General features: G+C 65.9%; 47 protein-coding genes, 1 tRNA gene and 1 pseudogene (1 of these 49 running past the window's edge). 37 read left to right on the top strand and 12 right to left on the bottom strand.

All coding sequences use genetic code 11. The annotated features are described in order from the left end of the window. The 5 genes in view from mreC to Q0J54_RS03350 are tightly spaced (at most 31 nt apart) and all read left to right on the top strand, a layout consistent with a single transcriptional unit that may run on beyond the window. On the top strand, window positions 1-393 hold the end of the coding sequence (mreC, locus tag Q0J54_RS03370; RefSeq protein ID WP_296303972.1) for a rod shape-determining protein MreC. Its footprint begins 504 nt before the window's first position; 393 of the gene's 897 nt are visible here — the last part of the coding sequence; its start codon lies beyond the left edge, outside the window; it ends in the stop codon at window positions 391-393. After that, the gene (locus Q0J54_RS03365) at window positions 390-860 is read left to right on the top strand and encodes a hypothetical protein (RefSeq protein WP_296303971.1); all 471 of its coding nucleotides are present in this window, start codon (window positions 390-392) and stop codon (window positions 858-860) included. The genes mreC and Q0J54_RS03365 overlap by 4 nt, the downstream gene beginning before the upstream one ends. A gap of 31 nt (window positions 861-891) precedes the next feature. Continuing rightward, on the top strand, window positions 892-2,988 hold the full coding sequence (mrdA, locus tag Q0J54_RS03360; RefSeq protein ID WP_296303988.1) for a penicillin-binding protein 2: 2,097 nt from the start codon (window positions 892-894) through the stop codon (window positions 2,986-2,988). 9 nt (window positions 2,989-2,997) lie between these two features. Then, entirely contained in the window at window positions 2,998-4,104 is a 1,107-nt protein-coding gene (rodA, locus tag Q0J54_RS03355; RefSeq protein WP_296303970.1) for a rod shape-determining protein RodA, read from the top strand. A 27-nt stretch (window positions 4,105-4,131) separates the two neighbouring features. Further along, entirely contained in the window at window positions 4,132-4,482 is a 351-nt protein-coding gene (locus Q0J54_RS03350; RefSeq protein ID WP_346667127.1) for a polymer-forming cytoskeletal protein, read from the top strand. 482 nt (window positions 4,483-4,964) lie between these two features. Here Q0J54_RS03350 and Q0J54_RS03345 read toward each other — a convergent pair whose 3' ends face one another. Beyond that, a complete protein-coding gene (locus Q0J54_RS03345; RefSeq protein WP_296303967.1) occupies window positions 4,965-6,050 on the bottom strand; it encodes an efflux RND transporter periplasmic adaptor subunit in 1,086 nt (361 codons plus the stop codon). Window positions 6,051-6,206: 156 nt separating this feature from the next. Beyond that, window positions 6,207-6,797: an OmpH family outer membrane protein gene (locus tag Q0J54_RS03340; RefSeq protein WP_296303966.1), complete on the bottom strand. Its 591-nt coding sequence runs from the start codon at window positions 6,795-6,797 to the stop codon at window positions 6,207-6,209. Window positions 6,798-6,972: 175 nt separating this feature from the next. Here Q0J54_RS03340 and epsC point away from each other — a divergent pair, with 175 nt between their 5' ends. Both epsC and Q0J54_RS03330 read left to right on the top strand, forming a co-directional pair. After that, window positions 6,973-7,878 (top strand): serine O-acetyltransferase EpsC, encoded by a 906-nt coding sequence (epsC, locus tag Q0J54_RS03335; RefSeq protein WP_296303965.1) that lies wholly within the window; start codon window positions 6,973-6,975, stop codon window positions 7,876-7,878. Window positions 7,879-8,298: 420 nt separating this feature from the next. After that, window positions 8,299-9,570 (top strand): amidohydrolase family protein, encoded by a 1,272-nt coding sequence (locus tag Q0J54_RS03330; RefSeq protein ID WP_296303964.1) that lies wholly within the window; start codon window positions 8,299-8,301, stop codon window positions 9,568-9,570. A gap of 45 nt (window positions 9,571-9,615) precedes the next feature. On the opposite strand, the gene Q0J54_RS03325 is transcribed toward Q0J54_RS03330, so the two are convergent. Continuing rightward, a complete protein-coding gene (locus tag Q0J54_RS03325) occupies window positions 9,616-9,762 on the bottom strand; it encodes a hypothetical protein (RefSeq protein WP_296303963.1) in 147 nt (48 codons plus the stop codon). Between Q0J54_RS03325 and Q0J54_RS03320 the strand changes: the two genes are divergently transcribed. The 10 genes from Q0J54_RS03320 to Q0J54_RS03275 all read left to right on the top strand — a co-directional run bounded on the left by Q0J54_RS03320 (window position 9,761) and on the right by Q0J54_RS03275 (window position 20,825). Beyond that, a complete protein-coding gene (locus Q0J54_RS03320; protein ID WP_296303962.1) occupies window positions 9,761-10,366 on the top strand; it encodes a MarC family protein in 606 nt (201 codons plus the stop codon). The two genes, Q0J54_RS03325 and Q0J54_RS03320, sit on opposite strands and share 2 nt — an antisense overlap. A 245-nt stretch (window positions 10,367-10,611) precedes the next feature. Further along, window positions 10,612-11,922 (top strand): NCS2 family permease, encoded by a 1,311-nt coding sequence (locus Q0J54_RS03315; RefSeq protein ID WP_296303961.1) that lies wholly within the window; start codon window positions 10,612-10,614, stop codon window positions 11,920-11,922. 1 nt (window position 11,923) lies between these two features. Beyond that, complete coding sequence (locus Q0J54_RS03310; RefSeq protein WP_296303960.1) at window positions 11,924-13,264, top strand: amidohydrolase family protein; 1,341 nt, start codon at window positions 11,924-11,926, stop codon at window positions 13,262-13,264. After that, window positions 13,261-14,643: a sodium-dependent transporter gene (locus tag Q0J54_RS03305; protein WP_296303959.1), complete on the top strand. Its 1,383-nt coding sequence runs from the start codon at window positions 13,261-13,263 to the stop codon at window positions 14,641-14,643. Before Q0J54_RS03310 ends, Q0J54_RS03305 begins: the two co-directional genes overlap by 4 nt. A 132-nt stretch (window positions 14,644-14,775) precedes the next feature. Beyond that, entirely contained in the window at window positions 14,776-16,155 is a 1,380-nt protein-coding gene (locus tag Q0J54_RS03300) for a sodium-dependent transporter (protein WP_296303958.1), read from the top strand. 68 nt (window positions 16,156-16,223) lie between these two features. Continuing rightward, a complete protein-coding gene (gene lepB / locus Q0J54_RS03295; protein ID WP_296303957.1) occupies window positions 16,224-16,862 on the top strand; it encodes a signal peptidase I in 639 nt (212 codons plus the stop codon). Between the two features lie 61 nt (window positions 16,863-16,923). After that, a complete protein-coding gene (locus Q0J54_RS03290; RefSeq protein WP_296303956.1) occupies window positions 16,924-18,453 on the top strand; it encodes a YifB family Mg chelatase-like AAA ATPase in 1,530 nt (509 codons plus the stop codon). A 170-nt stretch (window positions 18,454-18,623) separates the two neighbouring features. Then, complete coding sequence (gene dut / locus Q0J54_RS03285; RefSeq protein ID WP_296303955.1) at window positions 18,624-19,106, top strand: dUTP diphosphatase; 483 nt, start codon at window positions 18,624-18,626, stop codon at window positions 19,104-19,106. Window positions 19,107-19,301: 195 nt separating this feature from the next. Next, complete coding sequence (locus Q0J54_RS03280; RefSeq protein ID WP_296303954.1) at window positions 19,302-20,501, top strand: aspartate aminotransferase family protein; 1,200 nt, start codon at window positions 19,302-19,304, stop codon at window positions 20,499-20,501. Between the two features lie 105 nt (window positions 20,502-20,606). Then, a complete protein-coding gene (locus tag Q0J54_RS03275) occupies window positions 20,607-20,825 on the top strand; it encodes a TraR/DksA family transcriptional regulator (protein ID WP_296303953.1) in 219 nt (72 codons plus the stop codon). Window positions 20,826-21,517: 692 nt separating this feature from the next. Here Q0J54_RS03275 and Q0J54_RS03270 read toward each other — a convergent pair. Together Q0J54_RS03270 and Q0J54_RS03265 are read right to left on the bottom strand one after the other, a co-directional pair. Beyond that, the gene (locus Q0J54_RS03270) at window positions 21,518-22,054 is read right to left on the bottom strand and encodes a translation initiation factor 2 (protein WP_296303952.1); all 537 of its coding nucleotides are present in this window, start codon (window positions 22,052-22,054) and stop codon (window positions 21,518-21,520) included. A gap of 74 nt (window positions 22,055-22,128) precedes the next feature. Next, window positions 22,129-23,124, bottom strand: a complete 996-nt coding sequence (locus Q0J54_RS03265) for an OmpA family protein (RefSeq protein ID WP_296303951.1) — start codon at window positions 23,122-23,124, stop codon at window positions 22,129-22,131. Window positions 23,125-23,336: 212 nt separating this feature from the next. Here Q0J54_RS03265 and Q0J54_RS03260 point away from each other — a divergent pair, with 212 nt between their 5' ends. Beyond that, the gene (locus Q0J54_RS03260; RefSeq protein WP_296303950.1) at window positions 23,337-24,188 is read left to right on the top strand and encodes a hypothetical protein; all 852 of its coding nucleotides are present in this window, start codon (window positions 23,337-23,339) and stop codon (window positions 24,186-24,188) included. 171 nt (window positions 24,189-24,359) lie between these two features. Here the strand turns inward: Q0J54_RS03260 and Q0J54_RS03255 are convergent, their stop codons facing one another. Further along, window positions 24,360-25,052, bottom strand: coding sequence for a carbonic anhydrase (locus tag Q0J54_RS03255; protein WP_296303949.1), 693 nt, complete (start codon window positions 25,050-25,052; stop codon window positions 24,360-24,362). 8 nt (window positions 25,053-25,060) lie between these two features. After that, window positions 25,061-26,812: a methyl-accepting chemotaxis protein gene (locus Q0J54_RS03250; RefSeq protein ID WP_296303948.1), complete on the bottom strand. Its 1,752-nt coding sequence runs from the start codon at window positions 26,810-26,812 to the stop codon at window positions 25,061-25,063. A 283-nt stretch (window positions 26,813-27,095) separates the two neighbouring features. On the opposite strand from Q0J54_RS03250, the gene Q0J54_RS03245 reads away from it, so the two are divergent. Continuing rightward, window positions 27,096-28,481, top strand: coding sequence for a cytochrome c peroxidase (locus Q0J54_RS03245; RefSeq protein ID WP_296303947.1), 1,386 nt, complete (start codon window positions 27,096-27,098; stop codon window positions 28,479-28,481). Window positions 28,482-28,650: 169 nt separating this feature from the next. Here the strand turns inward: Q0J54_RS03245 and Q0J54_RS03240 are convergent, their stop codons facing one another. The 4 genes and pseudogenes from Q0J54_RS03240 to Q0J54_RS03225 all read right to left on the bottom strand — a co-directional run bounded on the left by Q0J54_RS03240 (window position 28,651) and on the right by Q0J54_RS03225 (window position 33,717). Then, window positions 28,651-29,682, bottom strand: a complete 1,032-nt coding sequence (locus tag Q0J54_RS03240; protein WP_296303946.1) for a chemotaxis protein — start codon at window positions 29,680-29,682, stop codon at window positions 28,651-28,653. 172 nt (window positions 29,683-29,854) lie between these two features. Next, a pseudogene (gene ispH / locus Q0J54_RS03235) lies at window positions 29,855-30,697 on the bottom strand (4-hydroxy-3-methylbut-2-enyl diphosphate reductase); the annotation flags it as partial. A 225-nt stretch (window positions 30,698-30,922) separates the two neighbouring features. Further along, window positions 30,923-31,930 (bottom strand): tRNA-dihydrouridine synthase family protein, encoded by a 1,008-nt coding sequence (locus Q0J54_RS03230; protein WP_296303945.1) that lies wholly within the window; start codon window positions 31,928-31,930, stop codon window positions 30,923-30,925. Then, window positions 31,927-33,717: a SulP family inorganic anion transporter gene (locus Q0J54_RS03225; RefSeq protein WP_367172228.1), complete on the bottom strand. Its 1,791-nt coding sequence runs from the start codon at window positions 33,715-33,717 to the stop codon at window positions 31,927-31,929. The genes Q0J54_RS03230 and Q0J54_RS03225 overlap by 4 nt, the downstream gene beginning before the upstream one ends. A 361-nt stretch (window positions 33,718-34,078) precedes the next feature. Between Q0J54_RS03225 and Q0J54_RS03220 the strand changes: the two genes are divergently transcribed. The 16 genes from Q0J54_RS03220 to Q0J54_RS03145 all read left to right on the top strand — a co-directional run bounded on the left by Q0J54_RS03220 (window position 34,079) and on the right by Q0J54_RS03145 (window position 51,673). Then, on the top strand, window positions 34,079-35,200 hold the full coding sequence (locus Q0J54_RS03220) for a transglycosylase SLT domain-containing protein (protein ID WP_296303944.1): 1,122 nt from the start codon (window positions 34,079-34,081) through the stop codon (window positions 35,198-35,200). A gap of 537 nt (window positions 35,201-35,737) precedes the next feature. Next, window positions 35,738-35,814, top strand: a tRNA-Val gene (locus tag Q0J54_RS03215). 155 nt (window positions 35,815-35,969) lie between these two features. Next, the gene (gene thrS / locus Q0J54_RS03210) at window positions 35,970-37,925 is read left to right on the top strand and encodes a threonine--tRNA ligase (RefSeq protein ID WP_296303943.1); all 1,956 of its coding nucleotides are present in this window, start codon (window positions 35,970-35,972) and stop codon (window positions 37,923-37,925) included. Between the two features lies 1 nt (window position 37,926). Continuing rightward, the gene (infC, locus tag Q0J54_RS03205; RefSeq protein ID WP_296303941.1) at window positions 37,927-38,457 is read left to right on the top strand and encodes a translation initiation factor IF-3; all 531 of its coding nucleotides are present in this window, start codon (window positions 37,927-37,929) and stop codon (window positions 38,455-38,457) included. Between the two features lie 102 nt (window positions 38,458-38,559). Further along, a complete protein-coding gene (rpmI, locus tag Q0J54_RS03200; RefSeq protein ID WP_296303940.1) occupies window positions 38,560-38,757 on the top strand; it encodes a 50S ribosomal protein L35 in 198 nt (65 codons plus the stop codon). Window positions 38,758-38,955: 198 nt separating this feature from the next. After that, window positions 38,956-39,309 (top strand): 50S ribosomal protein L20, encoded by a 354-nt coding sequence (gene rplT, locus Q0J54_RS03195; protein WP_296303939.1) that lies wholly within the window; start codon window positions 38,956-38,958, stop codon window positions 39,307-39,309. Window positions 39,310-39,586: 277 nt separating this feature from the next. Then, window positions 39,587-40,621, top strand: a complete 1,035-nt coding sequence (gene pheS / locus Q0J54_RS03190) for a phenylalanine--tRNA ligase subunit alpha (RefSeq protein ID WP_296303938.1) — start codon at window positions 39,587-39,589, stop codon at window positions 40,619-40,621. A gap of 9 nt (window positions 40,622-40,630) precedes the next feature. Further along, window positions 40,631-40,984 (top strand): translation initiation factor IF-2, encoded by a 354-nt coding sequence (locus Q0J54_RS03185; RefSeq protein ID WP_296303937.1) that lies wholly within the window; start codon window positions 40,631-40,633, stop codon window positions 40,982-40,984. 32 nt (window positions 40,985-41,016) lie between these two features. After that, window positions 41,017-43,434: a phenylalanine--tRNA ligase subunit beta gene (gene pheT, locus Q0J54_RS03180; protein ID WP_296303936.1), complete on the top strand. Its 2,418-nt coding sequence runs from the start codon at window positions 41,017-41,019 to the stop codon at window positions 43,432-43,434. A gap of 60 nt (window positions 43,435-43,494) precedes the next feature. Continuing rightward, window positions 43,495-43,833 (top strand): MerR family transcriptional regulator, encoded by a 339-nt coding sequence (locus tag Q0J54_RS03175; protein ID WP_296303935.1) that lies wholly within the window; start codon window positions 43,495-43,497, stop codon window positions 43,831-43,833. 14 nt (window positions 43,834-43,847) lie between these two features. Continuing rightward, window positions 43,848-44,567: a ribulose-phosphate 3-epimerase gene (rpe, locus tag Q0J54_RS03170; protein ID WP_296303934.1), complete on the top strand. Its 720-nt coding sequence runs from the start codon at window positions 43,848-43,850 to the stop codon at window positions 44,565-44,567. 18 nt (window positions 44,568-44,585) lie between these two features. Further along, a complete protein-coding gene (gene tkt / locus Q0J54_RS03165; protein ID WP_296303933.1) occupies window positions 44,586-46,607 on the top strand; it encodes a transketolase in 2,022 nt (673 codons plus the stop codon). A gap of 33 nt (window positions 46,608-46,640) precedes the next feature. Further along, window positions 46,641-47,807, top strand: coding sequence for a phosphoglycerate kinase (locus Q0J54_RS03160; protein ID WP_296303932.1), 1,167 nt, complete (start codon window positions 46,641-46,643; stop codon window positions 47,805-47,807). Between the two features lie 253 nt (window positions 47,808-48,060). Continuing rightward, window positions 48,061-48,831 carry a hypothetical protein gene (locus Q0J54_RS03155; protein ID WP_296303930.1) on the top strand — a complete coding sequence of 257 codons (771 nt, stop codon included), beginning with the start codon at window positions 48,061-48,063 and terminating at the stop codon, window positions 48,829-48,831. A gap of 23 nt (window positions 48,832-48,854) precedes the next feature. Continuing rightward, window positions 48,855-49,331, top strand: a complete 477-nt coding sequence (locus Q0J54_RS03150) for a pyridoxamine 5'-phosphate oxidase family protein (RefSeq protein ID WP_296303928.1) — start codon at window positions 48,855-48,857, stop codon at window positions 49,329-49,331. A 272-nt stretch (window positions 49,332-49,603) separates the two neighbouring features. Continuing rightward, window positions 49,604-51,673 carry a methyl-accepting chemotaxis protein gene (locus tag Q0J54_RS03145; RefSeq protein WP_296303927.1) on the top strand — a complete coding sequence of 690 codons (2,070 nt, stop codon included), beginning with the start codon at window positions 49,604-49,606 and terminating at the stop codon, window positions 51,671-51,673. A gap of 289 nt (window positions 51,674-51,962) precedes the next feature. Here the strand turns inward: Q0J54_RS03145 and fliM are convergent, their stop codons facing one another. Next, window positions 51,963-52,946, bottom strand: a complete 984-nt coding sequence (gene fliM, locus Q0J54_RS03140; protein WP_296303925.1) for a flagellar motor switch protein FliM — start codon at window positions 52,944-52,946, stop codon at window positions 51,963-51,965. 160 nt (window positions 52,947-53,106) lie between these two features. On the opposite strand from fliM, the gene Q0J54_RS03135 reads away from it, so the two are divergent. Both Q0J54_RS03135 and Q0J54_RS03130 read left to right on the top strand, forming a co-directional pair. Further along, the gene (locus Q0J54_RS03135; protein WP_296303924.1) at window positions 53,107-54,678 is read left to right on the top strand and encodes an ASKHA domain-containing protein; all 1,572 of its coding nucleotides are present in this window, start codon (window positions 53,107-53,109) and stop codon (window positions 54,676-54,678) included. 1 nt (window position 54,679) lies between these two features. Further along, the gene (locus tag Q0J54_RS03130) at window positions 54,680-56,671 is read left to right on the top strand and encodes a small ribosomal subunit Rsm22 family protein (RefSeq protein ID WP_296303922.1); all 1,992 of its coding nucleotides are present in this window, start codon (window positions 54,680-54,682) and stop codon (window positions 56,669-56,671) included. Window positions 56,672-56,708 lie beyond the last annotated feature (37 nt).

Raw genomic sequence — 56,708 nt, 5'->3', positions numbered from 1 at the left:
GTGCTCCTGCTGACCGACCCCGGCAGCCGCATCGCCGTTTTCTCGCAGGAAGGGCGGGTGTCCGGCATCCTGACCGGGCAGGGGGTGCACCAGCATCTGGAGGTGCGCTTTGCTCAGCTCGGCACGCCGGTCAGTCCGGGCGAGGTGCTCGTCACGTCCGGGCTGGACGGCAAATATCCCAAGGGCATCCCCGTGGCCCGCGTCATCAGCGCCGAGCCTTCCAACTATAACCAGTTCCTGACCATCAAGGCCCAGCCGCTGGTGGATCTGCGCAATCTCGAGGAAGTGCTCCTGCTGGAATCCACGGGCATCGTCCGTCCCAGTCTGCCCAGCGGGCCGCCACCGGAATTCGTGGGGCCGCCGCTGCCCGCCACAGCCCAGCCGCTGCCATGAAGATGCTGCGCCATATCCTCTGGTGGGTGGCCTTCATCGTGGCCGGCATCGCCCTGCAAGCCGTCGTGCCGGGCCTGGACGCCTTTGCCGTGGGGATCATCCTGCTGCTGGAAGACAGGGATTACCGGGATCTGGCCTGGCTTTTGCCGACCTTCATCCTCCTTCAGGAGGGCATGGGCACGGGGCTGTTCGGCAGCAGCGTGGCCTGGTACACGGCGCTCATCCTGCTCTACAAGCTGGGGCGCTGGCTGTTCGAGGTCAACAACTTTTTCTTTATCCTGCTGCTTTCCACATGGTTCGGCGCCGCCTATTTCGGCATTGCCTGGCTGATGGCGCCCCTGCAGGATGTTCCCAGCTTCGACGCACAGGGAACCTTGGACAAGAGTCTCATTCAGGCGCTCTATGTGCCCGTGGCCTGGTGGCTGCTGGCCGGTCTGCGCCGCTGGGTAGTGCCGCGTGAAGAATAGCCAAGCCGCCGATACCTCCCGCAGTCCCTCGCTGCAACAGCCGGAAAAGCCCCGGCGGTCCCGCTGGTTCGGGCCGCAGCAGGTGGACAATGAAGGATACCAGCCGCCCCGTACCGGGGCCCTGCTGCTTCAGGGGCTGGTGGCCATCTTTTTTTTCGTCTTCGTTTCCCGCTTCTGGTATCTGCAGATGCACAAGGGGGAGGAGTTCTCGCGGCAGGCGCAGGCCAACCGTCTGCGGGAGGAGCGCATCTTCGCCCCGCGCGGCCGCATCCTGGACGACAGCGGCAAGGTGCTGGCCGACAACCGCACGGCCTGCGGGCTGGCGCTCATCCGCGAGGACTGCCAGGACATCCCGGCCACCCTGGCCCAGATCAGCCAGTGGACGGGCATTCCGCTGGAGCAGGTCTGGGAAAAGTATCAGGTCGACCGTTTCAAGGTGAAGTCCTTCGAGCCGCTGCTCATGGTGACGGACATGGATTTCGAGCTGGTGGCCCGCATTGAGGCCGAGCTCATCGACTGGCCCGGCCTGGAGATCTCCGTGCACAGCAAGCGCAGCTACCCGGAAAAGGATCTCTTTGCCCATGTGCTCGGCTATGTGGCCGAAGCCAACGAAAAGGAGATGGAAAAGGACCCCGATCTGGCTATGGGCGATCTGGTGGGCAAGCAGGGGCTGGAATACAAGCTGGAACAGCGTCTGCGCGGCCGCAAGGGCCTCTATGGCGTGGAGGTGGACGCGCACGGTCGCATGCTGGGCAAGACCCTGCGTGAGGAGCCCCGCAGCGGCGAGGAGATCAGCCTCTCCCTGGACCGGGACCTGCAGGAGACCGCCTGGAACGCCCTGGCCGGCGAAGCGGGCTGCGTGGTGGTCATGGAGCCGGATACGGGCAAGCTGCGGGCGCTGGTCACCTCTCCGGCCTATGACAACAATCTTTTTGCCGCTGGCATCTCCCGGCGCGACTGGGACGCCCTGCGTACGAGCAACCGCTTTCCGCTGCAAAACCGCGTCATCCAGAGCGTCTACCCGCCGGGTTCGGTGTGGAAGCTGCTCATGGGCGTGTTCTTTCTGGAAAACGGCATCAGCCGGTATGAGACCGTCTTCTGCCCCGGACAGGTCAAGCTGGGCAACCAGATCTTCCGCTGCTGGCGGCGCGGCGGGCACGGCAGCATGAACCTCGAGTCCGCCCTCATCAATTCCTGCGACGTGTACTTCTACATCATGGCCGAACGTCTGGGCATCGACAAGCTGGAGGCCTTTGCCAAGGCCAGCGGCTTCGGTTCGCCCACAGGCATCGACCTGCCGCACGAGCGCTCCGGCCTCGTGCCCTCGCGGGAATGGAAGCGGCGGCGCTTCAAGGCCCCCTGGGTGCGCGGCGAGACCTATAACGTCTCCATCGGTCAGGGCTATACCCTGGTGACGCCGGTGCAGATGGCGGTCTATGTGTCGGCGCTGCTCAACGGGGGCGATCTGCTCAAGCCCCAGCTGCTCAACGACGCCCCGCGCGAAGTGCGGGGAAAGATCCCCGGCAGGCTGGAGACCCTGCGCTTCATCGTGGAATCCATGCGCAAGACGGCCGGCGGCGGCACGGCCCGCGTGGTGGGCCGCAAGGATGCCGACATGGGCGGCAAGACGGGGACGGCGCAGGTGGTCAAGCTCAAGATGAGCGGCGACCGCCGTCTGCGCTCGGCCGAAATGGAATACGCCCAGCGCGACCATGCCTGGATCGCCACCTGGGGCTACAAGAACGGCAAGGCCTATGTGGTGATCGTCATGGTGGAGCACGGCGGCGGCGGTTCCAGCGTGGCCGGGCCCGTGGCAAAAAAAGTCTATGAACATCTTTTCGGCCCGGATACGGGCGTGCAGCAGGTCATAGCCGCCAGCGACGGCGAGGAGAGCGTGCCGCAGAACCCGGTCCTGGCGCCGCCGGATCTGCCGGGCCTGCTCAAGCCGATGCCGGCAGGCCGTCAGCGGGGCGGCGGAGGACGTCGGGAAACACGCGCGCCCACACCGGCGCTCGTGCCCCGCGCGTCCGCGCCATCTTCGCCGTCTCTTCCGGCCGGGCGCGGCGCGCCCCGCGGCAGGGTCATCGATCCGTCCGCGCCGCCGGCCCCCCTTACCGGACAGCCCTAGGAGGGTCGTATGGACAAGCGTCTCCTCAGCCATCTCAACTGGAGCCTGCTGGCCTGCACCATCCTGCTGTTCTTCCTCGGGGTGGGCAACCTTTTTTCCGCCAGCGCCATCCGCATGGAAGACGGGCTGACCTTTTCGAGCTTCTACCAGAAGCAGCTTGTCTGGGGGCTGTGCGGGCTGGGCTGCATGATCGTGGCCATGTGCTTCGATTACCGGCAGATCCGCAATCTTGCCTGGCCCTTCTGGCTTGCCTGCGTGGGGCTTTTGCTTCTCGTGCCGGTCATCGGGGTGACCACGATGGGGGCCAACCGCTGGATCTCGCTGGGCTTTATGAACCTCCAGCCGTCGGAACCCACCAAGCTTGCGGTGCTCGTCCTGACGGCGCGCATCCTTTCCCAGCACAGCCGGTCGCTGGGCTGGAAGGACTTTTTCAAGGTGCTGCTGGTGGGGCTCATCCCCTGCGCGCTCATCCTGGAACAGCCGGACCTCGGCACGGGCACGCTGGTGCTGCTCATCATGGGCGGCATGATCCTCTTCCACGGGCTGCGGAGCTATGTGCTCAAGACCTGCCTGCTGGCCGTGCCCTGCGTGGCGGCGCTCATGTGGTTCGTGGTCATGCACGATTATCAGCGTCAGCGCATCCTGACCTTTCTTGATCCCGGTTCCGATCCGCGCGGCGCGGGCTATCATATCCTGCAGTCGCTCATTGCCATCGGTTCAGGGCAGATGTGGGGCAAGGGCTTCACCGAAGGCACGGCCGGCAAGCTGCGTTTTTTGCCGGAACGGCATTCGGACTTTGCGGTGGCCGTTTTTGGCGAGGAATGGGGCTTTGTGGGCTGCGTGGCGCTGGTGACCCTGTTCTCGCTCTTTCTGCTGTCCATCTTTTCCACGGCCATGCAGGCCAAGGACCGGTTCGGCAGCTTGCTTGTGGTGGGGGTTTTCTTTTATTTCTTTTCACAGATCGTCATCAATATGGGCATGGTCATCGGGCTCATGCCCGTGGTGGGCATCCCGCTGCCCTTCATCAGCTATGGCGGCAGCGCCACGGTGGTCAATTTCACGCTGCTGGGCATCGTGCTGAACGTGTCCATGCGGCGATTCATGTTCAAAGGATAACAAGTCATGGTCAAATGGGGGTTGAGTGTGGGCAAGGATGAAATCAACGCGTTCCTCGGCGCGGGGACCGTTTACGAAGGCAAGCTGACGTTCCAGGGGTCCGTCCGCATCGACGGCATATTTTCCGGCGAGATAACCAGCGACGGCACGCTCATCGTCGGCAAGGACGCGCAGATCTCCGGCACGTTCCAGGTCGGGGAGCTCATGCTCTCCGGCACCATGCGCGGCGATGTGACGGCCAAGCGGCGAGTGGTGGTGCACAGCACGGGCGTGCTGGACGGCACGCTGCATACGCCCTGTCTGCTGACGGAAGAGGGCGGCATCATCGACGGTCAGATCTTTATGAAGAAAGGCAGCCCCGAAAAAGCCGGCAGCTAGCCGGGAAGCGATCTTTTTCGGAGAGGGGAACCTTTTGTGAACAAAAGGTTTTCCTCCCCGACCCCCTCCCTTCCCAAAAACTTCACCGGGTCGCTGCGCGGTCGCCGTGCCGCGGCAGGGCGTCGCGCCGCTGTTCCGTCCCCCGGCAGGACCTGCCGGGCCTTGTCCTTTCTTCTTTTTGCCGCTGGCTGGCGATGCCATCCAGGCCTGGGACAGGAGAGCTTCTCGCGCGTGAAATGTTTCGCGTTCCCAACCCTGCGGCCTGTCGTTGCGCGAAAAAACACGCTTTTTGCGCGTGGTTCGGGCAGGGCGGCGATCGTCCGATGTGTCGTTTTGTACGGCGTCCGGCTGGAGCGGAGTCGGACGACGCCCTGAAGGACGCGACGCCCTGGGGCTGGATAAGTAACGCTTTGGGGGGGATGGAGGGTGTGGTGGGAAGGTCCCCTTTGTGAGTGAAGGTGACCTTCCCACCCACGAAAAAATCACTCTTCCAGCACCTTGAGGGGCAGGCCCGGCGCCAGCCGCACCACACCTTCCACGACCACCCGGTCGCCCTCGTTGAGATCCCCCTCTACCACGCTGTTGCCCTCGTGTTCAAAAAGGACGCGCACCTTGCGCAGCACGGCGGTATCATCGGGCCCGGCAAGATAGAGGTAAGCGCCGTCACGGCCGGACTGGACGGCCGTCGTCGGAACAGTGAGCGCATTGTCCGCCCGGCCCAGCGGCAGATCCACGGTGACGAACTGGCCGGGCCAGAGGCTGCGGTCCTCATTGGTGAAGGTTCCGCGCAGGCGGATGGTGCCGGTACGGGTATCCACCTCATTGTCCACGAGCGTCAGCAGACCGCGTTCGGCCTTGCCGCCCGTGGGCGTGGCGGTGAAGTGGACGGGCCCCTGACGCATGCGGTCGAGGATGACGGAAAGATGCACCTCCGGCACGGAAAAGGTGACATAGATGGGCGAGAGCGTGTCGATGGTGACCACGGGGGTCGAGGCGTTGCCCTGCACCATGTTGCCCTTGTCCACGGCAAGCGCGCCCACACGCCCGCTGATGGGAGCCGTTACCCGGCAGTAGGAAAGGTCGAGTTCCGCGCTCTCCACGGCCGCCTTGTCCGACTGCACGGTGGCCTTGAGCGCGGCGGCCTCGGTGGCCGTCTGCTCGTAGGATTCCCGGCTCACATAGCCGCCGCCCACCAGCTTGCCGTAGCGGCCGCGATCGTCGAGCGCCTTGTTCAACTGCGCCTGCGACTTGGCCAGCAGACCGCGCTTTTCGCGCAGGACGGCTTCAAAGGGACGGGTGTCGATGGTGATGAGCGGATCGCCGGCCTTGACGTCCTGCCCCTCGGTGAAGTGGACTTCGCGGATCTCGCCGGTGACGCGCGGGGTGACGGCCACGCTGGCCGAGGCCTTGACGTTGCCCACCACATGCAGGAGGCGGGGCAGGCTCCGGCGCTCCACGGGCCGGACGTGCACCGGGGCCGCCTGGTTCGCCTTGTCCTTGCCGGCGTCGCCGGAGCAGGCGGGGAGCAGAAGACAGATCGCCAGAAGGGGAAGACAGAGTTTTCGCATGGCATTCCTCGAAGACATCAGCCTGCCCCATGCGCCCGCCGTCGTCAAGGGAGAGGCGACCTGCGCGAGAGCGCCCCGGACGACGCCGCGGACAAAAAAAGCCCCGCCAAGGCGGGGCCATGTGACGGAAAGGGGAACGACGCGTGAGCGTGTCCGCTACTCGGCCTTCTTGCCGGCCGGGGCGGCAGGCGCGGCATCCTTCTTGGATGCGTCATCCTTGCCGGCGGCGGGCTCGTCAGCCTTGGGAGCCTCGTCGGCGGGGCTGTTCAGCGGCACGAAATTGACCTTCTGCTTGTTCATTTCCACCAGCAGATCGTTGGTCACGTCCAGCTTGGCATCATAGGACGAAAGGGTCTCGGCGCTGAACAGCACATCGTACCCCCTGGCCTTGCGGAACTCGTCCATGACGCGCTTGGTGACGTTCTGCAGCTGGGAAAGCACGTTCTGCTGTTCTTCGCCCATCTGCTGCTGCGCGTTCATGTACACCGTCTGCAACTGTTTTTGCAGCTGCTCGTTTTCAGGCTCCTTTTCCAGCTTGTTCTGAATGTCGTCGAGCTGCTTCTGGATGCCGGCCTGAAGATCTTCCAGATATTTGATGCCCGCCTTGCCGGCTTCGCTGTCGCGCATGACGCGCACGATATCCACAACGGCGATGCTGGGGCCGGAGGCCTTTTCCTCGCCCTGCTGGCAGGCGGCGCACAGCAGGCTCAGCAGCAGGAGCGGAACCGCCATAAAACGAATACGCATGTAGATTCTCCTCTCGCAACGGATGACCGTTGACGAAATAATTTTTGTAGAGCGGTATGCTACGTTTTTTCGGCAGACGGCACAAGCTCTTTTTCCACCCGCCGGGAGCCGGGAGCAGCGCACGATTGCGGGACGGGGCGCAGCCGTGTACACTGGCCGAAAAAAAGGATACCCCATGAACGAACATCCCAAATTGCAGACGCCGGCCATGCGGCGCCTCGACAGGGTGGCGGAGCGGCTCTGCCACGAGGATTCCCTCTCCCGGGTCTGGCATTGTCCGGCCAAGGGGGCGTCCATGCCGTCCCTGCCGACCCTGCGGGAGATCATGGACCGTCTGAGCGCCGCGCTCTTTCCCGGCTACTTCGGGGTGGAGCCGGTGCGGGAAAGCCTGCGCTATCACCTGTCGGCCAATCTGGACAGCATATATCGCCTGCTGGGCGGGCAGATTCTCTGCGGCAAATGCTTCTCCTGCGACGGAACGCCGGGGACCTGCGAGCAGTGCCGCGAAGACAGCCACGAACTGGCGCTGGCCTTCATGGACAGGCTGCCGCATATCCGCTCCCTGCTGGCGGGGGACGCCCAGGCCGCCTATGAGGGCGACCCGGCGGCCACCAGCCCCGGGGAGGCCATCTTCTGTTATCCGTCCATGCACACCATGTTGCATCACCGCATCGCGCATGAGCTCTATGCCCTGCGCGTGCCGCTGGTGCCGCGCATCATCTCCGAGATGGCGCACTCCCAGACAGGGATCGACATCCATCCCGGGGCGACCATCGGCGAGGATTTCTTCATCGATCACGGCACCGGGGTGGTCATCGGCGAGACCTGCATCATCGGGCGCAGCTGCCGCCTGTATCAGGGCGTGACGCTGGGGGCGCTCTCCTTCCCCAAGAATGAGGACGGCACGCTGACCAAGGGCATCGCCCGTCACCCCATCCTCGAAGACAACGTGACCGTCTATGCCGGGGCCACCATCCTCGGCCGGGTGACCGTGGGGCGAGGGGCCATCATCGGCGGCAATGTCTGGATCACCGGCGATGTGCCCGCCGGGGCCAAGATCGCCCAGGAGCGGCCGTCGTAGGGGCGGCCGCCGGGGGACTGGCGCAGGAAGGATGGAGGAAGCGATGCGCTACGCCATCATTGCCGTGTGCTGCCTGCTCATGCTGGCGGGCGGCTGCGGCGTCAAGGTGTCGGCCAGAGGCCAGATGCAGGGCGGCGTCAGCGTCGGTCAGGGACCGCGCTAGGACGTGCAGCAAAAGTGTATTCATAATTTCACCAGACAAGCTAAGCAGGCTGTACACGCTCCGCGTGCTTCCGGGGGGGCGGGATCGTCCGCATCCCTGCCGCTTGCCCGGCAAAGCGCGCCGGGGAAGAAATGGGGGCCCGGGGAGAAGGGGACGGCGTCGACAGCCCCCGGGCCAGTCCGGCGGCGGGAGCGTCCTGGCGGGGGACGGGCCGGAAACAACAAGGTGTCAACCATGCTCCACACGGGGAGGCAAATGTGAAGACCGTGCTTCAGGGCGGCGTCGTGGTGCGCCCGGATGGCGTTTTTGCCGCGGATATTTCCTTTGAAAACGGCAGGATTCTGGAGATGAGCGACCGTCTGCCCGTCGATGGGGCGGAAACGGTGGATGCGTCCGGCTGCTATGTGCTGCCCGGGGCCGTGGATGTGCTGGTGCACTGCCTGCCGGAACGACTGGAAAAGACCGGCGAAGCGGCGGCACGGGGCGGGACGACCTGTCATGGCTGGGTGGCCGTCGCCGACGGGGGGGACGTAGCGTCGGTCGCGCTGCCGGTGGATGTGGTGCGCCTTGCTCCGCTGACCTCGGACGCGGCGGGGGGGACGGCGCCCCGCCTGCTGGGGGAGAGGCGGCTGGAAGCGGCAGGGGCCGTCGTCGGCGAGCTGCACGCGGCGGCGAGCGCGGGGACGGTCGTCCTGGCGCGTCCCGAGCTGCCCGGCGTTTGCCGTTTTCTGGAAGATGAGCTGCGGGCGGCGGGCAGCACGGCGGTACGTCACTGGCCGGCGGCCTCGCCGGGATATGTGGAAGAGGAGGCCGCGCGTCTGGCGGTGTCGCTGGCCCGGGCGGCGGGATGCCGTCTGGGGCTGTTGCCCCTGTCCACGCACGGCGCGCTGGAGGCGGTGCGGCAGGCGCGGGAGCGGCGGCAGCCCGTGTGGGCGGCCACGAGCCCTCAGTATCTGCTGCTTGACGAGACGGCCTATGAGGAAGGCGCGGCCGAAGGGCTGAAGTACGCCATGCGTCCGCCGCTGCGCGCGGCGGGGCAGGCTGCCCGCCTCTGGGACGCGCTGAGCGACGGCCTGCTGGATGCCGTGGCGTCCGACCATCACGATACGACTTTTGCCGCCAAGTGGGAAGCCGGCTCGGCCGATGCCTTTGCCTGTCCGGCAGGCATCCCGGGGGTGGAGACGCGCTTGCCGCTGCTGTTCTCCGAAGGGGTGCTCAAGGGCAGGCTGACCCTGCCCCGCCTTGTCCAGTGTTTGTGCAGCGAACCCGCCCGGGTGCTGGGGGTGGGGGAGCGCAAGGGGGATCTGCTTCCCGGTTTTGACGCGGACATCTGCCTGCTGGACCCGGCGGACGAGCGCCTGCTCACGGCCCGACGCCTGCATCAGGGAGACTACACCCCCTTTGAGGGGATGAGCGTGCGCGGCTGGCCGCGCATGGTCTGGCTGCGCGGCAACCGCCTGCCTGCCGACGGCCATGAGGAAGAGACGCCCGCGCGGCACGGCATGTGGCTTTCCGGCGGCGGCGACTGACCATATTTGACTTGGCAGACGGCACGAGGGCGCGTATAACGCGCCTCACCGGAAGGCAAACAGGCGAAAGGCGACGCCATGCGGGCCGCATGGGCCCGGCGCAGCGCTTCCGGTGGCGGCCGGTGTCGCCTTGCGGTCCGCACAGCCGGTCAGCAGGAACAGTCTTTTTGTCAACAAGGGTTTCAGATTCATGGATCAGAACATCATCAGCGAAGTCGTCAGCACCACAATCAAGATCTACGCCATGATGACGCCGCCCGCCGTGCTCAGCGCCTTCATCAGCGGCACCAGGGATTACGACAGACGCCGCAAGACGGCCACGGCCATCAAGACGTCCTCGGCGGCCTTCATCATCGGTCTGGTGCTCTATCTGTTCGGGGCGCACATCTTCGCGCTTTTCGGGTTCACGCTGGATGCCTTCCGCATCGGCTCGGGCGTGCTGCTCTTCCTGACGGCCGTTTCGCTCATGGGTGAGGAAAAGGATAAGGATCATACCCAGAAGGAGGGGGACATCAGCGTCGTGCCGCTGGCCATCCCGCTGTGCATGGGGCCGGCCTCCATCGGCGCCATCATGGTCATCGGCGCGTCGGCCAGCACGCTGCGCGAGATACTGGTGGGCGTGATCTCCCTTTTTCTGGCCGCGCTGGGGATCTTCCTCATGCTGCTCATGTCCCACAGCGTGGAACGCGTGCTGCACAAGACCGGCATCGCCGTGCTGGCCAAGCTGACCGGCCTTTTGCTGGCGGCCATCGCCGCGCAGGTGATCTTCACGGGGATGAAGGCCTTTTTGAACTAGGGTCTGTCACCACTACTCGCTGACTGTTCGGGGGAAGGGGGTCCCCTTCCCCCCAGACAACGAAGCGTATCAACAGGCTCTGCGGGCCACGGGAGAGCGGATCTTGCCGGGAGCCATGCCGGTGCGGCGGCGCGGGCGGGTGCGTCGGCCTGCCGCGGGACGGCCGCGGGAGAGCGGAATATCTTCGATAAACCCACGGATGGCTCCGGCACGCTCGCCCGGGGAGCGTATCCGGCAAGGAGCGTATGGTCATGATGGAGCGCCTTTTTCGTCTTTCGGCCCACGGGACCAGCGTTCGACAGGAATGCCTGGCCGGTCTGACCAGTTTCATGTCCATGTGCTACCTGATCTTCGTCGTGCCGGGCATGCTGGCGGATGCGGGCATGCCGCGGGAGTCGGTCGTGGCGTCCACCATCTGGGTGACCGTTCTCATCACCCTCATCATGGGGCTCTGGGCGCGCTTTCCCGTGGGGGTGGCTCCCGGACTCGGCATCACGGCCTTTTTCGCCTACTATGTCTGCGGGCCCGCGGGCTATACCTGGCAAACGGGGCTCGGCGCGGTCTTCATTTCCGGCATCGTCTTCCTGCTGCTGACCGTGACCCGGGTACGACAAATGATCATCGACGCCGTGCCGATGGACCTCAAGTACGCCATCGTGGTGGGTGTCGGCGCGTTCATCGCCTTCATCGGCATGAAGAATTGCGGGCTGGTGGTGGCCGATGCCTCCACCTTTGTGGCGCTGGGCCATCTGACCGAGGCCTCGCCCCTGCTGGCCGTGGGGGGGCTCTTTCTCATCGGGGCGCTCATGGCGCGCAACGTGCCGGGGGCGCTGCTCATCGGCATCGTGGGCATCACGCTGGCGGGCGTGCTGAGCGGGGTGACGCGGCTGCCGGAAGGCGATCTCGTGAGCTTCGCTATCCCGCTGCCCACGGAGACCTTCGGCCAGATGGACATCGCGGGCGCGCTGCACCACGGGCTGTTTTCCATCATCTTCACCCTGACCATGGTGGACATGTTCGACAACATGGGCGTGCTCATGGGGCTTGCCCGCAAGGCGGGCTTCATGCGGGAGGACGGCCGCATCGACAATCTGGACCGCGCGCTCATCACCGACTCCATCGGCACCATGACCAGCGCCGTGCTGGGGGCCACCACGGCCACCAGCTATCTGGAATGCGCGACAGGCGTGGCCCAGGGCGGCCGTACGGGCCTGACCGCCGTGGTCATAGCGGGCCTGTTCGCGCTGACGCTTTTCTTTGCGCCGCTGGTGGCGGCGGTGCCTTCGTACGCCACGGCGCCGGTGCTCATCATCGTGGGGGCCCTGATGATGCAGGATGTGGTACACATCCGCTTCCGGGATTTTTCGGTGGCGCTGCCCGCCTTCCTGACCATCATCCTCATGCCGCTCACCTTCAACATCGCCACGGGCTTCGGCTTCGGCTTCATCAGTTTCGTGGCCCTGCGTCTTTTGTGCGGACGGTGGCGTGAGGTCAGCCCCGTCATGTACATTGTGGCCGTCTGCTTTGCCGCCAACTTCATCCTGCGGAGCCTGTGATATGGAAGCCGATCTCATCCTGAAGGGAGGGACACTGATCTGCATGGACCCCCAGCGGTCCGTGCGTCAGGCGGATCTGGTCATCAGCGGCGGACGCATCGCCGCCGTGGAGAGCGCGACGCGGCAGAAGGCCCGGCGCGTCCTGGACGTCACGGGCGCGGTGGTCCTGCCCGGTTTCGTGCAGTGCCGTACGCGGCTGGGTCTGACCTTTTTCCGCCGTCCCGAAGAGCCGGCGTCGCCGAACAGGCGGCAGCGGCTGGCCGGACTGGAAGCGGCGCACGACAGGGCCTCGGCCTTTTCCGCCGCGGCGCTGGGGGTGGCCGAGCTGCTGCGCGGCGGCACGACCTGCGTGCTGGATATGGGCGACGGCACACAGGCGGAGATGCTTTTTCAGGCGGCCGACGGAATGGGCCTGCGCGGCGCATTCGGCAAGGCGCTGGCCGACAGGGGAGAAGAGGGCTTGCCCAGGGCCCTTTACGGGACGGCTGAGGCGCAGCTCAAGGACGTGGAATTCTTGTGCCGGCGCTGGCACAACGCCGATGGCGGACGGCTGCGCTGCGCGGTGAGCCTGCGGGGCCTCATGTGGAGCAGCAGGCTGCTGCTGAACGGGGCGGCCCAGACGGCGCGCGGCCAGGGGCTGCTGCTGACCGTCGGCGTCGCGCCGGACAGGGAGGCCATGCGCGAACTGTCCGAACGCTACGGCGTCGAGCCTTTGCGCTACCTGCTGGACAGCGGTTTTGTGGGGCCGGACACGGCGCTTGGGCAGTGCGACGTCTGCCGCGTCGAGGACCTGCCCCTGCTGGTGCGCAGCGGCGGCAGCATCTGTCATTGCCCGGGCGAGACCATCGTGTGCGGCGAGGGGCGCGTGTCCCTGCCGGAGATGCTCTCCGCCGGGGTCAATGTGGCCCTTGGCTGCCAGGATCCCCTCTGGAATCCCGATCTGGACATGTTCACGCTCATGCGGCGGGCCATCGAGCTCCAGGAGACGCGGGAGGGCGGCCCGGCCACGCTGTCGCCGCGCGCCGTGCTGGAGATGGCGACCCTTGGCGGGGCGCGGGCGCTGGGCATGGCCAGCGAGATCGGCTCGCTCATGCCGGGGCGCAAGGCGGACATCACCGTGCTGCGGCTGGAGGGCGCGGCGACCCTCACGCCCGAAGCGCTCATCGCGCAGGTGGTGCGCACGGCCACGGCGGAGCAGGTCAGTCATACCCTTGTGGGCGGTCGCGTGCTGCTGGAGGAGGGGCGTCTGGTCGATGTGGACTGGGAGGGCCTTGTGGTGGAGGCCGCGCGTGAGGCGGCGGCCCTGCGGCGGCGCGCTGACGGTCAGGGGGCCGAAGCATGAGCGCGCCGCGCGAGATGCTGGGCAGTCGTCTGGGCTTTTTGCTGCTGTCGGCGGGTTGCGCCATCGGTCTGGGCAATGTCTGGCGTTTTCCTTATATCGCCGGGGCTTACGGCGGGGCGGCGCTGGTGGGGATCTATCTGCTCTGCCTGCTGGCCGTGGCGCCCATCCTGGTGATGGAGCTTGCCGTGGGCCGGGCGGCCCGCTGCAACATGGGGCGGGCCCTGCGGGTGCTGGAACCGGCGGGCACGCACTGGCACCGTTGCGGCTGGTTCGCGCTGGTGGGCAGCTATCTGCTTATGATGTTCTATACCACGGTGACGGGCTGGCTGCTGGCCTATTGCTGGTATATGGCCTCCGGGGCGCTGGCGGGGCGCGACCCCGCGGGGGTGGGGGCCTTTTTCGGGCGGATGCTGGCCACGCCCTCGGTGCATGTGTTGTCCATGAGCGTGGTGGTCGGTCTGGGCTGCCTGATCTGCGCTCTTGGCGTGCGGCGGGGCGTGGAGCGGGTGGTCAAGGCCATGATGCTGGGCCTGCTGCTCATCCTCGTGCTGCTGGTGCTGCGGGCCGTGACCCTGCCGGGAGCGGGGGAGGGCATAACCTTCTATCTGGCTCCCGACGTGGCGCGCCTGCGGGAGGCCGGACTGTTCACCGCCATCAACGAAGCCATCAAGCAGGCCTTCTTCACCATCTCGGTGGGGATAGGTTCCATGACCATTTTCGGCAGCTATCAGCCGAAGGATCGCTCGCTCACCGGCGAGGCGGCCCTCATCGTGGGACTGGATACCTTTGTGGCGCTCATGGCCGGGCTGATCATCTTTCCGGCCTGCTTCGCCTTCGGCGTCGCTCCCGACGCCGGGCCGGGCCTCGTTTTCGTGACGCTGCCCAACATCTTCAACAGCATGCAGGGCGGCCTGATCTGGGGGACACTCTTCTTCATCTTCATGGGCTTTGCGGCCCTGTCCACGGTCATCGCCGTGTTTGAGAACATCATCTCCTACAGCGTGGACGTCTGGGGCATGTCGCGCGGCCGGGCCACACTGCTGCATCTTTTCGGCCTCTGGCTCTGCTCCCTGCCCTGCGGCCTGGGCTTCAATGTGCTTGCCGGCTTCCAGCCGCTGGGGCCGGGCAGCAGCGTGCTGGATCTTGAAGATTTCCTCATCAGCAACAATCTGCTGTTCGCGGGGACGCTGCTCTTCCTTTTCTTCTGCACCACCCGCCGCGGCTGGGGCTGGCAAAATTTTCTTGCCGAGGCCAATGCCGGGCAGGGGCTGCGCTTTCCGTCGTGGCTGCGGATCTATTTGCAGTATGTGCTTCCCTGCCTGATTTTGTTCATCTTTGTCATGGGATATGTGGAGCGCCTGGAAAAGCTGCTGCGCTGACTCCGCCGTCCGGCGCCGGCGCGGCGGACAGGTGCACCGCCATTGCGTCATGGGCCGGACTGGGCTATGGTAAGCGGCTGCGCACGGCCATGAGATGCCTGCGCGGGATTTCGTCCGCAAGAGGAACCGCTCATGTCTGAACACGCGCAACGTGAAATGCTGGGCAGCCGTCTGGGCTTTCTGCTGCTGTCGGCCGGCTGCGCCATCGGTCTCGGCAATGTCTGGCGTTTTCCCTACATCACGGGAGCGTACGGCGGGGCCATCTTCGTGGGCATCTACCTGCTCTGCCTCATGGCGGTGATGCCGACCATGATCATGGAGTTCGCCGTGGGGCGCGCGGCCCGGCGCAACATGGGTCTTGCCTTCCGTCTGCTGGAGCCTCGCGGCAGCCGGTGGCATCACTGCGGCTGGTTCGCCTTGGTGGGCAGCTATCTGCTTATGATGTTCTATACCACGGTGACGGGCTGGATACTGGCCTACTGCTGGTATATGGCCTCCGGCGAGCTGAGCGGGCTGGCACCCGAGGCGGTGGGGGCCTTTTTCGGCGCGACCCTCGGCAAGCCCGGCGTGCAGATCATCGGCATGACGCTGGTGGTGCTCATCGGCTGCGGCGTCTGCGCCCTGGGCGTACAGAAGGGCGTGGAGCGGGTGGTCAAGATAATGATGCTGGGCCTGCTGCTCATCCTGGTGGCGCTGGTGCTGCGTTCCGTCACCCTGCCGGGCGCGGGGGAGGGCATCGCTTTCTATCTCGCCCCGGATGCCGCCAAGATCGGGCAAACCGGGCTGTTCGCCGTCATCAACGCGGCCATGAACCAGGCCTTCTTCACGCTGTCCGTGGGCATCGGGGCCATGTGCATCTTCGGCAGCTATCAGCCGAAGGACCGTTCCCTTACCGGCGAGGCCGTGTGGATCGTGGGACTGGACACCTTTGTGGCCATCATGGCCGGTCTCATCATCTTCCCGGCCTGCTTCGCCTTCGGCGTCAAGCCCGACGCCGGGCCGGGCCTCGTCTTCGTGACGCTGCCCAACATCTTCAACAGCATGGAGGGCGGCCACATCTGGGGCGCGCTCTTCTTTGTCTTTATGAGTTTTGCGGCCCTGTCCACGGTCATCGCCGTGTTCGAGAACATCATTTCCTATACGGCGGACGTCTGGGGCATCCCGCGGCGGCGCGGCACGGTGCTGCACTTGGTCGGCCTCTGGGTGCTTTCCCTGCCCTGCGCGCTGGGCTTCAATCTGCTGGCCGACTTTCAGCCGCTGGGCGCGGGGAGCTCCGTGCTCGATCTGGAGGACTTCCTCATCAGCAATAACATCCTCCCGCTGGGCGGGCTGATCTTCCTGCTGTTCTGCACCATGCGCCGCGCCTGGGGCTGGGACAACTTCATCGCCGAGGTGGACATGGGCGAGGGCCTGAAGTTCCCGCGCTGGCTGCGCGGCTACCTGACCTATGTCCTGCCCTGTCTCATCGTCTTTGTGCTGGCAATGGGCTATGTGGACAAGTTCTGGAAGTAGACGCCGGAGCCTGTCCTTTCCCGTGAACCTGTGAACATTCCGCCTGCGGCAGGGCGGAAAGGTGTGTTATGAGCGAGATTCTGGGCGGCGGCCGCCGCCGCAAAAAATCCCTGGTGCGCGAGTATGCCGAAGCGCTGGTTCTTGCGCTCCTGCTGGCGCTGGTCATCCGTACCTTTGTGGTGCAGTCCTTCAAGATCCCTTCGGAATCCATGATGAATACCCTTCTCGTGGGCGATTATCTGCTGGGGGACAAGTTCACCTACGGTCTCAAGATTCCCTTTACGGACATCTCCATCTATGACGGGCGCGATCCGCAGCGGGGGGATATCGTCATCTTCGCCTATCCCAAGGATCCTTCCATCGACTTCATCAAGCGCGTCGTGGGCGTCCCCGGGGACGTCATCGAGGTACGCAACAAGCAGCTTTACCGCAACAACGAGCCGGTGCGTGAAAGCTTCATCCGCTTCACCGACCCCGACAACATCATGGGCGTGCGGGACAACTACGGCCCCGTGACCGTGCCCGGAGGGCATTACTTTATGATGGGCGACAACCGCGACAACTCGCAGGATTCGCGGTTCTGGGGTTTTGTCGCACGTGAGGCCATCCGCGCCCGGGCCTGGCGCATCTACTGGTCCTGGGATTCGGAGGCGGACGGCCTCATGCAGTCCGTCCGCTTCGGACGGCTGGGCAAGCTCATCGAATAGACGAACGGCAAAAAGGGCATGGCGCGGGTCATGCCCTTTTTGCGCGACAAGGACGGACAGCATGGTCATTCGCCTGAACAGCGCCGGATGGGAAGGGGTGGACGCCTATCCCGTTGACGTGGAAGTGGAGCTGGTCCGGCAGGGCCTGCCCGCCTTTTCTCTGGTCGGCCTGGCCGAGGCGGCGGTGCGCGAGGCCCGGGACAGGGTGTTTGCCGCCCTGCGGGCCGGACAGTTTCGACTGCCGCCGGCGCGCATCACCGTCAACCTGGCGCCGGCGGGGCGGCGCAAGAGCGGCACGGCCTATGATCTGCCGCTGGCGCTGGGGCTGCTCATGGCCGCGGGGCAATTGCCGCCGGATTGTCTGGCGGATGCCGTCATCGCCGGGGAGCTTTCCCTTTCCGGGGCGGTGCGGCCGGTTTCCGGCATCTTGCCGCTGGCCATCCTTGCCCGCCGCATGGGCGCGCGGCGCTGCATCGTGCCGCCGGCCAACGGGCAGGAGGCGGCCGTGGTGCGGGGGATGGACGTGTACGCCCCGCGCACGCTGGCCGAATGCGTGGCCTTCCTGCAGGGCGAGGCACGGCTGGAGCCCCTGACGCCGGGAACGGATGCGGCGGCCGGCGGCGATCCGTCCGGCGGGGATTACGCCGAGGTCAAGGGACAGCAGGCGGCAAAACGGGCGCTGGAGGTGGCGGCGGCCGGCGGACACAATCTGCTTATGATCGGTCCGCCCGGCAGCGGCAAAACCATGCTGGCCCAGCGTCTGCCTTCCATCCTGCCGCCCCTTTCCTTCGAGGAGGCGCTGGAGGTCACCACCATCTACAGCGTGGCCGGGCGTCTGCGGGACGGGGGCGGGCTTGTGCGTACGCGGCCGTTTCGGTCGCCGCACCATACGGTGTCGGAAGCGGCGCTGGTGGGCGGCGGCAGCCATCCCCGGCCCGGCGAGGTCTCTCTGGCGCATCGGGGAGTGCTGTTTCTGGACGAACTGCCGGAATACGGCAAGGCGGTGCTCGAGGCCCTGCGACAGCCGCTGGAGGATGGCGTGGTGAGCATCGCCCGCGCCAGCCAGAGCGTGACCTTTCCCGCCGACTGCATGCTGGTGGCGGCCATGAATCCCTGTCCCTGCGGCTACCACGGCGACCCGCGCCATGCCTGCACCTGCCGTCCCGAGCAGCGGGCGCGGTATCGTGCCCGGCTTTCCGGGCCGCTGCTGGACCGCATCGACGTCCATGTGGAAGTGCCCGCCGTGCCGTATGAGGATTTGCGCAGCGAGCAGCCGGGGGAAAGCTCGGCCGACATGGCGCAGCGTGTGAGCGCGGCCCGGCAGCGCCAGCAGGCCCGCTTTGCGGGAACGCCAGTGCGCTGCAATGCCGGACTTTCCGGCGCGCTGCTGGAGCGGCACTGCGCGCCGGATGCCGAGGGGGATGCCCTGTTGCGGGCGGCGGTGCGCGGCCTCGGCCTGTCGGCCCGGGCCTATACCCGCATTTTGCGGCTGGCCCGCACCATCGCCGACCTGGACGACAGCCCCGGGCTGCGCGGGGAGCATATGGCGGAAGCCATTTCCCTGCGGGTGCTGGACCGCCCGGCGGACTGAGAGGCTGTGAGCGAAACGGCGGGCGGACAGCCGGGAGACGACGTTTTTTTTGTTTGCCGTGATTTCCCCTCTCGACCTGCGGGCGCAAGTTTGGCATGCTATCGCCCGTCCCGCTCCTCCTGCCCGCGCGTGAGGAGCGCAACCTCCGCCACGAGTAGACGATCCTTTCCATGTCAGAACCTTTTCTTTCCGCCTCCTGCCCTGTTCGCCTTGCCTTCGTCCGTCCCGATGCCGAAGGGCTCTATGCCGGCGCGCTGGTGCCGGCCACCCGGCTGTCCGCCGGCTTCGATCTGCGCGCCTGCCTGGATGCGCCCGAGATCCGCATAGCCCCCGGAGCGCGCGTCTGCGTGCCGTCGGGCATCAGCGTGCAGCCTGTGCGGGCGGATCTGGCGGGTTTTCTGTATTCCCGCAGCGGGCTCGGCGCGCGCGAGGGGCTGACCGTTGCCCAGGGCGTCGGCCTCATCGACCCGGACTATACGGGAGAGATCCTCGTCATGCTGCTCAATACCTCCGGTGAGGAACGCGTCCTGCGGCGGGGGGAGCGCATGGCCCAGCTCGTGTTCCAGCCCGTCATCCGCCCCATGTGGGAAGTGGTGGAAAGGCTTGAAGATACCGAGCGCGGCAGCGGCGGTTTCGGACATACCGGACGATAGCGCGGCAAGCGCGCCACGCCCATGCCGTGCGCCCACACGGCCCGCTGAACGACGGAAAAGGGGAGAGGCGTGTGGTCGCATGGAATTTTTTCAGTGGCGTTCCGTGGTGCGGGGGCTGACGCCCCGTCAGTGGCCATCCGCCGGGATCGCCGGAACAATTTAGCGCCGCCTTGCGGCCCCGTGAGGAAAAGTGTCATGTCGGAAGCCTATGATGCCGTTGTTGCCCGTGAAGAAGAGCTGCTCTGCCGTTCCTACAGCCGTTACCCGCTGGCCATCGTGCGCGGGAAGGGATCGCGCCTCTGGGATGTGGACGGCAAGGAATATGTGGATCTGCTGGCCGGTATCGCCGTGGTGGGGCTGGGGCACTGCAACGACGAGATCTGCGACGCGCTGGCGGCCCAGAGCCACAAACTCTGGCATGTGAGCAACCTTTTCTATCAGGAGGAGCAGCTTGCCCTGGCCGAGAAGCTGCTTGCCACCACGCACCACGAAAAGGCCTTTTTCTGCAACTCCGGGGCCGAGGCCAACGAGGCGTGCATCAAGCTGGCCCGCCGCTATATGCGCAGCGTCAAGAAACGCGATGCGTATGAGATCATCACGCTCGGCAACTGCTTCCACGGGCGCACCCTTGGCGCGCTGGCGGCCACCGGCCGGGAAAGCCTGAGCGACGGCTTCACCCCGCTGCCCGAGGGCTTCCGGCAGGTCCCCGCCGGGGATCTGGCGGCGCTGGAGGCGGCCATCAGCGACAAGACCGCCGCCGTGCTGCTGGAATGCGTACAGGGCGAGGGCGGCGTGCTGCCGCTGCCCGCGGACTACCTCAAGGGCGTCGAAGCCCTGTGCCGCAAGAAGGACATCCTGCTGCTCTGCGATGAGGTGCAGGCCGGCATGGGCCGTACCGGCAAGTTCTGGGCCTTCCAGAACTACGACATTCGCCCCGACGCCATCAGCGTTGCCAAGTCGCTGGCCAACGGCCTGCCTATGGGGGCCATGCTGGCCACCAATGAGGCGGCCCGGGGCTTTGTGGCGGGCAGCCATGCCACCACCTTCGGCGGTGGCGCGCTGGTCTCCGCCGTGGCGGCCAGGACCATCGAGATCATGGAGCGCGACGGCCTTGTGGAACGGGCGGGACGCCTTGGCGCGGAAGTGCGGGCGGCGGCCGAAGCCCTCATGCAGCGCGTGCCCGGCAAGATCCGCGAAGTGCGCGGGCTCGGTCTGATGATCGGCATCGAGCTGTGCGAAGACGGAACCGACGTCTGGAAGGAACTCATCCGGCGCGGTTTCATCTGCAATCTGAGCCACGGCGTCACCCTGCGCCTGCTGCCGCCGCTCACGGTGGACAAGGCGGATCTTGAAGCCTTCCTCGCCACGCTGGAAGACATTCTGCAGGGCCGCTAGACCTTTTCGGTTTACAGCCGACCGGCTGTGTGCTACACGACGACATCACTCATACGGCAACCTTGCTGCGGCAAGGTTGCCGCTTCCTTTGCCAAGGAGAAAAGCATGGATGTTTTTGATCAGGCCACGGAACTGGAACGACTGGACAGGGAATCCGCCCTGCTGCGCGCCCGCTCCCAGATGGACCGTGGCGGCCCGGAATGGATAGACGGTGTCCCCTGCTGCCGGGAATGCGGCGAACCCATCCCGGCCAAGCGGCTCGAGGCCCTGCCCGGAGTGGGGCTGTGCCTGAGCTGCCAGGAAGAACGGGAATCCAGTCACTAAGCCTGTTATCACTCTTCACCGCCGTTTTTGGGGGAAGGGAGACCCCTCGTTCTTCCGTCGATGCCCGTAAGGCCCCTGCCGCCACCTGACAGACACGGCCCTGCGGGCAGCCATCCGGGCGCTCCCTTCCTCCCAAATCCTCCAGTCTTTCCCCGGCGCGCTTTGGGGTAGCAGAAGAGACAGGCCGCGAGGCCCCGCCTTCAACGGTACGCGGAGTGTGTACAATGTCCTTGGCGTGCCCGGTAACATCAGGCGGAAACTTCAGGCGGCCGCCCTCCCGGTAATCCCGGCGTTTGCGGGCGAAGCCCCGCACCAACAGTGACGGGAGCGCACGGGAAGGCGGCGAAGCATCGATGGCTGTGGGGAAGGAGCGCCGGTGGCGGTCCTTCCCTTTTTTTGTCCACTTCCAGGTGACGAAAAACGGCGGAGAGCAAAGGCTCTCTGCCGTTTTTCGTTCGGTGTGCCGTGCGGGCACAAGGCGCGGCCGGATGCCATGCCCTGCCACCGCCGGCCGGCGTCGTCGGCCTGTCAGTGCGCCGTTCGTTCTGGAGCGTTTTCCGTTGGGAACGTGTTGCACTTCAAGCCATACGGCCTGCCGTTTCGCGGAAAAAGCGCGGTTTTCCCGCTCCCTTCAGGCCCAGGCGGCGTTGTGCCGCCGTCTCGCCTCCTCCCGTTTTCAAGGGCAAAATGTCCTAGAACTGCCACTTTTTGCCGTCGTAGCGGATGAGCTCGTTGAGGTTGCGGGTGCGGATACGTTCGCACTGCTTGGTGGAAAGGGCTTCCTGGCGGGTGGCGGCGCGGCACTCGTACTCATATTCGCTGTAGCGGATGAAGCCCACATACTGGCCCTTGCTGCCGGGGCGCATATCCGTGGAAACGCTGCTCTGGTCCACTTCGATGTAGTTGGCAACATATTCCTTGCCGACCTTGCGTACGGAGCGGCTGGTCTTGGAGGGCATGACCGTACGGGCGGCGCGGCCCACGAGCTGCTGGCCGGTCACCTGGAGATCGGCACGGATGCGGGCTTCACCCCTGAGGCTGGCGGTCGAGGCTTTTTCCGCCTTGGCCGCCGGCTCCGCTTTTTCCGTCACCGCGGGTTCAGCCTGGGGAGCTTCGTCTTTCTGCTCCACGGCGACAGGGTCGGTGGAGCCGCTGTCGCCGCCAAACAGGCCGCAACCGCTCAAGGCAAGGCAGAGAACAAGGGCAAGGGGGGTCAGAATGCTTTTCATGGGTACTCCTGAATGTGAGAACCCGGCGAGTTTCGCCGGGTCCTCTGATTTACTGATGGGCTACGCGATCCGCTTTATTCGAACGAAAGCTCGGTGCGGCGGTTCATGTAGCGACCTTCTTCGGTCTTGTTGTCGTACTTGTAGGACTTGCCCTTGCCGATGGCGGTCATGCGGCTGGCGGGAATGCCCTGCTTGGCCAGGTAGCTCTTCACGGAGTTGGCGCGGTTCTGAGAGAGCTTGGCGTTGTAGGCGTCGGTACCCATGTAGTCGGTCCAGCCGGTCAGCACCACGCGCTTGTTGGGCGAGGACTTGATGAGCTCGGCGGCTTCGTTGAGGATGCCCATGGCCTTGCTGTCGAGGGCATAGGAATCAAAGGCGAAGTTCACGCCACGCAGGACGATGACGGTCTCTTCCTGGCAGAAGACGGCCAGCACGAAGCGTTCCACGGCGGCGTCGCTCTTCACGAGGTCTTCGCCACGCACCACGACGGTGGAGGGGTTCAGAGCGGCCAGGGCCTTGATGTTGGCTTCGCCGTTGGGCGTATCGGCAAAGGAGATGATGTGCAGGGTCACGCCACGCTGGCTGGCATACAGCTGGCGGGCGATCTCCACGAAGTCCACGCCGCGGTTGTTGTCGCCGTCGGTCACGAGGATGATGGCGCCGGGCTTCTTCATGGCGTTGAAGGCCGGGGTGTAGACCTGAAGGCCGTCACCCATGCTGGTCATGCGGCCGAAGATGGTGAAGTCGGACTTGAGCTGGCTGATGCCGGCGTCCATGGCGGCGCGGTTCCAGGGGCCCTGTTCGATGATGGCGCCGTTGGGGCTGATGGTGTGCAGACCACCGTAGTAATCCAGCGCCGGGATGGCGGCGTTGACGCGCTTGAGGGCGGTTTTGGCCGCTTCCATCTTGGGCTGCTTGAGATCCTTGTTGTTCATCATCATGGAGCCGGAATAGTCCACGACGAAGTCAAAGCTTTCGATCTTCTTGTTGCACACAGGGGCCGCGGCGGCGGCGACGGCATAGCTGAGCACAAGGGCCGCAGCCAGCACCAACAGACGAATGGACTTCATAAAGCCTCCCATAGGTTTTCTCCTGAATCCAGGAAATTTTGCCCGCCATAACGCCCTCCCGTACACTTCGTTCGGGGAATGGCTTCTTTTGCTATACACTTTCTAGAGAAGAACCGCAAGCGAATATCGGTTGATGCTGCAAAAGGCGGCGGAGCGGCTGGACAAGCATCTCGCAGCCCGCTACTACTGGACGCATACCAAAGGATTCAGCAATGGGTGCATTGTCATTTACCAAGTGGAGCCCCAGCGGCAACACCACGCTGCTTTTTTCCGCCGGGGACGTTCCGCCGGCGCGGCAGGCGGCCACGGCCGCACAGGCGCTGATGCCGCATCAGCTGGGGGGAGAGCAGGCCGGTTTCTGTCAGATGCGGGAACGGCGTCTGCGCATGGCCGGCGGGGAGTTCTGCGTCAACGCCACGCGCGCCTTCGGGGCGCTGCTGGCGCTGGAGGCGGCACGCGCCGCCGGGCAGGGCGGCGATGGCTGTCCGCAAGACCAGCGGGCGTTCGCCTGCGAGGTGCAGGTCTCCGGCTGGCAGGGACCGGTTGGCCTGCGCGTTCGGGGATGTTTGCCGGAATGGCAGGTGGCGGCGGATATGACCTTGCCCGCCTGTCCGGTGCAGCAGCCGGCGGCCGGGGTGACGCTGGTGCGCCTGCCCGGCATCGCGCATCTGCTCCTTGATGAGCGGCACGGCTTCCCCGATGATTTCCTGGCGGCGTCGGCGCTTCTGCGGCGCGAGTACGATCTGGAAGCGCTGCCGGCCTCGGGCATCGTCTGGTGGCGGCAGGTACAGCATCAGCTGGAGATGTTCCCCGTCGTGCATGTGCGGGACGCGGGAACCACCTGTCTGGAAAACGCCTGCGGGTCCGGGGCGCTGGCGCTGGGCCTGCGGCTGTGTCCGGCCGGGGAGCGCCGGATCTTCACCATCCTCCAGCCCGGCGGCGAGCCACTGACGGTAACGGTGGACAGGCAGGGCGGCAGCGTGCTGGCGACGGTGGAAGGGCCGGTGCGTCTGGTGGCCGAAGGCCGGCTCTGGCTGCCTGAGGGGCCGGAGGGCGGGGCGTAGCGCCTGACGACGGCTTCCATTGTTGAGATTGGGGGGAGCTCCCTTCCCCAGTGCGCTTTCTTCAGGGGAAGAGACGGGGATCCGCGGCGCCGCCCCGCATGGCCGGCGGAGCGTGTGCGGGCACGTTATCTCGTTTCTTGAAATAGCGTGTCCAATGTGTTTCGACGCGCTCTAGCCGTCTTCCGCCAGGCGGCGCAGGTAGGGCCCGAGGCCGGAGAGATCCCGGTGCAGGCCGTGTTCGTGCAGGGACTCGAAGCATTCGGTGTCGGGAAAGTAGGCCAGCAGGTCGCCGATCTCCATATCGAAGTACCAGGCATGCAGGGACAGCCTGTGCTCGGCCACCCGCCGTTGTATCCAGGGGTAGGAGAGCAGGTTCTCCACCGAGAGCAGGACGGCGGCCTCCTCGCAGTTGCGGCGATGGGCCGCGGCGTCCAGTTCATCGGTGTCGTTCAGTCTGTCCAGCGCCGGGCGGGCGATGGCGACCCAGTGGGCCACATGGCTGTCCGGCGGCGTGGCCTCGGGATGCATGAGGGCATGGATGCCGCCGCAGCAGGAGTGCCCCAGCACGATGATGTGCTCCACCTTGAGATGCCGTATGCCGTATTCCAGCACGGCCAGCACGGCATCCCCGCGCCCGGCTTCCGAAGCGTGCGGGACAAGGTTCGCCACATTGCGCACCACAAAGATGTCGCCGGGGTCGCAGCCCATGACCAGGGCCGGATCCGCCCGGGAATCGCTGCAGGCGATGACCAGCGCCCTGGGGTGCTGTCCGTCGCGCAGGGCGGCGTAGTAATCCACTTCCGCATCATAATAATAGCGGCGGAAGTTCTTGAAACCGTCGATGAACTTGTGGAAGTCCCGCATGCCGTCGCCTAGCGCTTGAGCCGGTCGATGAGTTCCTTGAGCGAAGCGGCCATGCCCACCAGGGCCCGCACCTGTTCTCCCGCCGTTTCCATGGCGGCGAAGTTCCTGTCGGCGATGTCGCGCACCTGCCGCATGCCGTCGGAGACGGTCACCACAATGCCGTGCTGTTGCTGGGCCGCGGCCGAAATCTGCGCGGCGTTGCTCTCGTTGTGACTGGCGGCGTCCACGATCTCCTGCAGGGCGGTCCCGGAGCGGCGGGCCAGATCGTCCGCCTCCTCCACGGCCGTGCGGGCATCCTGCATGAAGCTCACGCAGGAATGGATGGCCGACTGGATCTCCCCGATCTTGTCGCCCACTGAGGAGGTGGCGACGACGGTCTTTTCGGCCAGCTTGCGCACCTCGTCGGCCACGACGGCGAAGCCGCGCCCCGCTTCGCCGGCGCGCGCCGCCTCGATGGCCGCATTGAGCGCCAGCAGATTGGTCTGATCGGCGATATCCACGATGACGCTCATAATGTCGCCGATGCTGCCGGCGGTTTCGTCCAGCTGGCGGAGGTCCCTGTCCTGTTTTTCGGCCATGACCAGCAGGCGGTTCATGGATTCCTCGCAGCCGCGCACCACCTCCATGCCCTTTGTGGCGCTGAGGCGGGATTTGCCGGCGTCCTCGGTGGTGAGGGCGGCATTCTGGACGATCTCGCCGGCTGCCGTCGCCAGCTGTTCCACATTGGCCATGTTGCATTTCATCTGGCGGTTCTGATCGACGCTGCCGGTATTGACGGCCTCCACCTGGGTGGCGAGGCTTTGTGAACTTTTGGCCAGATCCGCGGCGATGTCGTCGGCCCGGGCGGCGATGGCGGTCATTTCCTTGAGCAGGCCGCTGATGCGCGCCTCCTTGTCCTCGGCGGCGCGCAGGGCATTTTCAGCCCGGTCGGCATGGGCGAGCGCCTCGCGCGAGGTCGCTTCATTCTCGGCCAGCTTTTGCTTGAGGCTGTCCAGCAGCGAGGCGAGCGCCTGGGAAAGCTGGCCCGCCTCATCCTTGCGCGGCAGGCGCAGGTCCACGTCCAGATTGCCGTTCACCACTTCGCGCGCGCGTGCCACAAGCTGGCCCAGCGGGCGGCTGATGGAGCGGGCGAAGAGCACGCTGGCAACGGCCAGCATCAGCATGGCGATGCTCTGCATGATGACGAAGAGCCACTGGGTGGAGTGCCCCACCTCCAGATATTTGTGGGCATCCTGCTCCGACGCCGCCAGGACGAGATTGCGGATGACTTCCAGGTTCGCCAGCACCTCGGCCGAGGCCCGCTCGGTAACGTCCTGGAAATAGGCTTCCGCCTCCTTCTGCTTGTCCTCCCGCTTGAGTTCCTGGATGCGCAGGGCGCTGGCGTGCAACGCAAGGTGAGGCTTTTCCAGTTCCGTAAAATGCTGCGCCGCCTCGGGCAGGAGTTCTTCCAGCGTTTTTCGTTCCCCGGAATACAGCCATTTGCCGAGCGCGCACAGCCGCCCGTCGGACTGGATGGCCGACATGTCGGCATCAGGGCCGTCCAGCACGATCTTGTGCAGCCGCTCCGTCCATTTGAGGTGGTCCACCTCGCGCAGCGTCAGCGTCAGCGCGAATTTCTGCTTGGCAAGGGCCGTATCGGCCAGGTGCATGATGTTTTCCGAGGAAAACCACGCCACCGCCGAAAACAGCAGCATGGCCGCCAGCGAACCGGTAAAGCCCAGCGCCAGCTTCTTGTTGATGGAAAGGTTCGCCCAGAGCATCCGTCCTCCCTCCTGAACCGATTAAGATTTTTCCTTACTCCATACAGGCCGGTGAAGCAAGCCGCGTTCATTCGGGTGCTGGAACGGGAAATTTGTTTCTTTGTTCACAAATTGCTTGCTAATGATACCTTTTATTACTAAAAAACCAGGTCGTCAGTGATGACGTTGCCCTTACGGCGTAAACAACCGTTGGCGTTCCAGCCGGCAAAAGCGGTTTTGGCCGGCAAGACGGTAGCGGGCAAAAGCGGGAGGACGCCCCGCCTGCCCATACATGGAGGTTGGGATGAAGGATTGGAAGCGCGTGTTCCTGTGTTCCGTGACGGCGGCCGCGGCGTTGACCGCCACGGCCGTGCAAACGGCGTCCGCAGCGGACATCAAACCCCCCATGGCCAAGTTCAGCATGGTTTCCGATGTGGTCATGGAAAAATGCATGGCGTGTCACAGCCGCAATTTTGATCTGCCCTTTTATACCAGGATCCCGGGCATCCGGCAGATCATCGAGCAGGACTACCGGGACGGGCTGCGGGCCATGGATCTGAACGCGGAGCTGGTGGAGAACGACGCGGACAAGCCCGTCGGGGAAACGACGCTGGCCAAGATGGAATGGGTCATCAACAACAATACCATGCCGCCGGCCAAGTTCACCGTCGTCCACTGGAGCAGCCGTCTGACCGCGGAGGAAAAGAAGCTGATCCGCGACTGGGTGCGCACCACCAGGGCCGAGTTCTACGCCACCGGCACGGCGGCCCCGCGGCATGCCAACGAGCCCGTGCAGCCCATTCCGCAGTCTCTGCCCGTCAACGCCGCCAAGGTGGCGCTGGGGGAAAAGCTCTTCAACGACAAGCGCCTTTCGGCCGATGACACGCTGGCCTGTTCCGGCTGCCATGTCTACGACAAGGCCGGGACGGACAATTCCCGTTTTTCCGAAGGCATCCGCAAGCAGTTCGGGGACATCAACGCCCCGACCGTCTTCAATGCGGCCTTCAACCGCTGGCAGTTCTGGGACGGCCGTGCGGCCGACCTGCAGGAGCAGGCCGGCGGCCCGCCCATGAATCCCATTGAGATGGGCTCCAAAAACTGGGAGGAGATCATCGCCAAGCTGGAACAGGACGAAGCCCTCAGCACCGAGTTCCGGGCCGTTTATGCCGACGGCTGGAGCGGCGAGAACATCACTGACGCTATTGCCGAATACGAAAAGACCCTCATCACGCCCAACAGCCGCTTCGACAAGTGGCTCATGGGGGATGAAAGCGCCCTGAGCAAGGACGAAGTGAAGGGATATGAGCTCTTCAAGCTCTACCGCTGCGCGAGCTGCCATGTGGGCAAGGGCCTGGGCGGACAGTCCTTTGAGTACATGGACCTCAAGGCGGATTACTTTGCCGATCGCGGCAATCCGCTGGGTTCGGACAAGGGCCGCATCGGCGCCACCAAGAAGGAAGAGGACCTGCACCGTTTCAAGGTGCCCAACCTCCGCAATATCGAGCTGACCGCGCCGTACATGCATGACGGCACGGTGACCACGCTGGATGACAGCGTCGCCATCATGGGCAAGTACCTTTCCGGCATCCCGGTGTCGGACGCCGACCGTCAGCTTATCGTGGCTTTCCTGCGGACGCTCACCGGCGAATACCAGGGCAAGCCGCTGACCGGCAAGGCCGTGGAACGCTAGTCCGGCATCTTGCGTATCGTCGTCGGGCGGGAGGGGCACGGGCTGCCTCTCCCGCCTTCGCATTTGCGGGCGACAGGTGACGGACTCCGGCCCGCCCCGTATCCGCCCGACGAAAAAGCCGCCCTGCGCGATGAGCGGAGGGCGGCCGACTGGCGGATGTCGGGAGGGCCTAGCTGCCGGCGGCCAGCTTTTCGGCCCGCGCGGCTTCCCGCGCCTGGATGAGCGCGGCGGCCCGCTTGGCCAGCTGGGTCACTTCCGGCTTGGATATCTGGCCGTCCGCACCGACGCTCTCGCCCTTGTGGCGCAGCTTGTCGGTGATGAGCGAGGAGAAGAGCAGCACGGGAAGCTCCTTGAGCACAGGATCTTCCTTGATGCGCAGCGTCAGGTTGAGGCCGTCCATGACGGGCATCTCGATATCTGAGACGACCACCTGCACGAAATCGGTGATGGGGCGGTTTTCTTCTTCGGTAAGGCGTTTGAAGTTCATAAGCCGTTCCCAGGCTTCGCGACCGTTGGTGGTGACTTCCACGGTGAAGCCGGCCTTTTCCAGAAGGTCGCGCTGCATCTCGCGGACCAGGGCCGAGTCGTCGGCCACAAGGGCACGGTAGCCGCGCGTCGCGTCCCAGTTGGCGCCCAGGTCGTCCAGACGCAGGCCGAGCTGAGGATTAAGGTTGGCCACGACCTTTTCCAGATCCAGCAGGAAGACGATGCGGCCCTCCAGCTTAACCACGCCGATGATGGTGTTGCTGGAGACGGCGGCCACATACTTGTTCGGCGGCTCGACCTCTTCCCAGCTGATGCGGTGGATGCGGTTGACCCCGGAGACCATGAAGGCCGTGGTGACGTTGTTGAACTCCGTCACGATGGTCTTGGGTTCCTCCGTCGTCTGGGCGTGCTGTTTTTCCAGCCACATGGCCAGGTCCACAAGGGGGATGATGCGGGAACGGAGGTTGAACGCCCCCAGCACGCTGGGGTGCTGCACTTCGGGCAGTTCCGTGACCTTGGGCATGCGGATGATCTCCAGCACCTTGGCCACATTGACGCCATAATAGCCACGGTAGGTACACGTCTCGTCAGGGTTCTCCGTCGTGGTCTGGCCTTCGGCGGCATCGCCGCCGGCCGGCGCCAGTTCGTCAAGATAAAACTCGACGACTTCAAGTTCGTTGGTTCCCGCCTCAAGCAGAATATTGGTCTGAGCCATGCTGCCTCCATAAGATACGCCTGCGCGCAGTGCGGAAGATACGCCCGCGGCCGCTGCCGGGACAGGGTGCGTCCGGCCTGCGGCGACCAGGGCGATCGTTCCGCCCGGCCTTGCGCGCTGCCCCGCCGGGGGGCGGCCGTCGGACGGATGGCGCGCCGCCCCTTGTCAAGGGGAGCGCCTCCAGCCACGATTGCGCCGCGTCAATAAGCTTTTTCGGCGTAGATGCGCCCGCCGTTAGGCCAACGCACATTTTTTTTGAGAAATTCTCCGGCCTGAGCTCCGAGGCTTCCTCGATGTGGAAGGTCGTCTTGCCGCACTGGGCGGCCAGATCGGCCAGGCGGCGCGTATTGCCGCTCTGCCTGCCGCCGACGACCACCATGATGTCCGCTTTTCGGGCGATCTCCAGGGCTTCTTCCTGCCGTTCCCGCGTGGCGTCGCAGATGGTGGAGAGCACCGCAAGCCGGGCAAGCCGGGCGCGCAGGTCCTGTTCGATGGCGGCAAAGGCGCCCCGGTCCTGCGTGGTCTGGGAGGCGAGGACATAGTCGCCGTCAGGGGCAAGGGGCAGGCCGGCCAGCTCTTCCCGGCTGCCGAAGACATGGGCGAGGCCGTGCGCATAGGACAGCAGGCCCCGCACTTCGGGGTGTTCTGCCTCGCCGAAGAGCAGGAGCGTGGCGCCGTTTTCCGTGGCCCGGCGGATGGCGAGCTGGGCTTTTTTCACCTTGGGGCAGGTGGCGTCCTCCACCTGGGCGCCCGAGGCCCGCACGGCCTCCTCCACCTGCCGGGTGATGCCGTGCGCGCGGATGAGCACGCAGTCGCCGGGGTCGAGCTCCTCAGGCGAGGAGGCGCAGAACACGCCCCGCGCCTCGTAGTCGGCCAGCACCTGCGGGTTGTGGATGATGGGGCCGAGCGTGCAGATGCGTCGGCCGCGGGAATGTTCGATGGCGGAGTCCAGTTTTTGCAGGGCGAGGCTCACGCCCATGCAGAATCCGGCCGTTTTGGCGCGGAGGATTTCCATGATGTCTCCTTGACGGGGGCAGTGCGGCACACCACAGGGGCCGGAAAAACGTGAAGGGGGCGCGCCGGAAAATCATCGTCACGTTCCTGCCGGAGGCCGTGCGGACGGCGCTGTCCCAAAGCGGCAGGCGGTCGGACGGGGACGGCGAGGGCGCGGATGTCCCGGCGCGGTAAGGCTGTTATATAGTCCGCATGGCGAAAGAGTTCAACCGGAGGCCGGCGGCGGTCAGCCCGGGAGGAATTCCTCAAGGATGTCCTGCAGGGCGGTCCAGCTCGTGCAGCGGCACAAGGCCTGCCGCAGGGCGCGCGCGCCGGGCAGATGCTTGACGTAGCGCGGTACGACGCTGCGCATCTTCCAGAGCACGGCCGCATCGTCGCAATGACGGCGGGCCAGGGCGATGTGCCTGTCGATGATGGCGCGCAGACGCCGCGGCGTGGCGGGAGGGGCCGGCTCTCCCCGCTGGAGGGCCCGGTGCGCGGCGAAGATGGCGGGGTCGTGCAGCGCGCCGCGTGCGTACATGACGCCGCTCGCCCCGGTTGCCGCCTGGACGCGCAGGCCGTCTTCCGCGCTGAAAAGATCGCCGCTGGCCAGCAGGGGGATGGAAAGCTGGGGCGCAAGGGCGGCCAGCGCCTCGTGGCGGGCTTCGCCGCCGAAGCTCTGCCGGGCCGTGCGCGGATGCAGGGTCAGCCAGCCGGCCCCGGCGTCCTGGAGCCGCAGGGCCAGGTCCCGCCAGACCGGACGGCCGTCATCCAGCCCCAGCCGCAGTTTGAAGCCCACATGGCCCGGCCCGGCGGCGGCGATCATGGCCCGGGCGACGGCAAGGGCGTTTTCCACATCCCCGAGCATGGCCGCTCCGGCCTTCTGCTTGAGGACCTTGGGCACGGAACAGCCCATGTTCAGATCGAACCAGCCGTACCCGGCCTCGCGCAGCAGGCTCACGGCCTGCTCCAGGAAGGCGGCCTCGGCGCCGAAAAGCTGCACCACCAGCGGCTGATCCTCCGGCAGCGTCCGCAGCAGGTCGGCCGTGCCCGGGCTGTGATAGACAAGCCCCTTGGCGCTGACCATCTCCGTCACGCAGACCGCCGCCCCGTATTCGCGGCAGAGCAGGCGGAAGGGCAGGTCGCTGTAGCCTGCCAGCGGCGCGAGCCAGGGCGCGTCGGGGCCGAAGACCGGGGGATGCTCCGCGGCGGCGGACGGACAGGGCGGCAGGGGGCGGGCGGGATGGCGGCTCATTTGGTCCTGCTCTTGTGATGCTGATGGGGATGGTGGACGTGGCGGCTCTGCTTGCGTTTGGAGGGCGGCAGCTTGGGCAGATGCAGGCGCTCGTCGCTTTGCAGGCGGTGATAGGTGTGGAAGCCGAGCTTCAGCCCGTCGGCAAAGGTCGGCGCCACGAAGCCCTTGCCCAGATAGCTCAGCAGGCCGGTCCGCTTGAGGATGTCATGGACGCTGCGGCTGCCGACGACCAGGATGACCGGGATATGTCGTTGATGGCAGCGCTCCACGAACTGCTCCAGCGAGTGCGTGCCCGCGGCATCCAGCCAGAAGACGCGGGCCAGGTGCAGCACGATGACCCGCACCGGCGTATCCGTTTCATCATAGATGCGTCGTTCCAGTTCGTTGATGGCCCCGAAGAAGAGCGTCCCCTCGATGACGTAGACGGCGATCTCGTCCGGCAGCGGTTCCGGCGCGTGCTGCATCATGGGGTCATGGCGGCTGAGCCGGAAGACGCGCGGATGCGCCAGCTTGAAGATGAACAGGATGAGCGAGAGCAGCACGCCCAGCAGGATGGCCTGTTCCAGCGCCAGCAGCAGGGTGGCCGCAAAGGTGACGAGCAGGACGGTTCGGTCGATGCGCGTGGCCTGGAAGCAGAGCCGCAGGCCCGGCACGTCCACCATCCGCACGCAGACGGTCAGCAGCACGCTGCCCAGGGCGGAGAGCGGCAGCCAGCTCATAAAGGGCGCGATAAGCCAGAGCATGGGCAGGGCCAGCAGGCCGGACAGCACCGTGGCCATGCGCGTACGCGCGCCGGAGGTCACCACAAGCGCGCTGCGGCTGAAGGAGCCGCACCCCACGATGCTGGACGTGCAGGCCGCCGCCATATTGCCGAGCCCCTGCCCGATGAGCTCCTGGCTGCCGTCGAAACGGTCGCCCTTGAGGCTGGCCAGCTGCTTGCCCGTGGAAAGGGAGGTGACCGCCCCCATGAGCGCCAGGGCCAGGGCCGGCATGAAAAGATCGCGGTAGACGGTGACATCCAGCGGCAGACGCGAGATGGGGGGGATGACCGAGGGGATGGCCCCCACCAGGGCGACCCCCCTGCCGCCCGCATCAATAAGGTAGGAAAAGATGCCCGCCCCCACCAGCGCCAGCAGCGTGGCGGGCAGACGGCGGGAGATGCGGCGGCAGAGTTCCACCAGCACGATGCTCAGGACGGCGATGCCCACGCACCAGACGTTTGTCTCGCCTATATGCTGGATGGCCGACCAGACTTGCAGGAAAAAGCCGCTCGAATGACTGTCCGGCAGGCCGAGCACGGTCTCGATCTGGCTGGAGGCGATGAGCAGGGCCGTCCCCGTGGCAAAGGCCTGCATGACGGACTGGGAGATGAAGTTGGCCAGATCGCCCAGCCGGGCCAGCCCCATGGCCACCTGGATCATGCCGCACAGCAGCGTGATGGTGAAGACGCAGGTCATCTGATAGGAGGGCGGCAGCCCCGCGATGGCCACGCCGCCCACCGTGGCCGAACCAATGGTGGAGAGCAGCACGATGGACGTGGCGTTGGTGGGCCCGGCGGCAAGGAAGCGGCAGGAGCCCCACAGCGCCGCCACCACCACCGGCAGCATACAGGCGTAGATGCCGTATTGCGGGTGCACGCCGGCCATGAGCGCGTAGGCCATGGCCTGCGGCACGGCCACGGGCGTAACTGTCAGCGCCGCCACCAGATCGGCGCGAAAATCGGCTGACTGATACTGTTTCAGCTCTTTCCAGAAAGGAAGCAGGGTATCGAGATATTTCATGGTCATGCCCGGAGCACCATGCTCCCGAAAAGGGGAAAGGGGAGGGCGTTCGGCCCCCTGAGCCCTCCTGCCGCGCGGTGGTCTTTTGCCGCTCCGGCAGCTTGTGCCAAAAGGGACATACGCAAAAGCCGAAGGAATCTCAAGGGGCGGACGGCAGAAAAAAACGATACTGCTCTGGACCATACCCGGGCTGCCCGTGCGGGTCAACGGGGGGATGGGCGCACGGCGGACAAAATTTTGACGGCGTCCCGGCATGAGACGGGATGACCATTTCAATCCGCCGGAATCAAAGGGCATTGTCTTTGTGGCAAAAACATTGCATAATCCATTTGTGCCGAAAGATTCCCTCCGGCAAGGATGTTCGCCCATGACCCGCCGAATCACCCTCCTCCTGGCAACCTGCATGCTCCTGGGGATCCTGGGGCTGGTGCCGCTGCTGGCCGGCTTCGTCCCCCAGTACTGGGGAGCGGAGATGCGCGGCCTCGTCAATCCCCAGGTCATCAGCCTGCGCCCCGAGGACAGGCCCCGGCCCATCGTGGCGCAGGGAGCCGGCGGACGCGTCTGGGCCGTGCGCCGGCCTGTGGACGCGGCGCTGGTCGCGTCGCCGGACGACATGCCGTCGTCCTCCCGGCGGGAAGATGTGGTGCGTTTCGACAAGGACGGCGTCAGGCTGGCGCTTTCCGGCCGGGCCTTTTTCTTTGACGGCAATGCCGCCACGACGCTCGCGCCGCTGCTGGCGCTGGACGGTTCCGGCATGCCCCTGCTCTATGGCGTGCAGCCGGATTTTTACGGCGATATGCTGGACAATCAGGGACGTCCTCTGCGCTGGCAGGCTTCCGGGGCTTTCCTGCACGGTTACCAGCCGGTCAATGTGGAAGCGCTGGCCGAGCTGCACCGGCGGCCCGCGCCCGTGGCGCCCGTCCTGTCCCTGCCCCGCTATGATGCGGGGACGCTCCAGGCCCATGCCGGCTCCTACAAGGAGCTGGTGGAGAACTTCTCCCGCCGTTACGGGCTCAATACGGCCCTTGTGTACGCCATCATCCATAGCGAGAGCACCTTCCGGCCCACGCTGGTCAGCCGCAGCTCGGCCATGGGGCTCATGCAGCTTCTGCCCAGCACCGCCAGCGACGAGGTGCATCGTTTCCTGTACGGGACGCGCGGCAACGTGGGCTTTGACGAGCTGGCCGTCCCGGAGATCAACATCCGCTACGGCACGGCGTATCTGCACATCCTTATGACCAGGTATTTTCAGGATGTGCGGGATCCCGTGGCTCGCGAATACTGCGCTGTGGCCGCCTACAACATGGGGCCCAACCGCTTCCTCCGGTACTGGGGTCCCACCAATGCCGAGGCCGTGGCCCGCATCAACAGCCTGGACGTGAAGGAGCTCTACCGCACGCTGACCGTGGATCTGCCCGTGCGGGAGACGCGCTTCTATGTGGCCAAGGTGCAGCATCTGAAGACGCAGTTCGCGGGCGTGCTGCCATAGGGCCTGAGCCTCTGGCCGGGATTTCGTGCGCTTGCCCATGCGGGGAGCATCTTCGTAACCCCCTCTCCAGCATCACGCTGTCTCCCCGACCTGCCCGCCCGCGGCGGAAGGCCGGCGGGCTCGTCAAGGTCGACGGCCAGGGGGCGGGGAGCGGCCCGCGCTGCGCGGAAAGGCCCATATCCTTACCCTGATCCCATGCCGGAAACGCTGGGCGGGCGGGACGCCTTGCCGAGACCATGTGTTCCTGTCCCGTGCCGCTCTGCGGGGCGCGGCCGGCGAGCTGCCGTTGGGATGCATCTGCCGCCCCTGAGAGCATTTTCTGGTGGGAGCGCTTGGCTTTCCCACCATACGGGCTGTCGTGTCGCGGGAAAGTGCTGTCATTCCGCTTGCTTTTGGCCGGACGGCGCTGTGTCGCCGCGTCGCGGCTTGCCTTTCCCGGGGGGCAGACACTCCGCGAGGGGACGATATTTTTTGCGGAAGGAGAAAAAAGGCTTGACCTTTTGCCGGCCGACGTATAGAAGAACTCTTGCCTCATGTAGGAGCGTAGCTCAGGTGGCTAGAGCGCTTCCTTGACACGGAAGAGGTCAGCAGTTCAAGTCTGCTCGTTCCTACCAGTGATGATTCGGGGAATGTCCCCTTAACGGCGAAGGGCTGCATGCCCGCCACTATAGCCGCCAAGCGGTATTTCTGAGAGTGATGGGGAGGTGTTTCGCCTCCCCATTTCTTTTTTGCGTCGTCGCCGTGCGGCGAAGCGATAAGGAGTTTTTGCATGAGCATCCTCGTGGAAGGGCAGGCCGTGGAGGCCGCCGCCGGTGCAGTCGTTTCCGATGTGTTGCAGCAGGCCCTGAGCGGCAAGAAGTTCAAGTCGCTGGTGGCCGCCCGCGCCGTCTGCCCTGAAGAGCAGGGCGGCGCGCAGCTTGTGGATCTGAGCGCCCCCGTGCCGGCGGGCTGCACCGAGCTTGTGCCCGTGCCGGCCGATTCCCCCGAAGGTCTGGCCATCGTGCGACATTCCACGGCGCACGTCATGGCGGCGGCGGTCAAGAAGCTGTTCCCGTCGGCCAGGGTGACCATCGGTCCGGCCATCGATACTGGCTTCTACTACGATTTCAGCGTGGAGAAGCCCTTTTCCAGCGATGATTTCGAAGCCATCGAAGCGGAGATGCAGAAACTAGCGGCCGCTCGTCTGCCCTTCACCAGCCGCCGGGTGAGCAAGGCCGAGGCCGTGGAGCTTTTCCGCGGCATGGGCGAGGATTTCAAGGTGGAGATCATCGAGGGCATCGACGGCGATACGGTGACGCTCTACACCTGCGGCGACTTCTGCGATCTCTGTCGCGGCCCGCACGTGCCGCACACCGGCTTCGCCGCGGCGTCCAAGTTGCTTTCCGTGGCCGGGGCCTACTGGCGCGGGGATGAGAAGAACCCCATGCTCTCCCGCCTGTACGGCACGGCCTTTGCCGATGAGAAGGCCCTCAAGGCCTATCTCCAGCAGCTGGAGGAGGCCAAGCGCCGCGACCATCGCAAGCTGGGCCGGGAACTGGGCTTTTTCACCTTCCATGAGGATGTGGCCCCCGGCATGGTGTTCTGGCTGCCCAAGGGGATGCTGCTGCGCACCATCCTCGAGGACTTCTGGCGGCGCGAGCACCTCAAGCGCGGCTACGACATGGTGCAGGGCCCGCAGCTGCTGCGCGTGGAGACCTGGCAGCGTTCCGGCCACTATGACCACTACCGGCAGAACATGTATTTCACCCAGATCGAGGACGACGCCTACGGCATCAAACCCATGAACTGCATCTCGCACATGCTCATCTTCAAGAATGAGCTGCGCAGCTACCGGGACATGCCGCAGCGTTACTTCGAGCTGGGCGTGGTGCACCGCCACGAAAAGAGCGGCGTGCTGCACGGCCTTTTGCGCGTGCGCCAGTTCACGCAGGACGACGCGCACATCCTCTGCACCCCGGAACAGCTGGAAGGGGAGATCCTCGAGGTCATCCATCTGATCCGCGACCTCATGAACCTCTTCAACTTCCAGTTCAAGGTGGCAATCTCCACCCGGCCCGAAGACAGCATCGGCACGGACGAAGCCTGGGAACTTGCCACCAATGCCCTAATCCAGGCCGTGCAGAAAGCCGATATGCCGTATGAAATCAACGAAGGAGACGGGGCCTTCTACGGGCCGAAGATCGATGTGCGCCTGCTGGACTGCATCGGTCGCGAATGGCAGTGCTCCACCATCCAGGTGGACTTCACCCTGCCGGAGCGCTTCGACCTCACCTATGTGGGGCAGGATGGCGAGCGGCATCGTCCGGTCATGGTGCATCGCGCCATCATGGGCTCGCTGGAACGCTTCATCGGCGTGCTCATCGAGCAGTACGCCGGGGCCATGCCCACCTGGCTCGCGCCGGAACAGGCCCGCATCCTCACGGTGACCGAAGCCGGGGATGAGGCCGCGCGCAAGGCGCTGGAAGAGCTCAAGGCGCAGGGCATCCGTGCCACGGCGGACCTGCGCAACGAGAAGCTTGGCTTCAAGGTGCGCGAGGCGCAGGTGGCCAAGGTCCCGTATATTCTTGTCATTGGTGAGAAGGAGGCGCAGGCCGGCGGCGTCAACGTGCGCCTGCGCAGTGGGGAAAACGTGGGGCTCAAGTCCGTGCCGGAGGTCGCCGCCATGATCCGCGCGGATGGGGAAGAGCCTTTCAAGCGAGGAGGGATGCGCTATAGCTTCGCCTAACATGAGACCGCGGCGCGATGTCGCACAGGACGGCGTGCGCCGCAATGAGATGATCCGTGCGAGAGAGGTACGAGTCATCGGAGCCGACGGGGAACAGCTGGGGATCCTGCAACGCAACGAGGCCATCAGCCTTGCCAAGGAAGCGGGCCTTGATCTTGTGGAAGTGGCCTCCACGTCGGAGCCGCCTGTCTGTCGTATCATGGACTACGGCAAGTTCAAGTACGAACAGCAGAAGAAGAAGCAGGAAGCCAAGAAGCGGCAGTCCGTGGTGCAGATCAAGGAGATCAAGGTGCGTCCCAAGACGGACGACCATGATTACGAGACCAAGGTGCGCCATATCCGCCGCTTCCTCGAAGATGGCGACCGCTGCAAGGTGACGGTATTTTTCCGTGGTCGAGAAATCGTCCACAAGGATCGCGGCCTGAGCATTCTTGAGCGTGTGGTGCAGGACCTGGCCGATGTGGCCAAGGTGGATCAGGAGCCCCGCGCCGAGGGACGCACGCTGCAGATGCTGCTTGTGCCCAAGAAGTAGCGCGGAAAATGCGCTTGCATACGGCCGCTTTTTAGGGCACTATGCTTTCCCGTCCATCCGCGTTGAGGACGGGCGGTACGATTATTGTGCAAGGAGTACATCATGCCTAAGATCAAGACCCGGCGCGCCGCCGCCAAGCGTTTCCAGCTGACCGGCAGCGGCAAGTTCAAGCGCCGCCGCCAGAATCTGCGTCATATCCTGACGAAGAAGGCCCCCGGCCGCAAAATGCGTCTGGGCCAGTCCGCCATTGTGGACAAGACCAACGAAAAGGCCGTGCGCCGCATGCTGCCCAACGGCTAGGCCGCGGGCAGGGCGCGGGCTTCCCCGTCCCGGACGGGACGCAACCCGCGCATGACGGGCCTCGGGCCGGCGGCCGGCAGGAGCCGCGACGTGTGACGTTCGATCCTGCCAGTGTGTACAGCACGAAACGGCAACATATTTTTTATCTCCCCGGCGGGCATCACCTCCGCCTTGTCCGGGTGAAAGGAGGAAACACCCATGCGTGTGAAGAGAGGTCTTGCCGCCCATCGTCGGCACAAGAAATACCTGAGCGCAGCCAAGGGCTTCCGCGGCGGTCGCAGCCGTCTCTATCGTACCGCCCGCGAGGCTGTGGAGCGCGCGCTCCAATATTCCTTCATCGGCCGCAAGCACCGCAAGCGCGATTTCCGCACGCTGTGGATCCTGCGCATCAATGCGGGCGCGCGCCTCAACGGGCTGTCCTACAGCCGTCTGATGCACGGTCTGGACAAGGCCGGCATCGCCCTGAACCGTAAGGTTCTGGCTGACCTTGCCGTCTACCACAAGGACGATTTCGCCAAGGTGGTGGAGCTGGCCAAGGGTGCGCTGAACTAGGCGACGTCGTACGGATTGCTGTGTGACGCGGCACGCTCCGGCAACAGGCCCGGCCTGTGATCGGCGTGCCGCGTATGTTTTTTTGCGGCGCTCTGGAGTGTTTTGCCTTTGAAAAAAGGCGGAATGCGAGGCGGCAGCACAGCGCCGGCCGGAACCAAGCGGAAAAACCTCGTTTTTTCCGCGAAACGCCAGGCCGTATGGTTTGAAGCGCAAGGCGTTTCAGACGGAAAATGCTCGAGAGCGCCCAAGGCCGCATGGCGGCATGGGAAAGAACTGCATGGATCTGATTAGCGCATTGGAAGCTCTGGCCCCGGAGCTGGAAAACGGTCTGGCCGAGGCTCATACTCTGGAAGCACTGGAAAGTCTGCGGGTCGATTTTCTGGGACGCAAGGGGCGGCTGGCCCATATTATGAGCGCCCTGCCGCAACTGGAGCCCGCACAGCGCCCGGCAGTGGGCCAAAAGGCCAATGCCGTCAAGGAAAGCCTGACCGCCCTCCTGGAGGCGCGCAAAACGGCCCTGGAGCAGGCCCTCGAGGCCGAAGCCCTGCGTCGCTTCGACGCCTCCCTGCCCGGCCGGCTGCCCTGGCGCGGCTCGCTGCACCCCATCACGCTGGTGACGCAGGAGATCTGCGATGTGCTGCGCGCCCTGGGCTTCGACGTGGCCTCGGGCCCGGAAGTGGAGAACGACTTCTACAATTTCGAGTCCCTCAACATGCCGCCGGAGCATCCGGCCCGCGACATGCAGGATACGCTTTACGTCAGCGACAAGGTGGTCATGCGCACGCATACCTCGCCGGTGCAGGTGCGTACCATGCTGGCCCGCAAGCCTCCGCTGGCCGTCATCTGCCCGGGCAAGGTCTATCGCCGGGACTCCGACCTCACGCATACCCCCATGTTCCATCAGATCGAAGGGCTCATGGTGGGCGACGGCATCAGCATGGCCCATCTGCGCGGCATCCTCACGGCTTTCGTGCGCGAGATCTTCGGCGGTTCCACCCAGGTGCGCTTCCGCCCCAGCTTCTTCCCCTTCACCGAGCCTTCGGCGGAAGTGGACATCTCCTGCTGCATCTGCGGCGGCGCGGGGCATGTGAACGGCGAGCCCTGCCGCGTCTGCAAAACCACGGGCTGGGTGGAGATCCTCGGTTGCGGCATGGTCGATCCGGCCGTCTTCGAGGCGGTGGGCTATGCCCCCGAGGTGAGCGGCTTCGCCTTCGGCCTGGGGGTGGAGCGCGTCGCCATGCTCAAGTACGGCATCGGCGATCTGCGCATGTTCTTCGAAAACGATGTCCGGTTCCTCGGGCAGTTCGCCTAGGTGGCCGCGATGTCTCGCCGTTTGCGCCGTCTTCTGCCCAGCGTCCTGCTCGTCGCCTGTCTTCTGCCGGCAGGCACGGCGGCGGCCGGTTCGGTCTACAGCCCACGGCATTCCGGTCTGGAGCCTCCGGGCGGGCCGCGAGCCACGCAGTCCCTGCCGGGCGGGCGCTCCGCCGGCAGAACTGACGACGGCGGCATGGGCTATACGGATGCCTACGGCCGGCGGCTGGAAAACACGACGCCGGAACGCAAGGTCCGCAACCGGCCCGGCCCGGGCGCGTATGGCGGCTACGGCCGGCAGGAGGAGGCCGTGCGCCCCCTGCCCGAGGTGGAAGATCAGAAACCCGCCTGGAATTTCAACTGATAATCGGCCATGCGGCCAGTGAGATGTGACGTATGCTGCTTTCCCTGTCTTGGTTGCGTGAATTTGTCCCCTACGAAGGTACGGCGCAGGAGCTTGGCGACCGCCTGACCATGCTGGGGCTGGAACTGGAAGAGATCGTCCGCCCCTACGACGACATTGCCTCCATCGTGGTAGGCCATGTGGTGGAGTGCGCCGACCACCCTGGATCGGACCATCTGCATATCTGCAAGGTGGACGCCGGACAGGGAGAGCTGCTGGACATCGTCTGCGGCGCGCCCAACGTGGCCGCCGGCCAGAAAGTCCCCGTGGCGCTGGTGGGGACCACCATGCCGGGCGGGCTGGTCATCAAGAAGGCCAAGCTGCGCGGCGCGCCGAGCTGCGGCATGATCTGCTCCGAGCGCGAGCTGGGGCTCACCGACGATCATTCCGGCATCATGGTGCTGCCGGAGACGGCCGTGCCCGGCACGCTGCTGGTGGATACGCTCGAGCTGGACCGCGAAGTGCTGGACATCTCCATCACGCCCAACCGCGCGGACTGCCTGTCCGTCATCGGCCTTGCCCGGGAGACGGCGCAGGCCTTCGGCCTACCGTTCAGCATCCCCGAACGGCAGTGCGTAGAGGACGGCCCTGCCGTGGAGCTGCCCCCCATCGACATCCGGGATCCCGACCTCTGCTGGCTCTACACGGGACGCGTCATCACCGGCAGCAGCATCGCCCCCTCGCCCATGCGCATCCGCCATCGCCTGCACGCCGTGGGCGTCCGTCCCATCTCCAACATCGTGGACGTGACCAACTATATCCTCATGGAATGCGGGCAGCCCCTGCATTCCTTCGACCTTGACAAGCTCGAGGGCGGGCGCATCATCGTGTCCCGCGCCGCCGACGGCGAGAAGTTCGTGACCCTGGACGGGCAGGAACGCACGCTGGACGCGCGCGACCTCTGCATCCGCGATGCCGGGCGCGCCGTGGGTCTTGCCGGCGTCATGGGCGGCCTCAATACGGAGATCGACGAGAACAGCCGCAACGTCTTTCTGGAGAGCGCGGTGTTCCGTCCCGGGACCATCCGCAAGACCTCACGCCGTCTGGGCCTCTCTTCCGAGGCGTCCTATCGTTTCGAACGCGGCATTGACCAGCAGCGCACCCGCTGGGCGCTGGACCGGGCCTGCGCCATGATGGCCGAACTGGCCGGCGGCAAGGTCTGCCCCGGCGTGGCCGTGGCCGAGCCGCGTCCCTTCGCGCCGGTGCTCATGGACTTCCGCCCCGCGCGCGCCAATGCCCTGCTGGGCGTGGAGCTGGGCGCGGACTTCTGCGAGCGTGTGCTGAGCGGGCTTGGCTGCGAGATCCGCCACAAGGGCGAGAGCTGGCGGGTGGCCCAGCCGAGCTGGCGGCCCGACCTCACCCGTGAGGCCGACCTCATCGAAGAGGTGGGGCGCATGCACGGACTGGATACCATCGCGCCGGTACTGCCGCCCATCGCGCGGGATCTGGCGCGCGCGGGCGAACCGGAATCGCGTTTTGCCTTCTGGTCGCGCATCAAGCGCTGGGGGGCCGGCCTCGGCCTCAACGAGGCCATCAACTACAGCTTCGTGGGGCACAAGGATCTCGATCATCTGGGCCTGCCCCAGGAAGGCCGCATCGCCATTATGAACCCGCTCTCCGCCGAACAGGACGCCCTGCGTACCTGGCTCGCCCCCGGCCTGCTCAACAGCTTGCGCAACAATCTTGCCCAGGGCGCGGCCGGCCTGCGCCTGTTTGAGCTGGCGCACGTCTTCCATGCGCGCCCGCTGGAGGACGCCCACGACACCGGCGCCACGGAGACCGGCAAGATCGGCATCCTGCTCTACGGGGCGCGCTATGACAGCGCCTGGCCGCAGCCCGAGGGCGATATGGAGTATACCGACCTCAAGGGCGTGGTGGAGCATCTGCTGGGCTTCCTGCACCTTTCCGGCGCCCGGTACCGGCAGGCGGACGACCATCCCTTCCTCCTGCCCTGCGTGGAGCTGATGCTCCCCGACGGCGCGGGCGAAGTACAGGCGGGCGTGCTGGGCCGTGTGCGCCAGGACATGGCCGACGCCTTCCATGCCCGCAAGGCCATCTGGCTGGCGGAACTGGATCTGGAGGTGCTGCGCAGGCTGCACGACGCCACGCGCGTGCGCTTCCGTGCGCTGCCGGTCTATCCGCCGGTGCGGCGGGACATCACGGTCATGGCCGCGCCGCAGGTGCAGGTAGCCCAGATCATGGAGCATGTGCGCGGCCTGCGTCTGCCCCTGCTGGAAGACGAAGACATGGTGTTGCAGGACTGCTTCGAGCCCGCGGGCGGCGACGAACGCAACCTGACCTTCCGCCTCACCTTCCGCCACGCGGAGCGCACCCTCAAGGATGCCGAAGTGGACAAGGAGCGGGAAAAGGTGGCACAGTCCCTCGTGAAGCACCTCGGCGTGCGCGTATAACAACCATCCCGACGGTCGCGCCCTGGCGCGCGGCCGTCGCAAACCATATGACGGGCGGCCATGAGCGCACACACCTACCGCATCGGGGAAGCGGCCGAACTGCTGCAGCTCAAGACGCATGTGCTGCGCTTCTGGGAAACGGAATTCCCGCAGCTTGCGCCCCTCAGGACGGAAAAGGGCCAGCGTCTCTATACCGAGGAACATGTGGCCCTGTTGCGGCGCATCAAGCAGCTGCTGCACGAGCAGGGCATGACCATCGAAGGGGCGCGGCGCGTGCTGGAAGGCGGCCCGGCCGTGGATGAGACCGCGCAGGAGCGCGCGGCGCAGTCGGCCGATCCGGCCTTCCTGCGGACGCTGCACACGGAATTGCTGGCCATTCGACATCTTCTTGACCACTGAAACGGAGGAGCCGGATGATACTCTCCCCGTCCCTGCTTTCCGCCGATTTCGCCCGTCTGGGCGAGGAACTGACCGCCCTGGACGAAGCCGGCATCACCTGGCTGCATCTTGACGTGATGGACGGGAGCTTCGTGCCCAACATCACGTTCGGGCCGCCGCTCATGCGCAGTCTGCGCCCGGGCAGCCGCCTGTTTTTCGACGTCCACCTGATGATCGAGCAGCCGGCACGCCATCTGGCGGCCTTTCGCGAGGCCGGGGCCGACATGCTGGTCATCCATCTCGAAGCCGACCGCCACCCGCAGCGCACGCTGACCGAGATCCGCCGCCTGGGCTGCCGGGCGGGCGTGGCCCTCAACCCGGGCACGGACATCGCGCCCCTGCGCTGGCTCGCGCCGGACTGCGACATGGTGCTCGTCATGAGCGTGAATCCCGGCTTTTCCGGCCAGAAATTCATCCCGCAAAGCTTCGCCAAAATCCGCGCGGTGCGGGAACTGCTGGACGCTTCCGGCGGCGAGCACGTCCTCGTGCAGGTGGACGGCGGCGCCTGTCCCGAAAACGCCGCCGCGCTGGTGGATGCGGGCGCGGATGTGCTGGTCTCCGGTTCGGCCTTTTTCAATTATCCTCCGTACACGGCACGTCACGAGGCCTTTCAGGAGGCCGTGCGCCGTGCCGGGACAGCCGCCGGTGAAACCCGCTGCGCCAAGGCCGCGCAGTGGCGATCCTGTAACCGTTAACCAGAGAAGGAACTCCCCATGCCGACTCGCAGGCAATGCGCCAATGCCCTCCGCGCCCTGGCCATAGACGCCATCGAACAATCCCGCTCCGGTCATCCCGGCGCGCCGCTGGGCATGGCCGATATGGCCGAGGCCCTCTGGCGGCATCTGCTCCGCCATAATCCCGCCGATCCGCACTGGCCGGACAGGGATCGCTTCGTGCTTTCCAACGGGCATGCCTCCATGCTGCTGTATGGCCTGCTGCATCTGTCCGGCTATGCGCTGGACATGGACGCCATCCGGCAGTTCCGGCAGTGGGGCTCCCTGACGCCCGGCCATCCCGAATACCGGCATACCCCGGGCGTGGAGATGACCACCGGGCCGCTGGGGCAGGGCATCTCCTCCGCCGTGGGCATGGCGCTGGCCGAAAAACTGCTGGCGGCACGCTTCAACCGTCCCGGTCACGAGATCGTGGATCATCATACCTATGTTTTTCTGGGTGACGGCTGCCTGATGGAAGGCGTCTCGCATGAGGCCTGCGCGCTGGCCGGCGTCTGGGGACTGGGCAAGCTCATCGCGCTCTACGACGCCAACGGCATCTCCATCGACGGCAACGTGTCCGGCTGGTTCACCGAAGACGTGGCGGCCCGCTACCGTGCCTATGGCTGGCAGGTCATCGGCCCGGTGGACGGCCATGATGCGGACGCGCTGGACAAGGCCCTTGCCGAGGCCCGGGCCGATGCCGCGCATCCCAGCCTCATCATCTGCCGCACGCACATCGGCTTCGGCTCGCCGCACAAGGTCGATTCGGCCGCCTGCCACGGCTCGCCCCTCGGCCCGGAAGAGGCCGCGGCCACCCGGGCGGCACTGGACTGGACAGCCGCCCCCTTCGAGATCCCCGCCGACATCGCCGCCGCCTGGGACTGCCGGGAAAAGGGCGCCGCCGCCCAGAAGGCCTGGGAAGCCCGGTTTGCCGCCTATAGCGAAGCCTATCCCGAGCTTGCCGCCGAATTCGCCCGCCGCATGCGGGGCGAACTGCCCGCCGACTGGACGGAGATCGCCGCTGCGACCGTGCAAAAGGCCGTTGCGGCCGGTGAGAGCATCGCCACCCGCGTGGCCGGCCAGCGCGCGCTGGAAGATCTTGTGCCCCGCCTGCCGGAGATGCTGGGCGGCTCGGCCGATCTGACTGGCTCCGTCGGCACGAAGACGGCCGCTTCCGTCCGTCTTGACGTCGCGGCGGGCAACTGGGCCGAGGCCAATTACCTTTCCTATGGCGTGCGGGAATTCGGCATGAGCGCCATTATGAACGGTCTGGCCGTGCATGGCGGCTTCATCCCCTACGGCGGAACCTTCATGGTCTTTTCCGATTACGCCAAAAATGCCGTCCGTCTGGCGGCGCTCATGCGGATTCGTGCCGTCTGGGCCTTCACGCATGACTCCATCGGCGTGGGCGAGGACGGCCCCACGCATCAGCCCGTGGAACAGATCGCCGGTCTGCGCCTGATGCCCGGCGTGGAGGTCTGGCGGCCCTGCGACACCGTGGAAACGGCCGTGGCCTGGCAGTGCGCGCTTGAGAACGCGCGGACGCCCACAGTGCTTTCGCTTTCACGGCAGAACCTGCCCTTTGTGGCGCGCGATGCGGCCCGCGTCGCCGCCATTGCCCGCGGCGGCTATGTGCTGGCCGATGACGGCGGGACGCCGGACATCATCCTGATCGCCACGGGCTCCGAAGTGGAGCTGGCGCTGGAAGCGGCCGCGCAGCTCTCCCGCGGCGGTCGCCGCGTGCGCGTGGTCTCCCTGCCGTGCTGCGAACGCTTCGACGCGCAGGAAGCCGCCTACCGTGAAGCGGTGCTGCCGGCCGCCGTGCGTGCCCGCGTGGCCGTGGAAGCGGCTTCGGCGGGCTACTGGAGCAAATATGTGGGCCTCGACGGGGCGGTGCTGGGCATGGAAAGCTTCGGCGCTTCCGCGCCGGGCAAGGTGCTGGCGCGGGAATTCGGCTTCACCGTCGAACATCTCGTTGCCCTGGCGGAAGATGTGGTGCGCGGTACGGCCGCGAAGTAACGTACAGGACGCCATTCCACAAGGAGTATGAGCATGGCCATCAAGGAACTCAAGGACATGGACTGCGCGGGCAAGATCGTCGTCATCCGTCAGGATCTCAACGTGCCCATGAAGGACGGCCGCATCACCAGCGACAAGCGCATCCGTGCCGCGCTGCCCGGCATCCGGCTGGCGCTGGAAAAGGGGGCGGGCGTCGTGCTGCTCTCCCATCTCGGGCGGCCCACCGAAGGGGAGTTCGACCCCAAATTCTCGCTGGCCCCGGTGGCCGAACATCTTGCCGGGCTGCTGGGCAGGCCGGTCCCGCTGGCGTCCGACATCGAGAGCGTCAAGGTCGCGCCGGGCGAAGTGGTGCTGCTGGAGAACGTCCGCTTTTTCAAGGGCGAAAAGAAGAACGATCCTGATCTGGCCGCCAAACTGGCCGGCCTGGGCGACATCTATGTCATGGACGCCTTCGGAGCGGCGCACCGCGCCCACTCGTCCACCGAGGGCGCCATCCGCAAGGCGAAGGTCGCCTGCGCCGGGCCGCTTATGATGGCGGAGCTCAATGCCTTCGCCAGGGTGCTTGATCATCCGGCCCGTCCGCTGGTGGCCGTCATCGGCGGCTCCAAGGTGTCCACCAAGCTCTCGCTGCTGGAAAACCTGCTGGACAAGGTGGACTGTCTCATCGTGGGCGGCGGCATCGCCAATACCTTTCTGGCGGCTGCCGGGCACGATGTGCGGAAATCGCTGTATGAACCGGAGCTGCTGGATGATGCGCGCCGCATTATGAAAAAGGCTGAGGAGCTCGGCAAGATGCTGCCGCTGCCCGTGGATGTGGCCACCGCCCCCGAACTGGCCGCCGGGCAGCGGGCGACGGTCTGCGACGTGGACGCCGTGCCCGCCGACGCCATGATCCTGGACATCGGCCCCAAGACCGTGGCGGCCTATGCGAAGCTGCTGGCCGATGCGGCTACCGTGGTCTGGAACGGGCCCGTGGGCGCCTTTGAATACGAGCCCTTCCACAAGGGGACGCGGGCGCTGGCCGAAGCGCTGGCGTCCGACAAGGCCTTTGTGGTCGTGGGCGGCGGAGATACCGTCGCCGCCGTGGAAAGCTACGGACTTGCCGACAAGATGGGCTACATCTCCACCGGCGGCGGCGCATCGCTGGAGCTGCTGGAAGGCATCAAGCTGCCGTCTGTGGCGGCGCTGGAAAGCCGCTAGCGCCGGCCGGCCCGCATACTGTCCGCTCAAGCTGCCCTTTTCCGCGCCGTCGCTGCCGGAAAGGGGCAGCTTTCCCGCTGGCGGACGCGCCCTTCATGCGGGGCATCCGCGCCACCAGTCCCCGCAAGCCCCGGCAGCGTGCGGCGCAGGGACGATGCCCGGCGTCGGACGGAAGGCATTGCGCCTGCCCGGGGGTTGGGCTATACTGACAGGAACTACGCAGCGCCGGTCATACAGCCGGCTCGGAGGCAACGTGCGGCGATTTTATCAGGAAAGCTGGCAGGGTATCCCCTTTACGGCCTTCTCCCACATCTCCTTCTTCCATCTTGCGGAGCCCAAGTTTTACGCCACCTTCTATGAGGAACTGTTCCGGCGCTATCAGGGCTGGGACGATCTGCCCGCGGCCTGGCGTGAGAACAAGCGCAAGGATGCCCGCTGGCTCGCCGGCGAGTTGCGTGCCCAGCTGGCCGCGCAGGGGGTGGAGCGCACGGGACCGGTGCGCGTCCTGTCCATCGGCAGTGGCGTAGGCTTCATGGAAAAGACTCTGCTCGAGGAGATGCCGGAGCTGGAGTTGCACGTCAATGAGCCCAGTACCGTCAGCCTGCGCTGGCTGCGCAAGATCATCCCCGGCGAGCGCATTTATATCGGGCTGCCGCCCGCCTGCCTGCCCGCCGACGTCCAGTACGACATGATCTATCTGTCCACGGTGGATTACGGCATTCCCCAGCGGGAACTGGAGCATCTGCTGGCGGAGCTGCGTGCCCAGCTCGCGCCGGGCGGCGAGCTCATCTGTCTGTCGGCCTCCCTGCTGGAAGAGGATTCGGCGGTGGGCGGCTTCGTCAACGCCCTCAAGATCGTCATCCGCGGGGCCCTGCATTTTCTCGGTATCCGGCGGCAGCAGTTCTGGGGCTGGCGCAGGACGCGGCGGGAGTATCAGCAGCTTTTCAGGACGGCGGGCTTTTCGGCCATTGCCGACGGCTGGCTGGACGACGGCTTTGAGACCTACTGGATACGCGGCAGATGATCCGCCGGCAAGGAGGGCCAGACATGCATCCCATGCGACGCAAGGACAGACAGACAGGCGAGGAGGCGGTGCGCCGTCTCCTTGAGGAGGGGGAATACGGCGTCCTCTCGCTGCTGACGCCGGAAGGCACGCCCTATGGTGTGCCGCTGACCTATGCCGCGCAGGGGGACTCCCCCCTTGTGCTCTATATGCACTGCGCGCGAGACGGCCGCAAGCTGGAGTGTCTGCGTGCCTGCGCGCGGGCGCATTTTGTGGTGGTCGGGCCGACCCGCGTCGTTCCTCAGGAATTCACCATCGAATACGAAAGCGTCATGCTGGAAGGCCGGATTGAGGAAGTGGTCGATGCCGCGGAAAAGCGCCACGGCCTGCTGGCCCTTGCCCAAAAGTACGCCGCTGGCTTTGACGGCGCCGCCTATGCCGATGCGGCGGGAAACGCGACGCGCGTCCTGCGGCTGACGGTGGAGAGTCTGAGCGGTAAGCGGCTGCAGGTTGCGAAATAGTAAAAAACGTTTTGGGCGAGAAAGTAGACCTCAAAGACAGAATCATTCGGTCTTTGGCGTTTTTTTGTGAAAAAAATTGGCCAGGTATGGTGACAAATCAGCAAAACGACCGATAAGAGATAAAGGCTGACGACGATCGTACGCCTGTCGCCCGGATCTCGTCCCGGATCTCGTTCGGGCGGAGCGGGGCTGGAGCGGCCCGTCGGCATAATCTTCGTGCAACCAGCCGGAGCCCTCGCTCCCGGCCGGTCGGACGGCGTCAGGGAGGCAACATGAAACTGGGCCTGTTCCCCAAAATGCTTCTGGGCATACTTGCACCGGCGCTGCTCGGCCTGTTGTGTCTCACCGGCATCAGTTCCACGCTGGCGGATCATTATCTGCGTCAGCGTGTCGATGAAGAGATGCGGCTTGCCGTGGATTCGCAGCAGCGCGAGCTGACCACCATGCTGGCTCTCCTGCGGGCCGGTCTGCACAAGGAAGGCGGCATCGACAGCATCAACGCCTTTCTGTCCACAACAGCCGCCGGCGGCGGCCGGGCCGACCCGGCGACGGCGGCGGTCATCCAGAAAGAACTGGCGGAATTCGTATCATCCTACGACTTCGTGGACGATGTCGAACTGTTGGGCGCCGATGGCGTGATCCTTGCCGGCAGCGACATGGAGCATGCCGGCGTTTCGCGCGCGCAGAGTCCTCTTTTCCGTACGGCCATGCAGGAAGGCTTCGCCGCGGAGAACGGCAAGAGCAACGACAAAAAACCCCTGACCAACATCGCCGTTGCCGTGGACGATGCCCGGGGGACACGTCTGGGCGTCCTGGCTGCCGAGCTGGATCTGGACGCCATCGGCCGTCTGTGCACGGACAAGATCACGCTGTCCGCCACGGGCATCAGCATGGTCTATGACGGGACGGGGCTGCTGCACATCCACCCCAATCGCGAATATGTGGGGGACGAGGACGGCAATCTGCCCTGGGTGCGGGAGATCCTCTCGCGCAAGAACGGCATGCTGGACTATGAATGGAATGGCGTGGAAAAGATCTCCGCATTCCGCTATCTGCCGCAGGTGGACTGGTATGTGCTGGTGTCGGTGGAAAAGCAGGATATCCTTGGCGGCGGGCGTACGCTGCTGCTGAGCAATATCGCCGCCGCCGTGGTGGCCATCCTGATCATCGGCGGTCTCATTTGCCTCATGGCGCGCAGCGTTGCCGTGCCGGTGCGCAAGGCCGCCCAGTATGTGGACAAGGTGGGCGAGGGGCATCTCGACTTTTCGGCGGACGAACAGCAGTATATGCAGCGGCTTGCCGGTCGCGGCGATGAAGTGTCCCTGCTGGCCGGAGGCATCACCGGCACTGTGGAAAACCTCAAGAAGATGTTTGACGATGTGCGTAAGCGGACGGAAGAGGCGGAAGAAGCCTCCCGCGTGTCACAGGAGGCCATGCAACGGGCCGAGGCTGCCGCCGAGGAGGCGCGCAATGCCAAGCGTGATGGCATGCTGGCGGCTGCCGGGCAGCTGGAGCATATCGTCAATGCCATCTCCTCCGCGGCAACGCAGCTCTCGGCCCAGATCGAGCAGTCCAACCACTCCGCCACGGAGTCGTCCACGCGCCTTTCCGAAGCCGCGACGGCCATGAATGAGATGAACGCCACCGTGCAGGAAGTGGCCAGGAATGCCGGCGATGCCTCGCAGATGTCCGGCGAGACGCGCCATCAGGCCAGCGAGGGGGCGGAGATCGTGCGTAAGGCGCTGGAAAGCATCCAGCGTGTGCATGACGTTTCGCTGGCCCTCAAGACGGACATGGCCCAGCTCAATACGCATGCTCAGGCCATCGATCAGATCATGGGCGTCATTTCCGATATTGCGGATCAGACCAATCTGCTGGCGCTCAACGCGGCCATTGAGGCGGCCCGCGCCGGCGAGGCCGGGCGGGGCTTTGCCGTCGTGGCGGACGAAGTCCGCAAGCTGGCGGAAAAGACCATGGCCTCCACCGCGGATGTGGGCAATGCCATCCGCGCCATCCAGGAGAGCACGGGCAAAAGCTCCGATGCCGTGGACCGCGCCGTGAAGGAAGTGGAGCAGGCCACGAACTTCGCCAACGAATCAGGCAGCGCCCTGGAAGGCATCGTGCAGGATGCGGACAAGACGGCGGATCAGGTCAGCGCCATCGCCGCGGCCAGCGAACAGCAGTCCGCCGCCAGCGAGCAGATCAACCGCTCCATCCTCGAGGTCAACGATATGTCCGCGCAGTCCGCGCAGGCCATGAGCGAGGCGGCGCAGGCCGTGTCCGATCTGGCCCGGCAGGCGCAGGAGCTGTCCGCGCTGATCGAGCAGATGAAGCAGGGCTAGTCCCTGCCGGCAAAAGAACGGAAAACGGGCTCCTTTTCTTCGGAAAGGGAGCCCGTTGTCTTTCATGGCAGGGGACGCCGCGCGACGCAACCCGACAAGATGCCCCAGACGACACGCCGGCAAGTGCGCCGGATACCGTCCCGCGCACAGCGGGAGGCCGCACGCAGCGGGTGATCCCGCACGCATGAAATAAGCTGCCCGGCAGAGGGAGCGTGATCCTCCCCATGCCGGGCGCGCAGGCCGCCTCCCGCCCCTGTGCAGGAGGGGCTTGCGTGTCATCTCTTCCGCATCAGGTGTATTGCGGTTCGATCTCCTTGATGATCTGGAAACCCTTCATGGCCTTCACCGTTCCGGCAATGCCTTCGTACTTCTTGACCCCGGCCACCGTGCAGGGGAGCAGGTCCTCCACATCCGTATCCAGCACGAGCACATCGCCCACCTGCATGCGCAAAAGCTGATTGCCGGTGATGGTGGTGCTGCCGAAATGGATCTTGAGATCCACGGGCGTCTCCATGAGGCGCTCCTTGAGGCGGGCCACCCAGGCATGGTCGATCTCCAGACGCTCCGTCTGGAAGCTGGCGTGCAGCTTGGAGCGGATGGGTTCAATGGTGGCATAGGGCAGACAGATGATCATGGAACCGAGCGCCGTGTCCAGTTCCACTTCAAAGGTGATGACCACCACCACGTCGCTGGGCGGCACGATGGCCGCGAACTGCGGGTTGATCTCGCTGCGGACGAGCTCCAGCTTCACGTCATGCACAGGCCGCCAGGATTCTTCCATGTTCTCCAGGGCGATCTTGACGATGCGGTCCACAACGGCCTGTTCGATGCGGGTGAATTCACGGCCTTCGATCTTGGGCTGTGAACCCGCTCCGCCAAAAATGTTCTCCACAAGGGCAAAGACCAGGCGGGAGTCCACCACCATGATGGCGTTGCCGCGCAGAGGATCCATCTTGAAGATGTTGATGGAGGTCGGCACGGGCAGGGAGCGCATGAACTCCCCGAATTTGGTCATGTCGATGGAGATGGGGTTCAGCTCCACGCGCTTGCGCACGGCATTGGACAGGCCGTTGGTGCAGAGGCGGGCAAAGCGGTCGTTGACGATCTCCAGAACGGGCATGCGCCCGCGGATGATACGGTCCTGATTGGCGAGGTCAAAGGCGACGACGCCGTCGGCATCCTCTTCGGGCATGTCCATTTCGCTTTCGATGTCGCCGCCGGAAAGGCCGCGCAGCAGGGCGTCCACTTCATCTTGTGCCAGTACCTTGTTCATGTCTCCCCCGTTACGGCAGAATCTTGACGAAATGCGGCTTGAATGTTGCAAAATCGAGGCCAAAAAGCAAGCCCCCCGGCAGTCCCGCACGGGCAGCCCCGGCCCGGCGGACACGCTTGCCATGCCGTCCGTCTTGCGGCACTCTGCCTGCATGGAGATCATGCTCACCAGTCTTGTCGATGCCGCCGCGCCCCGATACCTGTCGGCCGAGCCCGGCGCGCCGTTGTCCCGTACGCTCTGGCTGTCCGGCCTGCTGCCCGCGCAGGCCATGTGCTCCGGGCTGGGCCGCTGCGGGCGCTGCCGCGTCCGTTTTGGCGATGCCCGGGAATGTCCGCCGCCCCTGCCGGACGAGGAAGAGATTCTCGGCAGCGAGGCCGTGGGGAAGGGCTGGCGGCTGGCCTGTCGGCGTCAAGTCCCTGACGTGCCCTCCCTGCGGCTGGAGGTCGCCGTGCCCCTTGCCGCCGCCCCGGTCGCCGGCGGGGCCCCCCTCGATGCGCCGGGCGTGCCGGCCGCGCTGGGCGTGGATCTGGGGACCACCTCCGTATACTATCGTTCCGTGCGTCTGGAAGACGGCGAGCTGCTGGCCGAGGGGCATTTCCTCAATCCCCAGGCCGGCGCGGGCGCGGACGTCATGTCCCGTCTGGCGACGGCCCGTCAGCCCGGCATGGCGGAAAAACTTGCCGCGCTCGCGCGGGAGGCCGTACAGAGAGGGCTGGCGGCGACCCGTACCGTCGGCGGGCGGGTGGAGGCGCTGTGCGTGGCCGGCAATACGGCCATGACGGACATCCTGCTGGAGCGCTCCGTCGCGGGCCTGTGCGCGGCCCCTTACCGGCTGGATCACCCGGGGGACGAGACGGTACGGCTGCCGGATCTGCCGCCCGTGTACATCCCGCCGCTTATGGCGCCCTTCGTGGGCGGGGACGTGTCGGCCGGGCTGGCCGCCCTCATGGCGGCCGGGACGCCGCGCCCCTTCGTGCTGGCCGATCTGGGGACCAATGGCGAACTGGCCCTGCTGGACCGGGAAGAGCGCCTGTATCTGGTCAGCGTGCCTCTCGGGCCCGCGCTGGAAGGCATCGGGCCGGAATGCGGCCTTCAGGCCGGGCCGCTGAGCATCACGGAATTTCGCCTTTCCCCTCAGGGGCTGACGGGGACAAGCTCCCTGGCCGCCGAGCCCCCGTCCCGCTTTGAAGGCATCAGCGCCACGGGCTATCTGTCGCTGCTTTCCCTGCTGCGCCAGACGGGACTCATGGACGCGGAGGGGCATTTCACGCCGCAGGCCGTGACCATGCCGCTGGCCGGCCGGCTGGCCGCCGGGCTGACGCAGCGGCATGGCCAGCCCTGCCTCGATCTGCCGTACGGGCTTCGTCTGACGGCCGCGGACGTGGAGGAACTTCTCAAGGTCAAGGCGGCCTTTTCGCTGGCCTTGCACAGCCTGCTGGACGCCGCCGCCCTGCGGGCGGGCGATCTGGCCTGTCTCTGCCTTGCGGGAGCGCTGGGCGAGCATGTGCCGGTGGAGCATCTCGAGCGGCTGGGCTTCGTGCCGCGGGGGCTGGGGCCGCGCATACGGGCCGTGGGCAATGCCTCGCTGGACGGGGCCGTGTTGCTGGCCCGCTGTCCCGGGCGGCGTGAGGCGCTGACGCACCTCTGCGCGGGGGCGCGCCTGCTCCCTCTGGCGGAATCGCCGGAATTCCATCAGCTGTATTTGCGCCATATGCGCTTCGGAGATGCCTGATATGACACGCCATGCAGATCGCCGTCCCTCGGGCGGGAAGCCCCGCGGCAATGGGGAAAAACGAGCGCAGATGCGCGAGGACTGGCGGGAAGACGAGACCTTTCCCGTTCTGGATGAGAATTTGCTCCTGCAGGATGACCCGGCAGCCTCCGCCAGACAGCGGCGCGGGAAGCGGGCGGTGCGGGAAAATGCTTTGCGGGAAGCCGTGCGGCCCGCCGACACGGAAGGGCAGGCACGCCCGCGGGGGCGGGCGCCGGCCGCTGCCCGGCATGATCGGCCGGAGCAGGGCAGGGACGGGCGGCGCGTGCCGTCGTTTGGTGGCGGACGGCGCGCAGGCGACCCCGTGGAGGGCCGTCCGCCCTCTGTCGGACGCGGGCGGGAAGGCGTGCGCCACGGCGCGAACGCCCTGGACGCTCCCTCTGAGCGGTCGGCGGAGCACAGGGCGGCTCGCTCCAGGGAGGGGACCGGCCCTGAGCGGCGGCAGGCCGCCCCGCGCGGCATCCCGCACCGGGAACGCTGGTCGCTGGCCGCGCATCTGCTGCCGGAACCGGCCGCCGATCTGCGGAACGGGCTCGACAGGCTCGGGGCGGCCCTGGCCCGGGTGCGGCCGCTCAGTGCGGCCCATGCCCGCGGTCTGCCGCAGGATGTGACGGCCCTTTCCCGTCTGCTGACCGTGGAGCGGGCGCATCTGCATCACCCTTACTGGGCGTCGCCAGCGCTGACCAGCGCTTACCTCTATTATTTTTTGCCCTGGAACGTGCTGCGACAGGCGCGGCTGTTGTCCGCCCTGCCGTTGCCCGATCCCCGTATCTGGCTGGAGCAGGGGCGGCGTCCGCTGCTGCTGGATATGGGGGCCGGGCCGCTCAGTCTGCCCATAGCGCTCTGGCTGGCCCGGCCGCAGTGGCGCTCCCTGCCGCTTACGGTGCTGGCGCTGGACGCCTCCTCCCAGCCGCTGGAGCTGGGCCGTGCGCTGCTGCGCGCCCTGGCTGAGGATCTGCGCCAGCCCGCTTGGGAGGTACGCACGGTGCGCGCCCCGCTGGGGCAGGCGGCACGGCAGCTTGCCCGTGCCTGCGGGCAGCGCTCCCGTTCCGGCGCGGCGGAGGGGACGCCGGCACTCTGGCTGGCATCGGCGGCCAATGTGCTCAATGAGATGTTGTCCGGCGGCGGAGCCGGTCGCACAGGACGGCGTGACGATGCGACCGTCCGGGACGATGAGGAGGCCGCGACGCGCCCGGAGGGATCGGACGGCCCGCGGGATGCGCGGGAGGACAGTCTCTTCGGCCAGCGGCTGGAAAGTGTGCTGGACAGTCTGGAAGAGCTGCTGGAAAGCGGCGATCCCGGACTTCCGCCGTCGCTGCTGGTAGTGGAGCCGGGGACGCGGCTGGGAGGCACGACCATCATGCGCCTGCGCGGCGCGGCGCTGGAGCGCGGGTTCGTGCCGCTGGCTCCCTGCACCCATGCGGCGGACTGTCCGCTGGCGCGGGGCCGCAGCGGGCGCGGCTGGTGTCATGTGACCTTCGATTGCGCGGGCGCGCCGGACTGGCTGGCGCAGCTTTCCGATGCGGCCGGGCTGGCCAAGGACAGCCTCAGCCTTGCCCCGCTCCTGCTTTCCGCGGCTGCGGAGACCGTACAGGACGGACTGGACGCGCGCGAGGCCGAAGCGGCCGGCGCTGACGGGCTGTTGTCGCGCGCCGCCCTGCGGGTGCTCTCGGCCCCCTTTGCCGTGCCCGGCCTGCCGGGGCGGGCACGCTACGCCTGCGGTGTGGGCGGACTGGCTCTGCTGGGGGATGCGGAGTCCCTGCCGTCAGGGGGCCTTGTGGAAGCCGACATCCCGACGCATCCCCGTTTTGACCGGCGCAGCGGCGCACTGCTCCTGCTGCCTGAGGCGGAAGGGCCTGAAGAGATGGCGGCTGCCTCCCGTCCGTCCGAAAAATCTGCCGGACGGCAGGGGCACGTGAACAACGTCGTGATAAGTGGAGATAGAAAAACGTGATAAGTCGGTATTTCATGGGATATACTTTTTGAGAAAG

This window comes from uncultured Desulfovibrio sp. (assembly GCF_944324935.1).
Classification (GTDB): Bacteria; Desulfobacterota; Desulfovibrionia; order Desulfovibrionales; family Desulfovibrionaceae; genus Desulfovibrio.
The sequence above is the reverse complement of the archived record's forward strand: the minus strand, read 5'-3'. Positions and strand labels throughout refer to the sequence as shown.

What these genes read in the sequence shown, in the direction of transcription:
- Q0J54_RS03365 (WP_296303971.1), top strand. Translation starts at nt 390, where the DNA reads ATGAAGATGCTGCGCCATATCCTCTGGTGGGTGGCCTTCATCGTGGCC.
- rodA (WP_296303970.1), top strand. Translation starts at nt 2,998, where the DNA reads ATGGACAAGCGTCTCCTCAGCCATCTCAACTGGAGCCTGCTGGCCTGC.
- Q0J54_RS03345 (WP_296303967.1), bottom strand. Translation starts at nt 6,050, where the DNA reads ATGCGAAAACTCTGTCTTCCCCTTCTGGCGATCTGTCTTCTGCTCCCC.
- Q0J54_RS03340 (WP_296303966.1), bottom strand. Translation starts at nt 6,797, where the DNA reads ATGCGTATTCGTTTTATGGCGGTTCCGCTCCTGCTGCTGAGCCTGCTG.
- epsC (WP_296303965.1), top strand. Translation starts at nt 6,973, where the DNA reads ATGAACGAACATCCCAAATTGCAGACGCCGGCCATGCGGCGCCTCGAC.
- Q0J54_RS03320 (WP_296303962.1), top strand. Translation starts at nt 9,761, where the DNA reads ATGGATCAGAACATCATCAGCGAAGTCGTCAGCACCACAATCAAGATC.
- Q0J54_RS03325 (WP_296303963.1), bottom strand. Translation starts at nt 9,762, where the DNA reads ATGAATCTGAAACCCTTGTTGACAAAAAGACTGTTCCTGCTGACCGGC.
- Q0J54_RS03315 (WP_296303961.1), top strand. Translation starts at nt 10,612, where the DNA reads ATGGTCATGATGGAGCGCCTTTTTCGTCTTTCGGCCCACGGGACCAGC.
- Q0J54_RS03310 (WP_296303960.1), top strand. Translation starts at nt 11,924, where the DNA reads ATGGAAGCCGATCTCATCCTGAAGGGAGGGACACTGATCTGCATGGAC.
- Q0J54_RS03305 (WP_296303959.1), top strand. Translation starts at nt 13,261, where the DNA reads ATGAGCGCGCCGCGCGAGATGCTGGGCAGTCGTCTGGGCTTTTTGCTG.
- Q0J54_RS03300 (WP_296303958.1), top strand. Translation starts at nt 14,776, where the DNA reads ATGTCTGAACACGCGCAACGTGAAATGCTGGGCAGCCGTCTGGGCTTT.
- lepB (WP_296303957.1), top strand. Translation starts at nt 16,224, where the DNA reads ATGAGCGAGATTCTGGGCGGCGGCCGCCGCCGCAAAAAATCCCTGGTG.
- Q0J54_RS03290 (WP_296303956.1), top strand. Translation starts at nt 16,924, where the DNA reads ATGGTCATTCGCCTGAACAGCGCCGGATGGGAAGGGGTGGACGCCTAT.
- dut (WP_296303955.1), top strand. Translation starts at nt 18,624, where the DNA reads ATGTCAGAACCTTTTCTTTCCGCCTCCTGCCCTGTTCGCCTTGCCTTC.
- Q0J54_RS03280 (WP_296303954.1), top strand. Translation starts at nt 19,302, where the DNA reads ATGTCGGAAGCCTATGATGCCGTTGTTGCCCGTGAAGAAGAGCTGCTC.
- Q0J54_RS03275 (WP_296303953.1), top strand. Translation starts at nt 20,607, where the DNA reads ATGGATGTTTTTGATCAGGCCACGGAACTGGAACGACTGGACAGGGAA.
- Q0J54_RS03270 (WP_296303952.1), bottom strand. Translation starts at nt 22,054, where the DNA reads ATGAAAAGCATTCTGACCCCCCTTGCCCTTGTTCTCTGCCTTGCCTTG.
- Q0J54_RS03265 (WP_296303951.1), bottom strand. Translation starts at nt 23,124, where the DNA reads ATGAAGTCCATTCGTCTGTTGGTGCTGGCTGCGGCCCTTGTGCTCAGC.
- Q0J54_RS03260 (WP_296303950.1), top strand. Translation starts at nt 23,337, where the DNA reads ATGGGTGCATTGTCATTTACCAAGTGGAGCCCCAGCGGCAACACCACG.
- Q0J54_RS03255 (WP_296303949.1), bottom strand. Translation starts at nt 25,052, where the DNA reads ATGCGGGACTTCCACAAGTTCATCGACGGTTTCAAGAACTTCCGCCGC.
- Q0J54_RS03250 (WP_296303948.1), bottom strand. Translation starts at nt 26,812, where the DNA reads ATGCTCTGGGCGAACCTTTCCATCAACAAGAAGCTGGCGCTGGGCTTT.
- Q0J54_RS03245 (WP_296303947.1), top strand. Translation starts at nt 27,096, where the DNA reads ATGAAGGATTGGAAGCGCGTGTTCCTGTGTTCCGTGACGGCGGCCGCG.
- Q0J54_RS03240 (WP_296303946.1), bottom strand. Translation starts at nt 29,682, where the DNA reads ATGGCTCAGACCAATATTCTGCTTGAGGCGGGAACCAACGAACTTGAA.
- Q0J54_RS03230 (WP_296303945.1), bottom strand. Translation starts at nt 31,930, where the DNA reads ATGAGCCGCCATCCCGCCCGCCCCCTGCCGCCCTGTCCGTCCGCCGCC.
- Q0J54_RS03225 (WP_367172228.1), bottom strand. Translation starts at nt 33,717, where the DNA reads ATGACCATGAAATATCTCGATACCCTGCTTCCTTTCTGGAAAGAGCTG.
- Q0J54_RS03220 (WP_296303944.1), top strand. Translation starts at nt 34,079, where the DNA reads ATGACCCGCCGAATCACCCTCCTCCTGGCAACCTGCATGCTCCTGGGG.
- thrS (WP_296303943.1), top strand. Translation starts at nt 35,970, where the DNA reads ATGAGCATCCTCGTGGAAGGGCAGGCCGTGGAGGCCGCCGCCGGTGCA.
- infC (WP_296303941.1), top strand. Translation starts at nt 37,927, where the DNA reads ATGAGACCGCGGCGCGATGTCGCACAGGACGGCGTGCGCCGCAATGAG.
- rpmI (WP_296303940.1), top strand. Translation starts at nt 38,560, where the DNA reads ATGCCTAAGATCAAGACCCGGCGCGCCGCCGCCAAGCGTTTCCAGCTG.
- rplT (WP_296303939.1), top strand. Translation starts at nt 38,956, where the DNA reads ATGCGTGTGAAGAGAGGTCTTGCCGCCCATCGTCGGCACAAGAAATAC.
- pheS (WP_296303938.1), top strand. Translation starts at nt 39,587, where the DNA reads ATGGATCTGATTAGCGCATTGGAAGCTCTGGCCCCGGAGCTGGAAAAC.
- Q0J54_RS03185 (WP_296303937.1), top strand. Translation starts at nt 40,631, where the DNA reads ATGTCTCGCCGTTTGCGCCGTCTTCTGCCCAGCGTCCTGCTCGTCGCC.
- pheT (WP_296303936.1), top strand. Translation starts at nt 41,017, where the DNA reads ATGCTGCTTTCCCTGTCTTGGTTGCGTGAATTTGTCCCCTACGAAGGT.
- Q0J54_RS03175 (WP_296303935.1), top strand. Translation starts at nt 43,495, where the DNA reads ATGAGCGCACACACCTACCGCATCGGGGAAGCGGCCGAACTGCTGCAG.
- rpe (WP_296303934.1), top strand. Translation starts at nt 43,848, where the DNA reads ATGATACTCTCCCCGTCCCTGCTTTCCGCCGATTTCGCCCGTCTGGGC.
- tkt (WP_296303933.1), top strand. Translation starts at nt 44,586, where the DNA reads ATGCCGACTCGCAGGCAATGCGCCAATGCCCTCCGCGCCCTGGCCATA.
- Q0J54_RS03160 (WP_296303932.1), top strand. Translation starts at nt 46,641, where the DNA reads ATGGCCATCAAGGAACTCAAGGACATGGACTGCGCGGGCAAGATCGTC.
- Q0J54_RS03150 (WP_296303928.1), top strand. Translation starts at nt 48,855, where the DNA reads ATGCATCCCATGCGACGCAAGGACAGACAGACAGGCGAGGAGGCGGTG.
- Q0J54_RS03145 (WP_296303927.1), top strand. Translation starts at nt 49,604, where the DNA reads ATGAAACTGGGCCTGTTCCCCAAAATGCTTCTGGGCATACTTGCACCG.
- fliM (WP_296303925.1), bottom strand. Translation starts at nt 52,946, where the DNA reads ATGAACAAGGTACTGGCACAAGATGAAGTGGACGCCCTGCTGCGCGGC.
- Q0J54_RS03135 (WP_296303924.1), top strand. Translation starts at nt 53,107, where the DNA reads ATGCTCACCAGTCTTGTCGATGCCGCCGCGCCCCGATACCTGTCGGCC.
- Q0J54_RS03130 (WP_296303922.1), top strand. Translation starts at nt 54,680, where the DNA reads ATGACACGCCATGCAGATCGCCGTCCCTCGGGCGGGAAGCCCCGCGGC.